Below are 57,671 nucleotides of genomic sequence, written 5' to 3'. Positions count from 1 at the left end.
ATCATACGCTGCGTATCCTGCGCGCTAAACTGCCCTAAACGCTCGGACGTATGCGCCGCCATGACCATTCCTGCCGCCACAGCTTCGCCATGTAGCCAGTTACCGTAGCCCATTTCAGCTTCGATAGCATGACCAAATGTATGTCCCAGATTCAGTAAAGCACGTAACCCGGTTTCGCGCTCGTCGGCAGCGACAACTTCGGCTTTTAACTCACAACAACGGCGAATACAGTACGCCATCGCTGATTCATCCAGCGCCATCAGCGCATCGATGTTGTCTTCAAGCCAGCAGAAGAACTCGCCGTCGAGGATAATGCCGTACTTAATGACCTCAGCCAGGCCGGAGGAGAGCTCGCGCTTCGGCAATGTTTTGAGACAATTAAGGTCGACGACCACGGAAACCGGCTGCCAGAAGGCGCCAATCATATTTTTACCGAGGGGATGGTTTACGGCCGTTTTGCCGCCAACCGAAGAGTCCACCTGCGAAAGCAGCGTGGTGGGAACTTGAATAAAACGTACGCCGCGCTGATAGCTCGCCGCGGCAAAACCGGTTAAATCGCCAACCACGCCGCCGCCGAGCGCCACGAGTGTGGTGTCGCGGCCATGTGGTTTTTGCAACAGCGCGGTAAATACCGTATCCATCACCGCCAGGCTTTTATACTGCTCGCCATCCGGCAGGATCACGCTGTCGACATTGACACCCGCTTGCTCCAGTACGGAGCGAACGGTATCAAGATAAAGCGGCGCCAGCGTTTCATTGGTGACCAGCATAACCTGGTCGCCTGATTTCAGTGGCAGAAAAGAAGCTGGATCGTTAAACAAACCAGCCGCGATGGTAATCGGGTAACTACGTTCCCCGAGAGTTACAGTCAGCTTCTCCATAACGCGACGTCCACCTCAGTTGCTTTACTCTGACGCACTTTATTAAGCCAGAATCAGTTGCTTTCCAGCATATGAATAATCTGGTTTGCAACGACTTTCGCGCTTTGATCGTCGGTGCGGATAGTCACATCGGCAATCTCTTCATACAGCGGATTACGCTCATCTGCCAACGCTTCAAGAACTTCACGTGGCGGCGCATCTACTTGTAATAAAGGACGCTTTTTATCGCGCTGCGTACGAGCAAGTTGTTTTTCGATCGTTGTTTCCAGGTAGACCACCACGCCGCGGGCGGAGAGACGGTTACGCGTTTCACGGGATTTTACTGAGCCGCCGCCAGTGGCGAGTACGATTCCCTGTTTTTCCGTCAACTCATTGATGATTTTTTCTTCACGATCGCGGAAGCCTTCTTCGCCTTCGACATCGAAGACCCAGCCGACGTCTGCGCCAGTGCGTTTCTCAATCTCTTGATCAGAATCGTAAAATTCCATGTTGAGCTGTTGGGCTAACTGGCGCCCAATAGTGCTTTTGCCGGCACCCATAGGCCCAACCAGAAAGATATTGCGTTTCTCTGCCATTTTTTCGGTACTACTAAGACTATTCGTTAATGATAAACCCGCTTCGCAGACACCCAGCGCAGCAGGACATGAACTGAAACCTCATATGCAATAGAGCGAGAGTCAGACTAAAAATTATCTCAATACTCCGGCTGGTTTGGCAACAGAATAAAATCACCGGACATAAAGGGAGGATTGATGTCGTACCCGACTCTCAAATCGGTACCCCTTGTATGCTAAATCCGTCCCCGCGTCAAACACCTGAAACGTGTTTAGCATGAAAAACCCGCTTAATGTACTGCCAGAATACGCGGCGTGATGAAGACAACCAGTTCACGTCGTTCATTATCTTTACCATCATGGCGAAACAGCTGCCCGAGTAAGGGGATTTCGCCAAGCAACGGCACGCTGTCGCGCGCCGACTTATTCTTCTGTGAAAAAATACCGCCCAGCGCCAGGGTCTCGCCGCTTTTCACCTCGACTAAGGTTTCAATCTCTTGTTTATCAATTGCCAGCGCTTCGCCGTTTTCCTGCTGCAAAACCTGGCCTGGCGTATTTTCGCTAATGCGCAGCTTCAGGCGCACGCGATCCTGCTGTAGCACCGTCGGCGTCACCTCCATACCCAGGACCGCCTCTTTAAACTCAACCGAGGTGGCGCCGCTTTCTCCGCTGGAGACCTGATAGGGGATCTCGCTGCCCTGTTTGATACTAGCGGGTTGCATATGCGACGCCAGCAGGCGCGGACTGGCGATGATGTCCACCTGCTGCTTTTGCTCCAGCGCGGAAAGCTCAAGCTCCAGTAGCCGCCCGTTAATCCGGCCGATATTAAACCCGCCGCGGGTGGTCGCGTCTGACACCGCCAGGTTACTGCTCAGGTTGGTAATTTTCCCCATCCCCGGCGTGCTGCTGGCCTCCGCCAGGCTCCACTTCACGCCAAGCTCACGCAGGCTGGTCGCGCTCATTGACACAATGTGCGCCGCCAGCTCCACCTGGCCGACCGGCAGATCCATCTCTTCAGCCCACGCCTTCAGCGCCGGCAGATGCCGATCGTCGTCGCGGATTAACAGACGATTAGTTCGCCGATCGACGGTCATCGTGCCGCGGGCGCTCAACAGCTTGCTCCCGGATTTCGCCAGTTCGTCTGCGTCGGCATAGCGAAGCGGGATACTGTGGTTACGTAATGGCAGATTCTGCCAGCGTTTAGCCTGCTCGGCTTCCTGCTGCGTCCGTTTCGCTTGCTGCCACGCCAGCGTGTGGATGTACAACACCGTGCCCTGACGGGCCATTGTCAGTCCAGCGCTATCGAGAACCGACTGGAGCGCCTGTTGCCAGGGGACGCTATTTAAGTGGAGCGACAGCGTGCCGCTGACCTCCGGCGCCACGATTAAATTAAGATGTTGCATTTCCGCCAGGCTTTGCAGTACCTGGGCCACCGGTACATCATCAACCACCAGCGATACCGGCGGTTCTTTTTTCGCCGCCGCGGCCAGCAGCGGCAGCAGCAGAAGTAGCAGGCTTATCCTTCGCATCATGTTGGCTTTCCTTACGTGACCAGACCCAGCGTGCGGGTTCACACCCGGTATTGGCCTCCAGAGTTAATGTTTCTGCCGTTAGCTGTCGAATTCGCCAGCCGCCAGGCAAAACGTCGTTAATTCGTACACGCCGCCACTGACCGGTATGATCCTGAACAAGACCCAGCCACTGGGCCGGGCGGCCAACCCCGCCGCCGTAACGCCACTGCGTCAGCTGCGCGGTCTGGCAGTGGTCCTCGACCGGTAAAAAAGGATCGCGCGCTCCTGCCAGCAGCGGGCAAACCAGCAGCAGCATGTATCCTTTATATTTCATCGTCGCGCTCCAGTTGCAACGACATCTGTAGTACCCCTTTTTCATCATTTAGTGAAAAAGCGCTAGCGTGTACCCCGCAATCGGCAAGCCAGGCGAACAGCGGCGGCACCGACTGCCAGTTAACCGCCGCCAGCATCTCACCGCCGCGCCCTCGCGGTTGCCAGGCCTGTAACAAGATACCGGCCACGGGTGGCTCCAGCGGTGAAAAACGCCGGGCCGTCCAATCATCAACCACGCGCTGCTGCAGCGTGGCCCGCAGCGGCATTACTCGCCGCCATTGCGTCTGTAGGGGCGGCGGCGTGGGCTGCGAAGCGCTGACAACAACAAGCGAAAACGCCAGATACACTGCCGCAGCCAAAACTGTGGCGCAAAGTAACGCTAACGGCCATCCGCGCAGCGCCTGCAGGCGTTCAATCGCTGTCCGCATCGGCAGTGTCTCCAGGTAGAAAAAAACTAAATGACCAGCGTCCCTGTGTATCGCGATGCGTTCCTCCTGCCATCGCCGGTTGAAACCCCTCCAGCTTGCCAAGCGCCTTTTCCAGCGCCACCACCGCCTTGAGGTTCAGCGCCAGGCCGCTGAGGGTGATGCCCTGTGGTTGGTAGTCCAGTCTGGTTAACCACAGCGGCTCCGGCAACAGCGACGCTAACGTGAGCAATCGTGTCTGCCAGGCCTGCATTTCGGCTCGCCGCTGCGCTTGCCGTGCCTGTCGCTCACCGCGCTGTATTTCTTCGCGCATCTCCCGCTCGCGTTGCAACAGCATGGAATAAAGCAGATTGTCGGCTTGGACGCGCATCGCCTGCTGCGCCGCGTCCATCTGACGCAACGCGCGCGTCGCTATTGTCAGGGCGGCGATGTTTAGCGCCATCGCCACCGCCAGCAGCCCGCCCAGACGCAAGCGTTGCCGCCGTCGCGTCTCGCGCCACGGTAGAAGATTAATCGGCTGCGCCATGGTTATTTACCTCCCAGCGCCAAACCAAGCGCGATAGCAAAGCGATCGCCGCAGGCGGGAAGCGGCGGCTGCAGGCGGTGGATTACGCTCCAGCAATCAAAGCTATTTTCCGCCAACGGCAGGCTGCTACAGAGCTGGAACTGTTCATCGTTGAGGCGCGAGGTTAAGTGCGAGAAAGAGGGGGCTTCAGCGCATGGACAATAGCCCCAGCGCTCCTGGGTCGCCCATAACCACTCCGCGTCCCCCTGCCAGACCAATCCCTGAGTCGCGTCAGTAAGCCAGGGAAAAAAAGAAGTGAGAGCAGCCGCATCCGGCACGATCGCCGCCAGGCGCAGCTTCAGCCGCCGAGCCAGTTGACGCAGCGCGTCGATATCCAAACGCTGAGCCGCCGTCGCCTGCCAGCCATCGTTAGCCGCGCGGGCGGTGTAATCGATACACAGCGAAGAGGCAGGCATTTCCAGCTGACGCGCCATCGTACCCGCTATCCACATCGCTCTTTCGTTTTCCCGCAGCGACACCTGTGGCGCCGGCAACTGCTTTTGCAGCGTACGGCTGGCAGGAAGCGCAATGCACACCTGATGCTGTAACGGCAGCTCGCGGCGCCAATCACGTAACCGCTTCACCGCCTCATTGATGTCAACGATGCTGCCCTGCGCCACCAGGCCGGGCGGCAGCGGAATTCGCCACCAGCGACGTAACGCCCAGCGTCCACGTTCGTACAATAGTGCCACTATGGCGACGCTATCCTGTTGAATGTGAATTCCTATACGCCAATTTCTGAAAGTCATGCTTAGATCTCCTTATCCGCGATTGCGATTCAAGGAGCAGCCTGGATATACCATGTGGCGAAATGGGGGCTTTTAGCGTCGATCGACACGCCGTCTGGAAGACATAGCGCCAGCAAGCCGCCCCGTGGGGGTATATCAATGCTCCTGGCTTGCCTTTATACTACCGCGCGTTTGTTTATAAACTGCCCAAATAAAACTAAATGGGAATTCTCCGGTGAAGTTCGTAAAGTATCTTTTTATCCTTGCAGTTTGTTGCGTTCTGCTGGGAGCAGGCTCGATTTATGGCCTCTACAAATTTATAGAGCCGCAACTCCCCGACGTCGCGACCTTAAAGGATGTGCGCTTGCAGATCCCGATGCAGGTTTATAGCGCGGACGGCGAGCTCATTGCGCAATATGGCGAAAAGCGCCGCATCCCCGTCACTCTGCAGCAGATGCCGCCGGAGCTGATAAAAGCGTTTATCGCGACTGAAGATAGCCGCTTCTATGAGCATCATGGCGTCGATCCGGTGGGGATTTTCCGCGCCGCCAGCGTGGCGATGTTCTCAGGCCATGCCTCGCAGGGCGCCAGTACCATTACTCAGCAGCTTGCGCGTAACTTCTTCCTCAGCCCGGAAAAAACGATAACGCGTAAGATCAAAGAGGTTTTCCTTGCGATCCGCATCGAACAGCTGCTGAATAAAGACGAAATTCTCGATCTTTACCTCAATAAAATTTACCTCGGCTACCGCGCCTATGGCGTCGGCGCCGCCGCGCAGGTTTACTTCGGTAAAACGGTCGATCAGCTGACGCTGAGCGAAATGGCGGTCATCGCCGGTCTACCAAAAGCGCCTTCCACCTTTAACCCGCTCTATTCGCTGGATCGCGCGACCTCGCGTCGCAACGTGGTGCTGTCGCGTATGCTGGGCGAAGGCTATATCACCCAGGCACAGTACGATCAGGCGCGCAGCGAGGCGATTGACGCCAGCTACCACACGCCGGAAATCGCCTTCTCCGCCCCGTATCTGAGCGAAATGGTGCGTCAGGAGATGGTCAACCGCTACGGCGAGCAGGCCTACGAAGACGGCTATCGCGTCTACACCACCATCACGCGTAAAAACCAGCAGGCCGCTCAGCAGTCGGTGCGTAAAAACGTGCTCGATTACGACATGCGCCACGGCTATCGCGGCCCGGCCAACGTGCTGTGGAAAGTTGGCGAGACCCCGTGGGATAACAAAAAAATCCTCGATACGCTGAAAAAACTGCCGGGCGTCGGCCCGCTGGCGCCGGCGGTAGTCACCTCCGCGAACCCGCAGGAAGCCGTCGCGTTGCTGGGCAACGGCACGTCGGTGGCGTTAACGATGGATGGCGTCCGCTGGGCGCGTCGCTACGTTTCCGATACGCAACAAGGCTCGACGCCGCGCAAAGTGACCGACGTCATTCAGACCGGGCAGCAAATTTGGGTGCGCAAAGAGGGCGACAAATGGTGGCTGTCGCAGGTGCCGGAAGTGAACTCCGCGCTGGTCTCTATCAACCCGCAAAATGGCGCGATTATCGCTCTGGTCGGCGGCTTTGACTTCAATCAGAGTAAATTCAACCGCGCTACCCAGGCGCTACGTCAGGTTGGCTCCAATATCAAGCCGTTCCTTTATACCGCGGCGATGGACAAAGGCTTAACCCTCGCCAGTATGCTTAACGATGTGCCGATCTCCCGCTGGGATGCCGGCGCGGGCTCCGACTGGCGGCCGAAAAACTCGCCGCCGCAGTACGCCGGCCCTATTCGTTTGCGTCAGGGATTAGGTCAGTCGAAGAACGTGGTGATGGTGCGCGCGATGCGCGCAATGGGCGTCGATTATGCGGCAGAGTATCTGCAGCGTTTCGGCTTCCCGGCGCAGAACATCGTCCATACCGAATCACTGGCGCTGGGTTCCGCTTCCTTTACCCCGCTACAGGTCGCCCGCGGCTACTCGGTAATGGCTAACGGCGGCTTCCTGATTAACCCGTACTTCATTAGCAAGATCGAGAACGACCAGGGCGGCGTGCTGTTTGAAGAGCGGCCTAAGGTCGCCTGTCCGCAGTGTAATTCGCCGGTGATCTACGGCGATACGCCGAAATCCAACGTGCTGGAAAACCAGGATGTCGAAGAGGTCGCCACCTCTCAGGAGCCGCAAAACGGCGACGTCCCGCCGCAGCCGCAGCTTGAGCAGGCTAATCAGTCGCTGGTCGCGCAAAGCGGCGCGCCGGAGTATGCCCCGCATGTTATCAACACGCCGCTGGCCTTCTTGATTAAGAGCGCGCTGAATACCAATATTTTCGGCGAACCGGGCTGGATGGGCACCGGCTGGCGTGCGGGCCGCGATCTGCAGCGTCATGATATCGGCGGCAAAACCGGTACCACCAACAGCTCGAAAGACGCGTGGTTCTCCGGCTACGGTCCGGGCGTAGTGACTTCGGTGTGGATTGGTTTCGATGACCACCGTCGCGATTTGGGCCGTACCACCGCTTCCGGCGCGATTAAAGATCAGATTTCGGGTTATGAAGGCGGCGCTAAAAGCGCCCAACCGGCTTGGGATGATTTTATGAAACGGGTGCTGGAAGGCGTGCCGGAAGAGCCGTTAACGCCGCCGCCGGGTATTGTGACGGTGAATATCGACCGCAGTACAGGTCAACTGGCTAACGGCGGCAATAGCCGCGCCGAGTACTTCATCGAGGGCACGCAGCCTACCCATCAGGCGGTGCGCGAAGTCGGCACCACCATTACCGATAGCGGTGGCGAAACCCACGAGTTGTTCTAGTGAAAACCACTTTCTAAAAGGTGGCCTGAGAGCAGCAAAAAAACCGCCGAAATGAACTGCACCCGAAAAGTTGGACACCCAACGAAGTAAGGTGCAGTTTTTTTATGGGCAAGGAATTCCAGCAGGCTCTCAGGTTGCTGATGGCCTTCTATCATTGCTATCTCAGACAAAAAAAGGCTTACTGTTCTAAAAAACTTCCGATGTCCCTTTCCATGGAAACAACTAAGACAAGGATTTTTTATGTCAAGAAAACTAGCTCCTGGTTACTGTATAGTCGAACAGCCGGGCTCTATATCTCTTCAAGCTGGGTTGTTATTCCGAAACCGCAATAGCAGTGCCGCGCGTTACTTTGAACAGCTAAATGCAGGTACGCCCTGGGTCAAACCCGGGCAAATACTCATTGTCGCCGACCCAAATAGCACGATGACAGAACAGACACTCCGTTTGCTCCATCAGGCAAAACAACAGGTAAATAACAATCTGGTAGGAGTCAGTACCGATGAGGCCAGTTTTCTTCAAAGAAACTATGGAATGATTGCCGGAATAACGACTGCAGGAGATAAAATTTTTGGCGCTATCGGGGATGCTGGAGAAAAATACTTCAAAGCTATAGAAACCACGCTAAAAAAAATAGAGGCCAGCTATCAAAATCAGTTTCGGACGCAAGGTACGCTTATAGGACAACAGTTTTTTGTTGAGAGAAATCAACTACTGGCTGAACTTAAAATATTAGTTAATAAACCTATTATTAAATATTTAGCAAAACACTCAATCAAATTCCGGCCATATGAGGATATGCGAAGAGCATTAAACCTATCCAGTCGTTCAATTGTCCATGAATGGTCAACGGTTGGAGTAGGTGCTATCCCTGGATATTCCACCTATACCGGTAATGCTGCCAGAGCGGCCCGCTTTTTAAAGTATGGCGGATATATTGGCATTGCATTTTCGTTTGCTGGGGCAACAAATAACATTATAAAATCTTGTACTACTGGAAGAGAAAGTGAATGTGGTAATACAGCATTTAAAGAATATTTTAAATTTGGTGCAAGCACGACGTTAGGTTTAGCCGGAGGTGCTTATGGCTCCACCGGCGCAGTAGCCCTTTGCGTGGGCGTAGGGCTAGCAACAGCTGGAACGGGGGCATTGCCATGCGCGATTATCGGGGGTCTTGCCGGAGGATATATAGGTGGTAAATTCGGCGAGTACTCGTCAAAAAAAATATTGGAATTAACAGGATACTAGTAATATGCAATACCTGAGCTATGCGTTATTGATTTGTTGTGTGATAGGCATCCTGTTAATGATCGTCTCGTATTTCATATTCATTTCTCACAGAAAAGAATATAGTGCCATCTTAGAAAGTTATTTAGCAAGCAAGCTTGAATTCCCAATGCTATACAACATCCAATCGATGACTGGTTTTTTTGGAGCTTATCCTGTATCACGTTTCTTTCTGGGATTAAAAGAAAATAAAAAAATCCTTTTCATCACAAAAGAAAGCAACGCATATTCATTCTTCTTACAAAAACCAACATTATCAATAGAATGGATGAAGAAATTCTGTTTTTTCTGGAAGACATCTGTAATGTTAGTTCTTATTCCTTGTATTACCGCTTTAATTATTCACGTACTAAGTTTGGCATAACTTTCGTTTTCTTCACCATCAGTAAAGCGCCAGCAATGTTTCCAGCAGGTTTAAGTCAAAGCCACTTTCAGCGAAAATGGCTTTGACGATGGCGACAACAATGTTAGCCGCTTACAAACGCCCCTGCGCCTGTAGCCATTCACGCACCAGAAACAGCGCGCTGACGTTACGCGCTTCATTGAAGTCTTCTTCTTCCAGTAGAGACATCAGCTGCGACAGCGGCCAGCGCACCTGCGGCAGCGGTTCCGGCTCATCGCCCGGCAGCGATTCCGGATAGAGATCTTCCGCCACCATGATGTTCATTTTGCTGGAGAAATAAGATGGCGCCATGCTGAGCTTCTTCAGGAAGGTCAATTGACGGGCGCCGAAGCCCACCTCTTCTTTCAGCTCGCGGTTGGCGGCTTCCATGGCGGTTTCGCCGGGGTCGATAAGCCCTTTGGAGAAACCCAGCTCGTAGGATTCGGTGCCGACCGCATATTCGCGGATTAAAATAATGTGGTCGTCAACAATCGGCACAATCATTACGGCTTCACGCGCGGTGGGCCGCATGCGTTCATAAACGCGACGCACGCCGTTGCTGAACTCCAGGTCCACGCTTTCAACATTAAAAAGACGCGAACGCGCTACCGTTTCAACGTTGAGAATGGTGGGTTTTTGTAATGATTTGCTCATTGTCATCGGTCTATGCTGTGATTACAGAAGTCATTGTGCGATACGCAGCACGGTTTCGGCAATCCAAATTGCCACTAATTTACATAGTTGCAACGTTTTGCTTGCAATGCAAAGATTCATAAAGATAAAAAAGTCAATAGGTTGAATTTGTTTTGAGAATTTACCGATTCCTGAGTTTTCCCGTTTTTGATAAGCTTACATGCTGCTGCATTGCACAATAAAATTTCCTGCATTAGACAACATGTGCCGATAAACAATTAAAATTACTATGACGATGGGATGGGCATGGGCACCTTTCTGACCTTTTTCACAGCTCTGCTACTCTGTGTCTTGCTTATCGGGTGGTGGTATCGATCTCATGCCAGACGTCGTCGCCTCCCCTTACTGCAAGCCTTTAGCGACGCGACGACCCGCAAGCTTTCTGATGATGAACGCCAGGCGGTCGAAAAGTATCTCGATGGCCTCAGCCAGTCGCAACAGGTACCGGCGACCGGCGCCAGCGTCGCGCCTGTCGCCCTGAAACTGAATGAGCAGAGCGACACCGTTTATACCGTCACCCGCGCCGTCACCCGCTACGGTATTTCGTCTGATGAGCCCAACAAATGGCGCTACTTCCTCGACTCGGTGGAGGTTCATCTGCCGCCGTTCTGGGAACAGCATATCAACGACGAGAACAGCGTCTCGCTGATCCCAACCGATAGCCTGCCGCTGGTGATTGTTCTCAACGACCACACCTTGCGCGACTATCCGCAGGAAGCCCGCGGCTACGCGCTTGAACGCGCGTCGGCTACCCAGGCGTCGATTCGCGGTGAAGAGAGTGAACAGGTCGAACTGCTGAATATCCGCCAGGAAACCCAGGAAGAGCATGCCCTAAGCCGTCCTGACAGCCTGCGCGAAGGGATCATGATTGTCGCAGCCTTCCTGCTGTTCTATTGCTGTCTGATCTCCCCGGATGTCTTCGCGCCGTGGCTGCTCGGCGGCGGCGTGCTGCTGTTGGCCGCGGGCGTATGGGGCATTTACGCGCCGCCGCTGGCCGGTTCGCTACGCGAAATCCACTGCCTGCGCGGGATGCCGAAACGCTGGGGACTGTTTGGCGAGAACGACCAGGAACACGTTAATAATATTTCGCTGGGGATTATCGACCTTATCTATCCGCGTCACTGGCAACCGTGGATCGCCCAGGATCTGGGGCAGCAAACCGATATTGATATTTATCTTAACCGCCACGTTGTTCGCCAGGGGCGATTCCTGTCGCTGCACGATGAAGTGAAACACTTCCCGCTGCAGTACTGGCTGCGCAGCGCGATTATCGCCGCCGGCGCGCTGCTGGTCGTCATCATGCTGTGGATTAGCGTACCGCTGAATATGCCCTTTAAATTCACGCTCTCCTGGCTTAAGGGGGCGCAGACCATCGAAGCCACCACCGTCGGCCAGCTTGAAAAGGCGAAAGTGCGTATCGGCGACACGCTGCAATTAAAAGGTACCGGGATGTGCAACATCCGCACGCCGGGCGCCTGGAGCGCGAAAGACGCGTCACCGTTTACGCCGTTCGACTGTTCGCAGATCATCTGGAACGACGCGCCTCCCCTGCCGCTGCCGGAGTCCGATATCGTAGGGAAGGCCACGGCGCTGGTCCAGGCGGTACAGCGCCAGTTGCATCCTGACCCGGACGACGATTCGCACGTTAGCCCGGCATTACGTTCGGCAATTCAGAAATCAGGAATGGTGCTGCTGGATGACTTCGGCGATATCGTGCTGAAAACCAACGATCTCTGCTCGGCGAAAGATGACTGCGTGCGTCTGAAGAACGCGCTGGTCAACCTTGGCAATACCCGCAACTGGGAAGCGCTAACCAAACGCGCCACCGCCGGTAAGCTCGATGGCGTGAACGTGTTGCTGCGCCCGGTGAGCGCCGAATCGCTGGAGAATCTGGTGACCACTTCCACCGCGCCGTTTGTGATGCGTGAAACCTCCCGTGCGGCGCAGGCGCTAAATAGCCCGGCCCCTGGCGGATTCCTGATCGCCAGCGATGAAGGCAGCGAACTGGTCAATCAGCCGTGGCCGGCTATCAGCCTGTACGATTATCCTGCCCACGAGCAGTGGGGCGAGCTGCAGCGCCTGGCGGGCATGTTGATGCACACGCCATTCCATGCGGAGGGGATTGTCACTAATCTTTATACCGATGCCAATGGCACCCAGCATATCAACCTGCACCGCATTCCCGATCGCAGCGGGCTGTGGCGCTATCTTGGCACCACTCTGCTGCTGGCGATGCTTGGTTGTATGTCGTGGCACGGCGTGCAGGCGATCCGCCGCTATCAGCGCCAGCGCCTGCGCATGGAAGAAATTCAAAAATATTATGAAAGCTGCCTGAATCCGGTTCTTATCCCTTCCCCGGATCATCAAGATTAATTCCTGCGCGACAGGGTGTGATACCCTGTCGCGCATTTCCCCCTCGCTGGAGACTCACCATGCAAATCAATATCGCGTGGCAGGAGGTTGATACCGTTCTGCTGGATATGGATGGCACGCTGCTCGACCTCGCCTTCGACAACTACTTCTGGCAAAAATTGGTCCCGGAAACCTGGGGCGCCGCGCGCGGACTCAACCTGCAGGAAGCCAAAGCGGCAATGCACCAGGAGTATCACGCCGTGCAGCATACGCTAAACTGGTACTGTCTTGATTACTGGAGCGAGCGACTGGGTTTGGATATTTGTGCGATGACCAGCGAGCAGGGACCGCGGGCAAAACTGCGGGAAGATACCGTGCCATTCCTTGATGCGCTGCGGGCCAGCGGCAAGCGCCGCATCCTGCTGACCAACGCGCACCCGCATAATCTGGCGGTGAAGCTTAAGCACACCGGTCTGGACGCGCACCTTGATTTATTACTTTCCACCCACACATTTGGTTATCCGAAAGAGGATCAGCGCCTGTGGCGCGCGGTGGCGGAAGAAACCGGCCTTGATGCGCGCAAAACGCTGTTTGTCGATGACAGCGAGGCTATCCTGGACGCGGCGGCGCAGTTCGGCATTCGTTATTGCCTGGGCGTCACCAATCCGGATTCCGGCCTGGCGGAAAAACAGTATGCCCGCCATCCTGGCGTGAACGATTACCGGCGGCTGATCCCTTCCCTGACTCCGGAGGAAAGGCCATGAAAGATAAGCCCGATGAAAGCGTCAGGCTGGACAAATGGCTCTGGGCAGCCCGCTTTTATAAAACTCGCGCCATTGCGCGCGAAATGGTTGAAGGCGGCAAGGTGCACTACAACGGACAACGTAGTAAGCCGAGCAAAATCGTCGAGCTGAATGCCACCCTGACCCTGCGCCAGGGCAACGACGAGCGCACCGTTATCGTCAAAAGCGTTACCGAACAGCGCAGGCCAGCCAGCGAAGCCGTTATGCTGTACGAAGAGACGGCGGAGAGTATCGAGAAACGCGAAAAAGTGGCGCTGGCGCGTAAGCTGAATGCGCTCACGATGCCTCACCCAGACAGACGTCCGGACAAAAAAGAGCGCCGCGACCTGATGAGATTTAAACACGGCGACAGCGAATAGCGCTGCCGCCAGCAAGAGAGATGATTATGACTCAACACGATCAATTACATCGTTATCTGTTTGAAAACTATGCCGTGCGCGGTGAACTGGTCACCGTATCGGACACGTTGGAACAGATCCTGGCCAACCATAGCTACCCGCAGCCGGTGAAAACCGTGCTGTCGGAGCTGCTGGTCGCCACCAGCCTGCTGACCGCCACGCTGAAATTCGCCGGCGATATTACCGTTCAGCTGCAGGGCGACGGCCCGCTCTCGCTGGCGGTGATCAACGGCAATAACCAGCAGCAGCTGCGCGGCGTCGCTCGCGTTCAGGGTGAAATCCCGGAAGGCGCGGACCTGAAAACGCTGGTCGGCAACGGCTATCTGGTCATTACCATCTCTCCACAGGAAGGCGAGCGCTATCAGGGCGTTGTTGGCCTGGAAGGCGATACCCTGGCGGCATGCCTGGAAGATTACTTCCAGCGTTCCGAACAGCTGCCGACCCGTCTGTTCATTCGTACCGGCGAGCACGACGGTAAAGCGGTGGCCGGCGGCATGCTGCTGCAGGTGATGCCGGCTCAGGACGCGCAGCTTAACGACTTCGAGCATCTGGCGACCCTGACCGAGACCATCAAGGCGGAAGAACTGTTCACCCTGCCGGCGACCGATGTATTATGGCGCCTGTACCATGAGGAAGAGGTGACGGTATACGACCCGCAAGACGTCGAGTTCAAATGTACCTGTTCTCGCCAGCGCTGCGCCGATGCGCTGAAGACGCTGCCGGATGAAGAAGTCGACAGCATCCTCGCCGACGAAGGCGAAATTGATATGCATTGCGACTACTGCGGTAATCATTACCTGTTCAACGCGATGGATATCGCCGAGATCCGTAATAACGCCTCGCCGGCGGATCCGCAGGTACACTAATCGCCCCTCTCGCCGGGCGTTGCCGGGTTTTTCTAACCCGCCGCGCCTGGCGTCAACTATTTCGACCGCGTGTTGAATCGATTTTCACTGAAAGAGTTACGTAACTTTCTTTCAAGAAAGCGATTACATTCACATTTCAGCAGTTTTTTTAATTACTTTTTAACCATTCGGAAACATCTATCGCCACCTGCGGCCGTTTTCCTGAGATAATCACGCGCACTTCGTGACAGGAGTCACTGTGTTTTTCGTAAGAAAGGCGTTTGTCGAGATACGTAAATCTATGAGCCTGGTCGCGGTCTATTCCCTGAAAGAAACCCTACAATTTAAAGCAGTACATATTGGCTAAGGAGCAGTGACATGCGCGTTAATAGTTTAACCCCGCAGGATCTCAAGGCTTACGGTATCAATGACGTCCAGGAAATTGTCCACAACCCGAGCTTCGATACGCTGTATCAGGAAGAGCTCGACCCGAAACTGGAAGGTTATGAGCGTGGCGTATTAACCAATCTTGGCGCCATCGCCGTCGATACCGGCATTTTCACCGGCCGTTCGCCGAAAGATAAATATATCGTCCGTGACGATACCACTCGCGATACCGTGTGGTGGTCTGATAAAGGCAATGGCAAGAACGACAACAAGCCGCTCTCCCAGGAAACCTGGCAGCACCTGAAAGGTCTGGTGACTCACCAGCTGTCGGGCAAACGCCTGTTTATCGTCGACGCCTTCTGCGGCGCCAACGCCGACACCCGCCTCAGCGTGCGCTTCATTACTGAAGTCGCCTGGCAGGCACACTTTGTTAAGAACATGTTCATTCGCCCGAGCGAAGAAGAGCTGGCGGCCTTCGAGCCGGACTTTATCGTCATGAACGGCGCGAAGTGCACCAACCCGCAGTGGAAAGAGCAGGGTCTGAACTCCGAAAACTTCGTGGCTTTCAACCTGACCGAGCGCATCCAGCTTATCGGCGGCACCTGGTACGGCGGCGAAATGAAGAAAGGGATGTTCTCGATCATGAACTACCTGCTGCCGCTGCAGGGCATCGCTTCGATGCACTGCTCCGCTAACGTCGGCGAAAAAGGCGATGTCGCCGTGTTCTTCGGCCTGTCCGGCACCGGTAAAACCACCCTCTCCACCGACCCGAAACGCCGCCTGATTGGCGATGACGAGCACGGTTGGGATGATGACGGCGTGTTTAACTTCGAAGGCGGCTGCTACGCGAAGACCATTAAGCTGTCGGAAGCCAACGAGCCGGATATCTATCACGCGATCCGCCGCGATGCGCTGCTGGAAAACGTCGTGGTACTGGCTGACGGCACCATCGATTTTGATGACGGTTCGAAGACCGAGAACACCCGCGTCTCCTACCCGATCGACCATATCGAAAATATCGTTAAGCCGGTTTCGAAAGCCGGTCACGCTACCAAGGTCATCTTCCTGACCGCCGATGCCTTTGGCGTATTGCCGCCGGTTTCACGCCTGACCGCTGACCAGACTCAGTACCACTTCCTGTCTGGCTTTACCGCCAAGCTGGCCGGTACCGAGCGCGGCGTCACCGAGCCGACCCCAACCTTCTCCGCCTGCTTCGGCGCCGCGTTCCTGTCGCTGCACCCGACGCAGTACGCCGAAGTGCTGGTAAAACGCATGCAGGCTTCCGGCGCCCAGGCCTACCTGGTCAACACCGGTTGGAACGGTACCGGCAAGCGTATCTCAATTAAAGATACCCGCGCGATTATCGACGCCATCCTCGACGGTTCGCTGGATAACGCCGAAACCTTCACTCTGCCGATGTTCAACCTGCAGATCCCAACCGAGCTGCCGGGCGTCGATACCCATATCCTCGACCCGCGTAATACCTACGGTTCTCCGGAGCAGTGGCAGGAGAAAGCCGATCAGCTGGCGAAACTGTTTATTGAGAACTTCGAGAAGTATACCGATACCCCGGCCGGCGCTGCGCTGGTTGCGGCCGGTCCGAAGCGTTAATCAGGTCACAGAGACAACAAAGCCGGGCGATGCCCGGCTAGAGATTGATGACAAACCTCATGCAACCATTGGACTTACAGATTGCAAGAGACAAATAACAAGGAAAATCAATTTATTGATTTTCGGCTGATAACCACAAAGAAGGAAAAACCACGCTTTTTCCTTCTTTGTCAGCAGTCTGAAGCCGGGCGATGCCCGGCTTTTTTATATTTATACGCTAATCAACTCTCTTTCGCGGGCTTCGCCGGCGACAACGCGCGATGCACCGGAATCGGTAGCCAGGCGCGGATCAGCAGGCCGCCGCGTTCGCTGGTGCCAATCTCCAGGCGACCGTTATGATTGTCGATAATACGCTGCACTATCGCCAGCCCCAGCCCGGTGCCGCTGGTGCTACGGGCGCTATCACCGCGCACAAACGGCTGGAACAGATGTTCGCGCTGTTCCGGTTTAATTCCCGGGCCGTCATCTTCCACCTGGAACCAGGCACGGCTGGCTTCGCTGCCGCTGCTGACTTTAATCCAGCCCTTACCGTAACGAGCGGCGTTCACCACCATATTGGCTAGCGCGCGTTTAATCGATAGCGGATGCAGGCGCAGCGGAATTTCTCCGGCCTGCAGATCGGTGGCGATTTCCCGCTCGTAGCCGCTTTCGGCGGCGATCACTTCGCCTAACACGGCATTGAGATCCGCAAGCTCCATCGGCATCTCCTGGCCGGTGCGCAGGTAATCAATAAACTGCTCGATGATGGCGTTGCACTCTTCGATATCTTTATTGATCGACTCGGCAAGATAGCCGTCCTGTTCGCCCATCATCTCCGTCGCCAGCCGGATCCGCGTCAACGGCGTGCGCAAATCGTGGCTGACCCCGGCCATCAGCAGCGTACGGTCATCCGCCAGCTGTTTGACCCCGGCGGCCATATGGTTGAAGGCGCGGGTCACCGAACGCACTTCCGACGCGCCGTATTCGCGCAGCGGCGGCGGAATAATCCCGCGCCCGACCTGCAGCGCGGCATGTTCAAGGTCGACCAGCGGCCGGTTCTGAATGCGGATAAATAGCCACGCGCCGCCAATGGCCAGCAGCATTATCGCCAGCGTATAGCGGAATAGCGGCGAGAAATCGCCCTGATGGATTTCAGTCAGCGGTACCCGCACCCAGATATTCGGCGACAGCCAGGTCTTCAGCCACACCACCGGCGAGCTTTTGTTGACCTCAACCCGCACTTCGGTCGGCCCGCCAAGCTGGTGCGCCATCTGCTGGCTTAAGAATTCATAATGCTGCGCCCAGCGCAGGCCTGCGTCTTCCGCCGCCTCATTGGAATAGAGCGAAATCCCCAGCTCGCGGTAAATTTCGCGGCGAAACGCCGGCGGTACCACCAGTTGAGTGCCGTCTTCCAGCTGCAGTTTATCGGTCATCAGCATACGGACTTCGTATGCCAACACCTTGTTAAACTGCTGCAGGCTCGGCAGGATCGCGAAATTCAGCACCACCAGATAGGTCGTCACCAGGCTGACGAACAGCAGGGTGACGATCAGTAACAGGGTGCGGGCAAATGAGCTTCGCGGCGAAAAACGCACGCGCTTCATGCCTTAGAACCGTCCGGTACGAAGACGTAGCCCAGTCCCCAAACGGTCTGGATGTAGCGCGGGTGCGCCGGATCTTCTTCCACCATGCGGCGCAGGCGGGAGATTTGTACGTCGATGGAGCGCTCCATCGCCGAGTATTCGCGGCCGCGGGCAAGGTTCATCAGCTTATCGCGGGACAGCGGCTCGCGCGGATGGCTAACCAGCGCTTTTAATACCGCGAACTCACCGCTGGTGAGCGGCATCGGCTCATCTTCACGGAACATCTCGCGGGTGCCGAGGTTCAGTTTGAACTTGCCAAAAGCAATCACCGCTTCTTCTTGCGATGGCGCGCCCGGCAGCTCGTTCGCCTGGCGGCGCAGCACGGCGCGGATACGGGCCAGCAGTTCGCGCGGGTTAAACGGTTTAGGAATGTAATCATCGGCGCCGATTTCCAGGCCCACGATACGGTCCACTTCTTCCCCTTTCGCCGTCACCATAATGATCGGCATCGGGTTGCTCTGGCTACGCAGACGGCGGCAGATAGATAAACCATCTTCGCCCGGCAGCATCAGATCCAGCACCATCAGGTGGAAGGATTCACGGGTCAGCAGGCGATCCATCTGTTCGGCGTTCGCCACGCTACGAACCTGGAAGCCCTGCTCGGTCAGATAACGTTCCAGCAGCGCGCGCAGGCGCATATCGTCATCCACAACCAGAATCTTATAATTCTCTTGCATTGTTTGTACTCCCAAAGGTTCACTGCAATCGTTAGTGCGTATTCTTAAAAACCCACGCTAATACGACCAGCCAAATCTGGTATATATTCTAGTCGAAATTGTTACAAAGCATATTAAACAGCAATTTATACCCGTCATTCTTCAAGTTGCACGTGCGTTGGCTGCGTGCGCTCACCCCAGTCACATAGTTATCTATGCTCCTGGGGATTCACACACTTGCCGCCTTCCTGCAACTCGAATTATTTAGGGTAAACCCGTCATTCTGAGCAAAATTTACCACCGGCGCGACAAAAAAGAAAAAGGCGGAGGGTCTCCTCCGCCTTTATAGCTAATTTTGCCGCTTACGCGCGTCGTTGGCTCATGCCGTACCACAGCACCACCAGGAAGCATAGCAGCGGCAACCCATAGGCCAACGCGGTACTGTAGCGGTCGGCCAGCGCCCCCATGAAGTAAGGCATAATCGCCCCGCCGACGATGGCCATAATCATAAACGAGCTGGCGCGTTTGGTATGGCTACCCATATTTTTAACGCCCAGCGCGAAAATGGTCGGGAACATAATCGACATAAAAAAGAAGACCGCAATCAGCGCCACCACCGACACGCCATCAATGCTCATCATCACCAGACCGCAGAGCACGATATTGACCAGCGAGTAAACCATCAGCAGCGTCGCCGCCTGCACCCGCCCCATCAGCCAGGTACTGAAGAAACGACCGACCATAAAGCTAATCATCGCAATCGACAGCAGATAGGAAGCGTGCTGGTTTGTCACGCCATGCCAGTGCTCGGTCGCATAGTTGATAAAGAACGCCCCCACGCCGACCTGCGCGGCAACGTAAAAGAACTGGGCGATGACCCCGCCGGTAAAGTGGCGATGCTGCCACAGCCCTTGCGCCGCTTCTTGCTGACTGCCCTCATCTTCGCGAATATCCGGCATCGGCGTGCGGCGGAACAGCAGCGCGATGGCCAGCACCAGCACGGCGATAGCGACATAGGTGATTTTTACCGAGCTCTGATCGCCGGTATCGCCCTGAGTAGCTGAAAAGAACAGCGTGCCGCCGATCAGCGGGCCAATAAACTGCCCCAGTCCGTTAAACGACTGCGCCAGATTCAACCGCCGCTCGGCGCCTTTACTGTCGCCAAGTACCGTCGCATAAGGGTTCGCCGCGGTCTCAAGGCAGCCTAATCCACAGGCAATCACAAACAGCGCGAAGAGGAATAGCGCAAAGCTATTCACGCTCGCCGCCGGCACAAACAGCAGCGCGCCAAGCGCATACAGGCACAAACCGACCAGGATCCCCGCTTTATAACCGCGTTTATCCATAAAATAGCCGGCGGGCAGCGCCACCAGGAAGTAGGCGCCAAAATAGGCCGCCTGCAGTAAACCGGACTGCGCTTTGGTGACGTGCAGGGTCTCCTGAAAGTGTTTATTGAGAACATCGAGCAGGCCGTAAGAGAGCCCCCACATAAAGAACAGGCTGGTGACCAGCATAAATGCCCAGCGCAGATTAGGGGTCGCCCCGGCGCGGGCCGCCAGCGGCTCCGCCGTTTTATTCACTAGCATGGTGAGATCCTCAGTAGAGTACAGAGTTGTTTTATTGATCCTGCAAAGAGAATATGCGCTCCATCGACACCCATTTTTCGCCTACCGGCGTCCAGGGGGTGGGAACCTGGTATTGCCACATCAGCGCTTCCCAGCGCTGAATGACCGGGTGGTTCAGGCTGTGCTGAGCAAAGCGTTCGCCATCGAAATCCCCGGCGACCTCCATCACCATAAACAGCCGCGTGCCAAGCCGGTAAATCTCCATATCCAGCACGCCATGGGCGCGCAGGTGCCCGGCGACTTCCGGCCAGATACGTTCATGCAGACGCTGGTATTCGGCGATTTTCTCCGCCGAATCGACTAAATCCAGCGCCTGACACAGCCGCCGCCGCGCGACGATGGCGTTCATGACAGCGCCCTGTCGAGATGCAAATATCCGCCGTCCACCGATAGCCACTGCCCGGTAGTGTGCGACGCGCGCGAGGAGATAAGAAACACCACGGTGTTGGCGATCTCTTCCGGCGTGGTCATGCGTTTGCCCAGCGGAATGCGTTGGTTAATCGCCGCCATCTGCCGCTGCGGGTCAGGGAAGGTATTTATCCAGCGCTGGTACTGCGGCGTCAGCACTTCCGCCGGCACCACCGCGTTGACGCGCACGCCGCTCTCGCGCAGCGATACCGCCCATTCACGGGTTAATGCCAGCACCGCCCCTTTCGCCGCGGTATAGCCGCTGGTGCCGCCCTGGCCGCTGAGCGCGGTTTTCGAGGCGATATTGACGATAGCGCCCCGCGCCGCCTCTAACGCTTCGCGGCACAGGTGGGCCATCTGATAGTAGTGGATCAGGTTTTTCTCAAGCGATCCGAGAAACGCCTCACGCCCGGCCTCGAGCCCTACGCCATCGTTCACTCCGGCGTTATTCACCAGCGCATCAATGCGGCCAAAGCGCGCCAGCACCTGACCTACCGCCCCGGCGCATTCGGCCTCCTGGCACAGGTCGGCGATAATGAGCTCACTTTGCGGCGCGATTTGCTTCAACCTATCCATAAACCCCTGCTCTGGCAGGGCGTTAGTGACGATGACCGGCACCGCCCCCTCTTCCGCCAGCAGTTGCGTTACCGCCGCGCCGATCCCCGAGCCGCCGCCGGTGACGATAACCACTTTGTCATTAAGAAATAGATCCACGCTTCGCCTCCGTTAAACCATAAACCCGACAGGCAGTGCCGCCCCAAATAGCTGACCGCTGCGTTTCCGTCAGCGGAGCCAGCGCCGTTTCGCACAGCTGGTAAACCTGGCGGTACTCCGCCGCCAGCAGGCATACCGGCCAGTCGGAACCAAACATCAGCCGCTGCGGGCCAAACAGCTCCAGCGCGGCGTCGAAGAAAGGCAGCAGTTGCTGCTCGGTCCAGCATCCGCGCCCGGCTTCGGTCACCAGGCCGGAAAGTTTGCCCACCACATGCGGTAATGCGGCCAGCGGCCACGCCTGTTCGGCCCAGTGGGCCGCGCCGCGCGCGATATCCGGCTTGCCGAAATGATCGAGTACCAGCCAGTGGTCATCGTGGCGGGCGGCAAAGCGTGCCGCCGCCGCGAGATGACGATGGGTAACCAACAGATCCCAGCTATAGCCCTGGCGCTGCAACTGCTGCATTCCTCGCGAGACCGCCTCGCGCTCAAGCCACGCTGCCGGGTCGGCTTCATCCTGCACCTGATGGCGCAACCCGCACAACTGGCCGCGCCACTGCGTCAGCTTGTCTCCGAGATCCGCGGCGGTAATATCCAGCCAGCCCACCACGCCGCATACGCCTGCTGCTTGAGAAACCTGCGCCACCAGCCAGGCGGTTTCGTTTTCATCATGACGCGCCTGCACTACCACCGCGCCATCGAGCTGGTGCTGCGCCAGCAGCGGCTGGAGCTGCGGGGGGTAAAAATCCCGGCGCAGTTGCGGCATGTCGTCATCAATCCACGGGTAATCCTGTGGCTGATAGCGCCAGTAGTGGTGGTGGGCGTCAATGCGCAACATGCGCTTCTCCACGGTAGCGGTACTGCTCGATAGAAGCCTGATGCATTTCAATCGAGTAGCCCGGCGCCTGCGGCGGCATATAAGCTGCGCCGCGGATTTCGCAAGGGTGCAGGAAGTGCTCGTGCAGATGGTCAACAAACTCAATCACCCGCCCTTCATGGGTACCGGCGATGCACAGGTAGTCAATCATCGACAGGTGCTGGACGTATTCGCACAGTCCGACGCCGCCGGCGTGCGGGCAAACCGGTAGGTTGTACTTCGCCGCCATCAGCATCACCGCCAGCACTTCGTTGACGCCGCCTAACCGGCAGGCATCGATCTGCACCACGTCAATCGCGCCGCGCATAATGAACTGTTTGAACATAATCCGGTTCTGGCACATCTCGCCGGTGGCGACCTTCACCGCGCCGATGTTCTCGCGGATCTTGCGGTGACCTTCGATATCATCCGGGCTGGTCGGCTCTTCGATAAACCACGGGTTGGCGAAGGCCAGCGCTTTGACCCACGGAATGGCAGCATCCACTTCCCATACCTGGTTGGCGTCAATCATCAGTTTCCGCTCGGGGCCAATCACTTCACGGGCAATGCGCACGCGGCGGATATCGTCTTCAATATCGCGCCCGACCTTCAGCTTGATATGCGAGAAACCGGCGTCCACCGCCTGCTGACAAAGACGACGCAGTTTGTCATCACCGTAACCCAACCAGCCCGCTGAGGTGGTGTAACACGGATAACCATGCGTCTGCAGTTGTTCAAGCCGCTGGGCTTTGCCCTCTTCACGGCTTTCCAGCAGGCGCAACGCCTCCTCCGGGGTAATGCAGTCGGTGATGTAGCGAAAATCGATGCAGCGCACCAGCTCGGCCGGGCTCATATCGGCGACCAGTCGCCAGACCGGTTTGCCTTCGGCCTTCGCCCACAAATCCCACACCGCATTGACCACCGCGCCGGTCGCCAGGTGAATCGCGCCTTTGTCCGGGCCAATCCAGCGCAGCTGGCTATCGCTGGTAAAGCGCCGCCAGAAGGCGCCCATATCGTCGGCGATCGCCTCAAGTTGCTCGCCGACGATTAAATGCTCCAGCGCCTTAATCGCCGCGCAGCAAATTTCGTTGCCGCGGCCAATGGTGAAGGTCAGCCCGTGACCGGTGAGCTTAGGATTGTCGGTTTCGAGGATCACGTAGGCGGCGGAGTAATCCGGATCGGGATTCATCGCGTCGGAGCCGTCCAACTGCTGCGAAGTGGGGAAGCGAATATCCTCTACCCGCAGGGCGGTAATTTGCGTCATTGTTTGTCCTCCACGGTCAGCTGCTGCTGTTCGCCCAACCCTTCAATGCCCAAACGAATAGTCTGGCCGGCGCGTAAATAAACCGGCTGCGGTTTCTGGCCCATACCCACCCCTGGCGGCGTGCCGGTGGAGATGACATCGCCCGGCTGCAGGCTCATAAAGCGGCTCAGGTAGCTGATGATATAGGGCACTTTGAAAATCATGGTGCGGGTGTTGCCGTCCTGATAGCGTTTGCCGTCGACCTCCAGCCACAGGTTGAGGGCGTTGGGGTCGGGGATTTCATCGGCGGTCACCAGCCAGGGGCCCGTCGGCCCGAACGTGTCGCAGCCTTTGCCCTTATCCCAGGTGCCGCCGCGCTCAATTTGATACTCGCGCTCGGAGACGTCATTAATCACGCAGTAGCCAGCAACGTGCTGCATGGCGTCGCGCTCGTCGATATAGCGCCCGCCTTTGCCAATCACTACCCCTAATTCGACTTCCCAGTCGGTCTTTTGCGAATCGCGCGGGATAATCACGTTGTCGTTAGGCCCGACCACCGCGCTGGTCCACTTGCTGAATACCACCGGTTCCTGCGGAATGTCGGTGCCGGTCTCTGCGGCGTGATCGGCATAGTTCAGGCCAATGCAGATAAACTTACCGATACCGCCGACGCAGGCGCCAATACGCGGATTGCCTTCAACCAGCGGCAGGCTGTAGAGATCCAGCTGGCGCAGACGCGCCAGACTCTCCGGCAGCAGCGCGTCGCCGCGCAGATCGTTAATATATTGCGACAGGTCGCGCAGGCGGCCGTCGTTATCGAGTACGCCCGGACGCTCGCTGCCGGGATTGCCAAAACGAAGTAATTTCATGCGTTTTCCTGATAGTGAAATAAAGCGCCGTACGGTTAGTTGCTCCAGCCGCCGTCAATAATCTGTACCGTACCGGTGGTGTAGGCGCTGGCGTCGGAAGCCAGATACAGCGCCAGCTGGGCGATCTCTTCCGGCTTGCCGATGCGGCCAATAGGCTGGCGGGCGACAAACGCCTCATAAACCGCCTCTTCGCTCAACCCTTGTTCACGCGCCTGCTCGGCAATACGTCCGCGCAGCGAAGGTGAATCGACGGTGCCAGGACAAATCGCATTACAACGAATGCCCTGGGTGACGAAATCCGCCGCCACCGAGCGGGTCAGGCCAATGACCGCCGCTTTACTGGCGCTGTAGGCGAAGCGGTTTGGTACCCCTTTCACGCTGGAAGCCACCGATGACATGTTGATAATCGAGCCGCCGCCGCGGGCGATCATCGCCGGCAAAAAGGCGCGAATCGTGTGGAACATGGCGGTGACATTCAGATCGAGAGCGAACTGCCACTCCCGCTCGCTACATTCAAGAATGCTGCCGCTATGCACCACCCCGGCACAGTTGAACAAGACATCCAGCGGGCCCAGCGTTTCCGCGGCGGCGGCAATCGCGTCGGCGCGTGTGACATCCAGCTGCAGCGGCTGCACGCCGGGGATATCGCTCAGTCCGGCAATGTTGATATCGCTGGCAATCACTTCCGCGCCAGCGGCGGCAAATAGCCGCGCGCAGCTATTGCCAATCCCCTGCCCTGCGGCGGTAATCAGAACGCGTTTTCCGGTTAGTTCCATTTCTCTCCCCTGGTCTAAAGGACTAATGGTCAGGCCATTGGTGGTAGTCAAAGGCCTGACCTTTCGCATGACAAGTCAGGCATAACCCGCTATCGTGAAGCTTAGATGTTGCAAAAACGGCCACAAACGGCACATTGGTTAACCAATTAATTACACTCGACTAACAAACACTCAAGTGTGCTGGCCAATATTTGTGCGCTTTATCACTGTCTATCGCATGAGCAAAGGTGAAACATGCCGATTACCAGACTGGAAAACCCAAGGATTTACAGACAGATAGCAGACCAACTCAAGCGATTAATTGAGAACAACGAATTTCCGCCCGGCAGTCGTCTCCCGTCTGAGCGAGATTTAGCCCAGCAGTTGAACGTCAGCCGCGCATCGGTACGCGAAGCGCTGATTGCGCTGGAGGTGATTGGCCTGGTGGACGTGCGCGTCGGCAACGGGGTAATCGTCAAATCGCAGACGCCGCTCGCCGCCACCAAAGAACCGGTGATGGCGCAGGCCGGTCGCGACCAGTGGACGGAGATCGACGACGAACTCAACATAGACCTTGATTTTAACGCCGAACTCCCGCCCTTTTCTCTGCTGCAGGCGCGCCTGTTAATCGAGCCGGAAACCGCCGCGCTGGCGGCGCGCCACGCCAGCGCCGAAGAGCTGGCCGCTATCCGCGAGGCCTTTGAACAGAACTGTCGCGATAACCGTGCCGGTTCAACCACCCATCCCGGCGACCGCCTGTTCCATATCCGTATCGCTCAGGCCAGCGGCAACCCGGCGTACGCGTTTATCATCGGCCACCTGCTCGGCCACCGCTACGGCAGTATGTTCCGCATGCTGCAGCGCCATTACACCCCGGACGATATGCCACATCGCTCGGAACAGGAGCATCGCGCGATCCTTGAAGCCATTGAGGCCCACGACGTACGTGCGGCAAAAAAAGCAATGAAAAATCATATTGATCAGGTGATTACCATTTTTACCCGCAGCCAGTAGCCGCGATTTCTGCGCCTGGCGCTTTACCTTGCCGAAACGGCTGGTTAAGGTACGGCGGGACGAGATTATTTTGGATGAACCACAGATGAAAACGCCGCTGATCACCCGTGAAGGGTATGAAAAACTGAAGCAAGAGATGGATTACTTGTGGCGTACAGAGCGCCCGGAAGTCACCAAGAAAGTGACCTGGGCGGCGAGTCTTGGCGACCGCAGCGAAAACGCCGATTATCAGTACAATAAAAAGCGCCTGCGCGAAATCGACCGCCGGGTGCGTTATCTCACCAAGTGTCTGGAAAATCTCAAAATCGTCGATTATTCCCCGCAGCAGGAAGGCAAAGTGTTCTTCGGCGCGTGGGTGGAAATCGAGAACGACGATGGTGATACCAAGCGCTTTCGCATTGTCGGCTACGATGAAATCTTCGGCCGCAAAGACTATATCTCTATCGATTCGCCAATGGCGCGCGCTTTACTGAAGAAAGAGGTGGGCGACCTGGCTATCGTTAACACCCCGGCGGGCGAAGCCAGCTGGTACGTCAATGAAATTGAATACGTGAAATAGCGCCGGAACATTCCGAGAGAACCCGGTCGCGGCTGGCATTTTAGCCTGGCAGCCCGTATAACTATCCCCTGATTTTGACCCTAATGATGAATAAAACCGATGATGAATGATTCGCTCTGCCGCATTATTGCGGGTGAACTTCAGGCCAGAGCCGAACAGGTAGAAGCTGCCGTTCGCCTGCTTGATGAAGGGAACACCGTGCCGTTTATTGCACGTTATCGTAAGGAAGTCACCGGCGGTCTGGATGACACGCAGTTGCGTAATCTGGAAACTCGCCTCGGGTATTTGCGCGAACTTGAAGACCGCCGCCAGGCGATCCTCAAATCGATCGGCGAACAGGGCAAGCTCAGCGAAGCGCTGGAAAAAGCCATCAACGCCACCCTCAGCAAAACCGAGCTCGAAGATCTCTACCTGCCGTACAAACCCAAACGCCGCACCCGCGGGCAAATCGCCATTGAAGCCGGTCTCGAACCGCTGGCCGATCTGCTGTGGAATGAGCCCTCCCACGATCCGGAAACCGAAGCGGCAAACTATATCGATGCCGATAAAGGCGTGGCGGATAGCAAAGCCGCTCTCGACGGCGCGCGCTATATCCTGATGGAACGCTTCGCGGAAGACGCCGCCCTGCTGGCGAAAGTACGTGATTATCTGTGGAAAAACGCCCATCTGGTGGCCAGCGTCGTCAGCGGCAAGGAAGAAGAAGGCGCTAAATTCCGCGATTACTTCGACCACCATGAACCGATCGCTTCCGTGCCGTCGCACCGCGCGCTGGCGATGTTCCGCGGGCGCAATGAGGGCGTGCTGCAGCTGTCGCTCAACGCCGACCCGCAGTTTGACGAGCCGCCGAAAGAGAGCCACTGCGAGCAGATCATTATCGATCATCTCGGCCTGCGCCTGAACAACGCCCCGGCGGACAGCTGGCGCAAAGGCGTCGTCAGCTGGACCTGGCGTATCAAGGTGCTGATGCACCTCGAAACCGAATTAATGGGCACCGTGCGCGAACGCGCGGAAGACGAAGCGATTAACGTATTCGCCCGTAACCTCCATGACCTGCTGATGGCCGCGCCTGCCGGCCTGCGCGCCACCATGGGCCTCGATCCGGGCCTGCGTACCGGCGTCAAAGTGGCGGTAGTCGACGGCACCGGCAAACTGGTGGCCACCGACACCATCTACCCGCACACCGGCCAGGCGGCTAAAGCCGCCGTCGTGGTGGCGGCGCTGTGCGAGAAACATAACGTTGAGCTGGTGGCTATCGGCAACGGTACCGCTTCCCGCGAGACCGAGCGTTTCTTCCTCGACGTGCAAAAACAGTTCCCGAAAGTGACCGCCCAGAAGGTAATCGTCAGCGAAGCCGGCGCGTCGGTCTACTCGGCTTCCGAACTGGCGGCGCAGGAGTTCCCGGACCTCGACGTTTCCCTACGCGGCGCGGTCTCTATCGCCCGCCGTCTGCAGGATCCGCTGGCCGAGCTGGTGAAAATCGATCCGAAATCAATCGGCGTCGGTCAGTATCAGCATGACGTTAGCCAGACGCAGCTGGCGCGTAAGCTGGATGCGGTGGTGGAAGACTGCGTTAACGCCGTCGGCGTTGACCTTAACACCGCCTCGGTGGCGCTGTTGACACGCGTCGCCGGCCTGACCCGCATGATGGCGCAGAATATCGTCGCCTGGCGCGACGAGAACGGCCAGTTCCTCAACCGCCAGCAGTTGCTGAAGGTTAGCCGTCTGGGGCCAAAAGCCTTTGAACAGTGTGCCGGCTTCCTGCGCATTAACCACGGCGACAACCCGCTGGACGCCTCAACCGTTCACCCGGAAGCCTACCCGGTGGTCGAGCGTATTCTGGCCGCTACCCAGCAGGCGCTGAAAGATCTAATGGGCAACAGCAGCGAGCTGCGCAACCTGAAAGCCTCTGATTTTACCGATGATAAGTTCGGCGTGCCGACGGTATCCGATATCATCAAAGAGCTGGAAAAACCGGGCCGCGATCCGCGTCCTGAGTTTAAAACCGCCCAGTTCGCCGACGGCGTTGAGACGATGAACGACCTGCTGCCGGGGATGATTCTGGAAGGCGCGGTCACCAACGTCACCAACTTTGGCGCCTTCGTCGATATCGGCGTGCACCAGGATGGCCTGGTCCATATCTCTTCGCTGTCGAATAAGTTCGTTGAAGACCCGCATACCGTGGTCAAAGCGGGCGATATCGTCAAAGTGAAGGTGATGGAAGTCGACCTGCCGCGTAAACGCATCGCGTTAACGATGCGACTCGATGAACAGCCGGGCGACAGCAACGCGCGCCGCGGCGGCGGCAACGATCGCCCGCAGGGTAACCGCCCGGCGGCAAAAGCGGCGAAGCCGCGCGGTCGCGATGCTCAGCCAGCCGGCAACAGCGCGATGATGGATGCGCTGGCCGCCGCGATGGGCAAAAAACGCTAATCTTTCCCTGCCCCTCAATACGAGGGGCAATTTTTCGCTTTTTAATGCCTGAACCTCGATTAATATATTCCAGTAACCTTTCAATAAGTTCGAAATTTATAAAGTTTCATTCTGTTAACCAATGAAACCTTTATTAAACATTAAGTGAATAAATTAATTTTTCCCTTATTTTTAGCTACAGCAACGTTCTTGCGTCATATCAAAAAATAAGCAAATTCCCCGTAAAACCGCATTTATTATCCATGTCATGTATTGATGATACAAACCATTCTCATTATCATCGTTATCAGTTAAGTTTTATTCTTCTTCGTTGGCTATAGTCCCCAGCGCCGCTTTAATAGCCGCGCCTGGAAATTCTCTTTTCGGTTAGCGATAACAAGTAGGCCCTATGCAATTCACTCCTGATAGTGCGTGGAAAATCACCGGTTTTTCCCGCGATATTAGCCCGGCTTATCGGCAGAAACTGCTCTCCCTGGGAATGTTGCCCGGCTCTTCGTTTCATGTCGTGCGCGTGGCGCCGTTGGGCGATCCTATTCATATTGAGACCCGGCGGGTGAGCCTGGTATTACGTAAAAAAGACCTCGCGTTAATTGAACTGGAAGCGGTTGCGCAATAACACCTGACCCGGCACTAAGAGTCTGAAAAATGAAAAAATTAACCGTTGGTTTAATTGGTAATCCTAATTCCGGCAAAACAACGTTATTCAATCAGCTAACCGGCGCGCGCCAGCGGGTGGGGAACTGGGCGGGGGTCACCGTTGAGCGCAAAGAAGGCGCCTTCGCCACTACCGACCACCAGGTCACCCTGGTCGACCTACCGGGAACCTATTCGCTGACTACCATCTCCTCGCAAACGTCGCTCGATGAACAGATTGCCTGTCACTATATTCTCAGCGGCGATGCCGATCTGCTGATTAACGTCATCGACGCCTCGAACCTGGAACGTAACCTCTATCTGACCCTGCAGCTGCTGGAGCTGGGTATTCCCTGCGTCGTCGCGCTAAACATGCTCGATATTGCCGAAAAACAGCAAATCCGCATCGACGTTGACGCGCTGGCGGCCCGTCTCGGCTGCCCGGTGATCCCGCTGGTCTCCACCCGCGGCCGCGGTATCGAAGCGCTGAAAATGGCGCTTGACCGCCATGAACACAATCAGCCGCTGGAACTGGTGCACTATCCGCAATCTCTGCAGCGCGAAGCCGATATGCTGGCGCAGGCGATGCCTGCTGATATGCCGCTGCGTCAGCGCCGCTGGCTTGGGTTGCAGATGCTGGAAGGCGATATTTATAGCCGCGCCTTCGCCGGCAACGCCGCCGACAAACTCGATCTGGCGCTGGCCAACCTGAGCGGCGAGATGGACGATCCGGCGCTGTATATCGCCGATGCCCGCTATCAAAGCATTGCCGCGGTATGCGATGCCGTCAGTAACACCCTGACCGCCGAGCCGAGCCGCTTCACCACGGCGATGGATAAAATTATCCTTAACCGCTTCCTCGGCTTACCGATCTTCCTGTTCGTGATGTACCTGATGTTCCTGCTGGCTATCAACATCGGCGGCGCCCTGCAGCCGATTTTCGACGCCGGTTCGGTGGCTATCTTCATTCACGGCATCCAGTGGCTGGGCTACACCCTGCACTTCCCGGACTGGCTGACCGTGTTCCTCGCGCAAGGGCTGGGCGGCGGTATCAATACCGTGCTGCCGCTGGTGCCGCAAATCGGCATGATGTACCTGTTCCTCTCTTTCCTTGAGGACTCCGGGTATATGGCACGCGCGGCCTTCGTAATGGACCGCCTGATGCAGGCGTTAGGTTTGCCGGGGAAATCCTTCGTGCCGCTGATCGTTGGTTTCGGCTGTAACGTGCCTTCCGTTATGGGCGCCCGTACGCTGGATGCGCCGCGTGAACGCCTGATGACCATCATGATGGCGCCATTTATGTCCTGCGGCGCCCGACTGGCGATTTTCGCGGTCTTCGCCGCTGCCTTCTTCGGGCAGAACGGCGCGCTGGCGGTCTTCTCACTGTACGTACTGGGCATCGTGATGGCGATTCTTACCGGCCTGATGCTCAAATACACCATTATGCGCGGCGAAGCCTCGCCGTTCGTGATGGAGCTGCCGGTGTATCACGTACCGCACATCAAGAGCCTGGTTATCCAGACCTGGCAGCGCCTGAAAGGCTTCGTCCTGCGCGCCGGTAAGGTCATTGTGATTGTCAGTATTTTCCTCAGCGCGCTGAACAGCTTCTCGCTTAGCGGCAAAGTGGTCGATAACATCAACGACTCGGCGCTGGCTTCGGTTAGCCGAGTGATCACCCCTGTGTTTAAGCCGATTGGCGTGCACGAAGATAACTGGCAGGCAACCGTCGGCCTGTTTACCGGCGCGATGGCGAAAGAAGTGGTAGTCGGTACGTTGAACACCCTCTACACCGCGGAAGATATCCAGAATGAAGAGTTTAACCCACAGGAGTTTAGCCTTGGCGACGAGCTGTTGGCCGCCGTCGATGAAACCTGGCAGGGGCTGAAAGACACCTTTAGCCTGAGCGTGCTGGCGAACCCGATTGAAGCAAGCAAAGGCGATGGCGAAATGGAAACCGGCGCCATGGGCGTGATGGGCAGCAAATTCGGCAGCGCCGCCGCCGCGTACAGCTACCTGATTTTCGTCCTGCTCTATATTCCATGCATTTCCGTGATGGGGGCGATTGCCCGTGAATCCAGCCGCGGTTGGATGATGTTCTCGGTGCTGTGGGGGCTTAATATCGCCTACTCGCTATCGACGCTTTACTACCAGACCGTGAGCTTTAGCCAGCACCCGCGCTACAGCCTGGTGTGTATTCTGGCGGTGATTCTGTTTAACGTCGTGGTCTTTGGCCTGCTGCGTCGGGCGCGGAGCCGGGTGGATGTTTCCCTGCTGGCGACGCGTAAAACCCCGACGTCATGCTGCCAGAGTCCGGCCGGCGACTGCCATTAAGGAGCAATCATCATGGCATCGTTAATCGAAGTACGCGATATGCTGGCCCTGCAGGGGCGCATGGAGGCCGCACAGCTGAGCGCCCGCCTGCATACGCCGCGGCCACTGATCGACGCCATGTTAAGCCGCCTGGAAGCGATGGGGAAAGCGGTCAAGATGACCGAAGATGCCGATGGCTGCCTTTCCGGCAGCTGTAAAAGCTGCCCGGAGGGTAAAACCTGCCTGCGGGAGTGGTGGTCTTTGCGCTGAAGGGACATGTCTGATGGCGGCGCGTTGCGCCTTGTCTGGGCTATCTGCGGTGCGATTTGCTAGCCCTGCCAGGCACAGCGCTGGCAGGGAAAATCGGGCTTACTTATACACGTCGGCGTTCGCGTGAACCGTCTTCTCGTTCTTCTCGCCGGCAATCACCACGAAGTACTTACCGCCCAACTCATCCGCCTTCTTCGACAGATCGCGCTTCGCGTCCATCGGCGACGTGGTACGGGAAGTCGTGATGCTGCCGACCTTGGTCAGATTCATCTTCGCGACTTCATCTTTCTGGATCTCTTTCGCCGCGAACGCGCCAAAAGAGAGGGAGCCTATCACCAGAGATGCAACAATACCTGTAACAAGTTTCATAGCCTTTACTCTCCATAAGGTTGTTATTGTTAGTTTGCGGCGGCAAAAACGAAATAATCAACCACCGCAACAACCTAAGTATTGCCCGATCCTGATGATTTACCACGCGGCGCTAAAAATAATTATTCAGCCGCTTTTTCAACGCGATCAGAGTCTCACAAAATGGCTGGGGATGTGAAATAAACGGCGCATGGGCCGCCTTTTCGAAGACGATAGACTCACTTTGCGGCCACAGCTCATCCAATAACGGAACGATTTTACGCGGCACCAGCCCATCCAGGCGACCATAGAGGCGCAAAAACGGCATGGTTAGCGCGGCGAGCGGTTGACGCAAATCGGCGGTTTTGAGGATTTCCAGCCCGCCGTTGAGAACCTCGGCAGGCGGCATCGGCAGCGACAGAACGGTGCTTTTCAGCGCCCGGGCGTCCTGGCGCGCGCTTTCGGTGCCCATGGTTTGTAGGGCGAGAAAACGCTCGACGGTTCGCTGGAAATCTTCACTAAGCTGCTGCTGGAAGCCGCTCAGCACTTCCGGTTTAATCCCCGGCCACTGGTCGCGCGCGCCAAAACACGGCGAAGAAGCGACGGTCACCAGCGCCTGCACGCGTTGCGGGTGCTGCAGCGCCACCAGGCTCGCTACCAGCCCGCCCAGGCTCCAGCCAAGCCAGATAGCCTGCTCCGGCGCTTTTTCAACGACCTGCTGCGCCATCTCTTCAAGCGTTAAGGCGCCAAAACCACCGCTGCGGCCATAGCCCGGCAGATCCACCAGGTGCAGGGTAAAATGCGTAGCCAGTTCCGGCGTGATGCAATCCCACACGTTGGCATTCAGCCCCCATCCGTGCAGCAGCACAAGATGACAATTTCCTTCGCCCGTGGTTTGCCACCAGATGTCATTCATCAGTTACTGTTCTCTTTCCATCACTATGAGGGGAATTATGCTAACAGCACACGGCTTATGCTGGCTATGCCAAATGCCGCTGGCTATCGCTCACTGGGGGATTTGCTCGCGCTGCACCGCCTCGTTGCTCATCTCACAATCACTCTGCCCGCAGTGCGGCCTACCGGCATCGGCCTCTAACGTCCCCTGCGGACGCTGCCTGCAAAAACCGCCGCCCTGGCAGCGGCTGGTGACGGTGAATAGCTATGCCCCGCCGCTAAGCGGACTGGTACATCAGTTCAAGTTTGCCCCTCATCCGGAGTTGGGACCCGCGCTGGCGCGGCTGCTTCTTTTACGCCTGCGCCTTTACCGCGCGCTGCCGCCGGTGGACCGGATTATCAGCGTGCCTCTCTGGCAGCGCCGCCAGTGGCGTCGGGGATTTAACCAAAGCGAGGCGCTATGTCGCCCGCTGGCGCGGTGGATGGGCTGCGCCTGGCGCGGCGATGCGCTGACGCGAACCCGGCGTACCGCAACGCAGCACCAGTTAAGCGCCAGATTACGTAAGCAGAACCTGAAAAATGCTTTCCAGGTTGAATTATCCGTTCGGGGCCACCATATCGCCATTGTGGATGATGTCGTCACAACCGGAAGCACCGTCGCCGAGATTTCCCGCCTGCTTTTGCGAAACGGCGCCGCGACGGTTCAGGTATGGTGTGTGTGCCGTACCTTGTAGACCCCCGCTGATGGGCGTATTATAACCCAGTAAAATAGTCAACTATTAGGCCAACGCTATGATCCGTATTTCCGATGCTGCACAAGCGCACTTTGCCAAACTGCTGGCAAATCAGGAAGAAGGGACGCAAATTCGCGTATTTGTGATTAATCCCGGCACCCCAAACGCTGAGTGCGGCGTATCCTACTGCCCACCGGATGCGGTGGAAGACACCGACACGGCGCTGAAATTTGAACAGCTGACCGCGTATGTTGATGAACTCAGCGCCCCTTATCTGGAAGATGCTGAAATTGACTTCGTCACTGACCAACTCGGTTCCCAGCTGACGCTGAAAGCGCCGAACGCCAAAATGCGTAAGGTTTCTGACGATGCCCCGCTGATGGAGCGCGTCGAGTATCTGCTGCAGTCGCAGATCAACCCACAGCTGGCAGGCCACGGCGGCCGCGTTTCGCTGATGGAAATCACCGAAGACGGGCTGGCTATCCTGCAGTTCGGCGGCGGTTGCAACGGCTGCTCAATGGTCGACGTGACCCTGAAAGAAGGGATCGAAAAGCAACTGCTGAACGAATTCCCGGAGCTGAAAGGCGTGCGCGACCTGACCGAACACCAGCGCGGCGAGCACTCCTACTACTAAGCTTTCGCCTTCTCGCCCGGCAACAACCATTTGCCGGGTGAATTTCCCCTCCAGCATGTTACCGCGCAACATTTCTGACTAGTCGACACGTCAAAAACCCGGCAGAGAGTATGACTTAAGTCTCATATTTAAAATTTACCCCGTTCAGGGCATTCTCAAAGCTCACATGTTACCCGTATCATCCACGACAAGCACCACCGACAAAAAAATAGCCAGCTATCCTTTCTCTGGGTCAGGTATAAGCCAGCTTTACGGTGCCAGACATCCTTGTTCCTCTGCGGAACGGATACTGTAGATGTTCAGACTTTAACGTTACCCATAACAAGTTAAGGCCAGGTAAATCATGCCATTAGTCATCGTAGCTATCGGGGTTGCCCTGTTATTGTTGCTGATGATCCGTTTCAAAATGAACGGCTTCATCGCTCTGGTTCTGGTGGCGCTCGCCGTCGGATTAATGCAGGGTATGCCTCTGGATAAAGTCATCGTATCCATCAAAAACGGCGTCGGGGGCACGCTCGGCAGCCTCGCGCTGATCATGGGCTTCGGCGCCATGCTCGGTAAAATGCTGGCGGACTGCGGCGGCGCGCAGCGTATCGCCACCACCCTGATTGATAAATTCGGTAAAAAACATATTCAATGGGCCGTTGTACTGACCGGTTTCACCGTCGGTTTCGCCCTGTTCTATGAAGTCGGTTTCGTGCTGATGCTGCCGCTGGTCTTTACCATCGCCGCCTCCGCGCGTATCCCGCTGCTGTACGTCGGCGTACCGATGGCCGCGGCGCTCTCCGTCACCCACGGTTTCCTGCCGCCGCACCCTGGCCCGACCGCTATCGCGACAATTTTCCACGCCGATATGGGCAAAACGCTGCTCTACGGTACGATTCTGGCTATCCCGACGGTTATTCTCGCCGGTCCGGTTTTCGCCCGTTTCCTGAAAGGTATTGATAAGCCGATCCCGGAAGGCCTGCACAACCCGAAAACCTTCACCGAAGAAGAGATGCCGGGCTTTGGCGTCAGCGTCTGGACCTCTCTGGTACCGGTGATCCTGATGGCGATGCGCGCCGTCGCCGAGATGGTTCTGCCGAAGGGCCACGCCTTCCTGCCCGTTGCCGAGTTCTTCGGCGACCCGGTGATGGCGACCCTGATTGCGGTACTGATCGCGCTGTTCACTTTCGGCCTGAACCGCGGCCGCTCCATGGAGCAGATCAACGATACGCTGACCTCCTCTATCAAAATCATTGCCATGATGCTGTTGATCATCGGCGGCGGCGGCGCCTTTAAGCAGGTGCTGGTGGATAGCGGCATGGATAAGTACATCGCCTCTATCATGCACGAATCCAATATGTCACCGCTGTTTATGGCGTGGTCTATTGCTGCGGTACTGCGTATTGCGCTGGGTTCGGCTACCGTTGCCGCTATCACCGCGGGTGGTATCGCCGCGCCGCTGATTGCCACCACCGGCGTCAGCCCGGAGCTGATGGTTATCGCCGTGGGTTCCGGTAGCGTCATCTTCTCGCACGTGAACGACCCAGGTTTCTGGCTGTTCAAAGAGTATTTCAACCTGACCATTGGCGAGACCATCAAGTCCTGGTCGGTACTGGAAACCATCATTTCCGTGTGCGGCCTGGTTGGTTGTCTGCTGCTGGGGATGGTGGTGTAACCCTCCCTCCCTGAAATAAAAAAGGCCGGGTGCGCATCATACGCCCCGGCCTTTTTATTATTCGTTTCCCGGATAGCGGCTAACGCCTTATCCGGGCTACCCGCGGTGCCGTTTTTGTCGGGTGGCGCTGCGCTTACCCGACCTACGGTCCGCGCGGCCTGCATTTAATTTATTCACCATGCTGGCTGAAACTGCCGGTGTTGGCGGCCTCAAAATCGCTGAGACGTTCCCGGAAGGCCGGGGGTACAGGGGGTGGTGGCGACTGACCGCCCCCTGTGCGCTCCCCGCGCCATGAGAGACATAACGCAGAAGAAATATCGGGAGCGCAATGTGCCCGGAATTAACACAAAGCACATGTTTTCCCCGACCAAAACCGTTGCAAACCGATAACAGTATCTACCAGTAGCCCCGGTAAGCGCAGCGCCACCGGGGAATTCTCTCTGGATTAGCGGGCTTTGCGGCGCTTATCCAGGTCTTTAATCAGCTTATTCACCTGCGCATCGGCAAACATCTGCTCGAGCGTCACGGTAAGCTTACGCCGCCAGTTGGGATACTCGGTACTGGTGCCCGGGATGTTGACCGGTGAAGCCATCTCCAACCAATCTTCCGGCTGCAGCCCAAGCAGGGCGCTGTTGCTGTCGGCGATATAGCGCTGCATCCCGCGATTGAGCGTTGAGGTCATCGCCATCAGCGAGGCTTTATGTCCGGCGCGCTTCGGCAAACAGCCGTGCCGATGCAGCGCATCCAGCAACCCCTGCTTCGCTTGTTCGCGATCGGCATATAAGCCGCGCAGCACCACTTCATCCGGATACAGGCCCAGCGTCTTCCCAAGCGTCAAATCGCCGCTCTCCCAATAACCGCGCAGCGTCGGTAGATCGTGGGTCGTCGCGACCGCCATCGACTGTTGCGGATAAGCCTTCGGCGCGCGGAACGTTTTATCAGGGCCATTCTCGAAGTAGAGCACTTTGTACGAGTAGACCCCGCTTTTGCGCAGCTTGCCGACGATTTCGACCGGTACGGTGCCCAGGTCTTCGCCGATCACCATGCAGCGGTGCCGCTGGCTCTCCAGCGCCAGGATCGCCAGCAGGTCATCCACGGGATACTGCACATAGGCGCCGTGGTCGGCGGTTTCGCCATACGGTATCCACCACAAACGCAGCACCGACATCACGTGGTCAATACGTAACGCGCCGCAGTTTTGCATATTCGCCCGTAGCAGTTCGATAAACGGCTCGTAGGCACGGGCAACCATGACGTGCGGATCCATCGGCGGCAGGCCCCAGTTCTGTCCCAGCGGGCCGAGGATGTCCGGCGGCGCGCCGACGGAAGCCTTCAGGCAATACAGCTCGCGATCGCACCACGTCTCCGATCCGCCTTCGGCGACGCCGACCGCCAGATCGCGATACAGGCCAATCGGCATCCCGTCCTGCTGGCTGGTGTGCCAGCAGGCGGCGAACTGCGTATAAGCCAGCCACTGCAGCCATAGATAGAAGCTCACCTCATCGGCATGCTCCGCACAGAAGGTCTTCACCTGCGGGCTACTCGTACTTTGATACGCTTCCGGCCATGCCGGCCAGCCCCAGCGCATCGGATCCTGCTGGCTTTGCCAGGCATGCAGCGCATCAAACGCCGCCTGCCAGTAGAGACTTTCGCCCTCGCGCAGCACGAACTGACGGAACTCCGCCATTTGCTCATCTTCACGCGTAGAAAACTCGGCCCACGCCAGACGCAGCGCGGTCAGCTTCAGCGCGGTGACAGCGGTATAGTCGACATCAGCGGTCTGCCGCGCGGCCTTCAAGGCCTGCTGGGTTTCCGCAAGCTGCCACCATGCCTGCGCGGCAGGGCTACGCTGGAAATCTTCCACCGCGTTGACGTCGATATAGATGACGTTGAGCCAGCGGCGCGATGACGGGCTGTACGGGCTGGCGCTCTCCGGGTTCGCCGGATAGAGCGCGTGAATCGGGTTGAGGCCGATAAACGCGCCGCCGCGACGGGCGATTTCCGGCAGCATGGCGCGTAGATCGCCGAAGTCGCCGATGCCCCAGTTGTTCTCAGAACGCAGGGTGTAAAGCTGGACGCAGGCGCCCCATAGCTTTTTGCCCTCTTTTAGCGCCTGCGGTTCGTAGCAACGCGCCGGGGCGACGATCGCCCGGCAGTGCCAGCGTTCGCCGTCCCGCGTGAGAGTCAGGGTGTGATAGCCCGTCGGCAATCGCCCAGGCAGGGTGAGCGCTTCGCCGCCGCACGTCTCGCCCTGATACTGCTTACCTTCTTCGGTCGTCAGCAGCCAATGAAACGCGCCGCTTCCCGCGACCGACAGCTGCATTTTTTTACCGTGGGTAAAAACCTTGACGCTGGGCAGCGGTTCTACCGCCGCTTTCGCGGCAGTAGACGTACGATGCATAGCATCCAGCAAACGTTGTTTGGTGGCCGCCGCGATCGACTGCGGCTGCCCGTGCGCGTTGATATAGCTGGGGCTGATCCCCGCCGCCAGCGCGGCGTTATCAAGGCGTTTATTCTCCATAGGCCTGTCCTTAGCGTTTTGCCTGCCAGATACGTTGCTGATAATCACGGATAGAACGGTCGGAGCTGAACATGCCACAGCGCGCGGTGTTGAGGATCGCCGCACGGGTCCAGGCTTCCTGGTCGCGATACAGTTCATCCACCTGCTTCTGCGCCGCGACGTAAGCGCTAAAGTCAGCCAGCACCAGGTACGGATCGCCGCCTTGCAGCAGGCTATGCAGCATCTGATCAAAGGCGTGTTTGTCGCCGCCGCTATATTTTCCGCTCTCCAGCTCTTTCAGCACCGCGTCCAGCAGTTTATCTTTTTTGCGCCATTTCAGCGGATCGTAGCCTTTCGCTTTCAGCGCCTTAACTTCTTCCACGGTATGGCCGAAGATAAAGATATTGTCCTCGCCAACCTGCTCGGCGATTTCAACGTTGGCGCCGTCAAGGGTGCCGACGGTCAGCGCGCCATTCAGCGCCAGCTTCATGTTGCCGGTACCGGAGGCCTCTTTACCCGCCGTAGAAATCTGCTCGGAGACGTCCGCCGCCGGGATCAGCATTTCCGCCGCCGATACGCAGTAATCCGGCAGGAAGACCACTTTTAGCTTATCGCCCACCAGCGGATCGTTGTTGATCGCCTCGGCCACCTTGTTGATCGCCAGAATAATATTCTTCGCCAGGTAGTAGCCCGGCGCGGCTTTGGCGCCAAACAGGAAGACGCGCGGTACGCGGTCGGCCTGCGGGTTTTCGCGGATCTCTTTATACTGCGCCAGAATATTCAGCAGGTTGAGGTGCTGGCGTTTGTACTCGTGCAGACGCTTAATCTGGATATCGAAAATCGCCTGCGGGTTGATGTCGATACCGGTACGTCGCTTCACGAATTCAGCGAGACGCACTTTATTCGCCTGCTTAATGTCGCGATAAACCTGACGGAATTTGGCATCGTCGGCGTACTTCTCCAGCTTGATCAGCTGGTCGAGATCGTTGGCCCACTCTTTCTTCAGCGTCTTATCGAGCAGGGCAGCGAGCGCCGGATTACACTGTTTAATCCAGCGACGCGGCGTAATGCCGTTGGTCACGTTATGGAATTTGTTCGGCCACAGCTGGTGATATTCCGGGAACAGATCCTTCACCACCAGATCGGAGTGCAGCGCCGCGACGCCGTTCACCGCAAAGCCGCTCACCACGCACATGTTGGCCATGCGAACCTGTTTGTCATGCACCACCGCCAGCTTCGCCCACACCTGCTTATCGCCCGGCCAGGTTTTCTCCACCAGCAGTTTAAATCTGTCGTTAATCTCTTTGATTATCTGCATATGACGCGGCAGCAGCGCCTTCACCAGCTTCTCATCCCAGCACTCCAGCGCTTCCGGCATCAGGGTATGGTTGGTGTAAGCGAAGGTTTTGCTGGTGATGGCCCACGCATCGTCCCAGCTCATCTGGTGCTCATCAAGCAGCACGCGCAGCAGTTCCGGGATGGCGATGGTCGGGTGGGTGTCGTTCAACTGGATCACTTCATAATCAGCCAGTTGATGCAGCTTGCGGCCAGCCAGATGGTGGCGACGCAGAATGTCCGCCACCGAGCAGGCGCACTGGAAGTACTGCTGCATCAGGCGCAGTTTTTTCCCCGCCAGGTGGTTGTCATTCGGATACAGCACCTTGGTCAATTTTTCGGCGTCGATACCCTGTTGTTCCGCGCGCAGGAAATCGCCGTCGTTGAATTTCGTCAGGTTGAACGGATGGGCATGCTTCGCCTGCCACAGGCGCAGCGGTTGCGCGACGTTATTGCGATAGCCAAGCACCGGCAGGTCCCAGGCTTCGCCGGTAATCACGAAAGCCGGTTGCCATTCGCCGCTTTTGCTGACTTTACCGCCGATACCCACCTGCACATCCAGCGCTTCGTTGTGGCGGAACCACGGATAGCTGCCGCGTCCCCAGTCATCCGGCGCTTCCATCTGCTGGCCGTCAGCGAAGGATTGACGGAACAGACCGTATTGGTAGTTCAGGCCGTAACCGGTCGCCGACTGGCCAACGGTGGCCATAGAATCCAGGAAGCAGGCCGCCAGACGGCCCAGGCCGCCGTTGCCCAGCGCCGGATCGGTCTCTTCTTCCAGCAGGTCGGTCAGCTGAATGTCATACGCCTTCAGCGTCTCGCTCACTCCTTCATACCAGCCCAGGTTGAGCAGGTTATTACCGGTCAGGCGACCGATCAGGAACTCCATCGAAATGTAGTTAACGTGGCGCTGTCCTTTAACGGCTTCCGCCGCCGGTTGCGCCGCCAAAAGCTCCGCCAGCGCGCCGCTGACCGCGCGCCACCACTGGCGTTGAGTCATCTCTGCGGCTGACGATAAACCGAAACGCTGCCACTGACGCGTCAGTGCAGCCTGAAACTGAGCCTGGTTAAAAGAAGTCTGTGACATAAGAAATCCTGGTCCTTTACTAAAACGTTAGCCTTAGTGTGCCGACCTCCTGATGCCGCTGCCTCCTCCCGAGGGGGATTAGACAGGGAGGAGTAGCGGGGATGAGCGAAAATTGTGATCGCGGCCACTTTAACGTTAGCTCGTCGTCGGGAATTCGCCGCCTTATTGCGCGTGTAGAACAATAATTTCGCCAGCGCGACGAACGGCAAATTTGTTACAGCGCAATTCATATCGCCAGGCAAAATTTGCTCGTACCATTATCGTGAAATAAAAAACAAACAACTGACAGAATAAAAAGATGCCATGACAAAAATACGTGAAATAGATTAACCCTAAGAATCCACTGACGATAATTTAATAAAAACAATCAACTACGAAAAACACTGTGTAAAGTAATTTCGTCCCGGACGAAACCGTCGTAAACCGAGGCATGGCGCGTACTGGTACCGGTTTAAAGCTAATTAAAAACCGAAGCGAGAAATTGTGACCCAGAGCAAATTCAAGAGCATCAATTTTGGACATAACTTGCAATAACTTTCATTATCGCCGACCTTAGGAGTCATTAATTACGAAGCGCAAAAAAAATCCCCATCCCTTTCTTGCACAGCGAAAAAGTGAACTATGTTGATTCCGTCAAAATTAAGTCGTCCATCCCGTCTTGAACACACTGTGGTTCGCGAACGGTTGCTGGCGAAACTTTCCGGCGCGAACAATTATCGTCTCGCGTTGGTGACCAGCCCGGCAGGTTACGGCAAAACCACGCTCGTTTCGCAGTGGGCTTCGGGTAAGCATGACCTTGGCTGGTTTTCGCTCGATGAAGGCGATAATCAACAAGAGCGCTTCGCCAGCTATCTGATTGCGGCGATTCAACAGGCGACAGGCGGCCACTGCGCCGCCAGCGAAGCCATGGTGCAAAAGCGCCAGTACGCCAGCCTGCCGTCGCTGTTTGCGCAGCTGTTTATTGAGCTTGCCGACTGGCAGCGTCCGCTGTACCTGGTCATTGATGATTATCACCTGATTACCAATCCGGTGATCCACGACGCCATGCGCTTCTTCTTGCGCCATCAGCCAGAGACCATGACGCTGGTAGTGCTGTCGCGCAACCTGCCGCAGTTGGGGATCGCCAATCTGCGGGTGCGCGAGCAGTTACTGGAAATCGGCAGCCAACAGCTGGCTTTTACTCATCAGGAGGCGAAACAGTTCTTTGACTGCCGTCTCGCCTCCCCCATTGAAGCCGATGACAGCAGTCGCCTGTGCGATGACGTCGCCGGCTGGGCCACCGCCCTGCAGCTCATCGCCCTCTCCGCCCGGCAGAAAAACACCTCAGCCCAGCACTCCGCCCGTCGTCTCGCCGGGATTAACGCCAGCCACCTTTCCGACTATCTGGTCGATGAAGTGCTGGATAACGTCGATGCCCGTACCCGCAGCTTCTTGTTAAAAAGCTCGCTGCTGCGCTCGATGAATGACGCGCTTATCGTCCGCGTCACCGGCGAAGAGAACGGCCAGATGCAGCTGGAAGAGATCGAACGTCAGGGGTTGTTCCTGCACCGAATGGATGACTCCGGCGAGTGGTTCCGCTATCACCCGCTATTCGGCAACTTCCTGCGCCAGCGCTGTCAGTGGGAAATGGCCACCGAGCTACCGGAAATTCACCGCGCCGCCGCCGAAGCGTGGATGGCGCAGGGATTCCCCACCGAAGCCATCCATCATGCGCTTGCCGCTGGCGATGCCGCCATGCTGCGCGATATTTTGCTCAACCACGCCTGGGGCATGTTCAACCACAGCGAGCTGGGTCTGCTGGAACAATCGCTGGCGGCGCTGCCGTGGTCAAACCTGCTGGAAAACCCGCGGCTGATCCTGCTGCAGGCCTGGCTGATGCAGAGCCAGCATCGCTATAGCGAAGTGAATACCCTGCTGGCACGCGCCGAGCAGGAGATGGATGTCGAAATGGATACCGCGATGCACGGCGATTTCAACGCCCTGCGCGCGCAGGTCGCTATCAACGCCGGCGATCAGGACGAAGCCGAACGTCTGGCAATGGTGGCGCTGGATGAACTGCCGCTGGCGAGCTATTACAGCCGTATCGTCGCCACTTCCGTCCACGGCGAAGTGCTGCACTGCAAAGGCCACCTGAGTAAATCGCTGGCGGTGATGCAGCAAACAGAACAGATGGCTCGCCGTCATGACGTCTGGCACTACGCCCTGTGGAGCATGATCCAGCAGAGCGAGATTCTGTTTGCTCAGGGCTTCCTGCAGGCGGCATGGGAGATTCAGGATAAAGCTTTCCAGCTTATCCGCGATCAGCATCTTGAACAGCTGCCGATGCATGAGTTCCTGTTGCGCATCCGCGCGCAGCTGCTGTGGGCATGGGCGCGTCTTGATGAAGCAGAAGAGAGCGCCCGCAGCGGCATCGCGGTGCTGGCAAACTACCAGCCGCAACAGCAGCTGCAGTGCCTGGCGCTGATGGTGCAGTGCTCGCTGGCGCGCGGCGATCTCGATAACGCCCGCAGCTTATTAAACCGACTGGAGAATCTGCTGGGCAACGGCCACTATCACAGCGACTGGGTTTCCAACGCCGACAAAGTACGGGTGATCTACTGGCAGATGACCGGCGATAAAACCGCAGCGGCCAACTGGCTGCGCCAGACGCCGAAACCTGAATTCGCTAATAACCACTTCCTGCAAAGCCAGTGGCGCAACATTGCCCGCGCGCAGATCCTGCTCGGTGATTTTGATTCCGCCGAAATGGTGCTGGAAGAGTTAAATGAAAACGCCCGCTCGCTGCGGCTGATGAGCGATATCAACCGTAACCTGCTGCTGTTGAACCAGCTGTACTGGCAGGCGGATCGCAAGGGTGAGGCGCAAAAAGTGTTAATGGAAGCCTTAACCCTCGCTAACCGCACCGGCTTTATTAACCACTTCGTGATTGAAGGGGAAGCCATGGCCCAGCAGCTGCGCCAGCTGATTCAACTGAATACGCTGCCGGAGCTTGAGCAGCACCGCGCGCAGCGCATCCTGCGCGATATTAACCAGCATCATCGGCATAAATTCGCCCACTTTGACGAGAGCTTCGTCGAACGGCTGTTAAACCACCCGGAAGTGCCGGAGCTTATCCGCACCAGCCCGCTGACCCAGCGCGAGTGGCAGGTGTTAGGGTTAATCTATTCCGGTTACAGCAACGAGCAGATCGCCGGCGAACTCGATGTCGCGGCCACCACGATTAAAACGCATATTCGCAATCTGTATCAGAAACTGGGCGTCGCGCACCGCCAGGATGCCGTTCAGCATGCCCAGCGGTTGCTCAAAATGATGGGATACGGCGTATAACGCCGTTTAGCAAAGCTCCAGCTGCAGGTTGTTGTCTTTAATCACCTTCAGCACGCCTGCGGGCGGCATGATATCGGTATAAACCGCATCGACCATACTAATGCTGCCCATGTTCACCATCGCATTACGCCCAAACTTCGAGTGATCCACCACCAGCATCACGTGGCGCGAGTTTTCGATAATCGCCCGCTTGGTGCGCACTTCATGGTAATCAAACTCCAGCAGCGAACCGTCGCTATCAATGCCGCTAATACCGAGAATGCCGAAGTCGAGGCGGAACTGGGAGATAAAATCGAGCGTCGCTTCGCCGATGATCCCGCCGTCGCGGCTGCGTAGCTCGCCGCCGGCAAGGATAATGCGAAAATCATCTTTCACCATCAGCGTATTTGCGACGTTGAGATTGTTGGTCACAATCCGCAGGTCATTATGGTCGAGCAACGCGTGGGCCACCGCTTCCGGCGTTGTGCCGATATCGATAAACAGGGTTGCGCCGTCGGGGATTTCGCTCGCCACTTTCCGCGCGATACGCTCTTTTTCCGCCGTCTGGGTCGCTTTCCTGTCGTGCCACGAGGTGTTGACCGAGCTGGAAGGCATCGCCGCGCCGCCGTGGTGGCGCAGGATCATTTTTTGTTCCGCTAAATCATTCAGGTCGCGACGAATAGTCTGCGGGCTGACGGCAAACTGCTCCACCAGTTCTTCGGTACTGACGTATCCCTGTTTTTTTACCAGCTCGATAATCGCGTCATGACGTTGTGTTTGTTTCATGAAATATCCCTGGGAATCTCTACGTTCGTTTTCGCACATTTAGCGTATCGACAAACGCCATCGCCAGCCCGACTGCCAGGCCCGCCACGTGCGCGCCATTGGCGATCGACATGCCGAAAACATCAAACCATCCTGCCACTAACCACACTAAAGAGAAGAGGATCAGACCACGCTGCAGATAAATACCGCTCTGCGGGTCGCGCTCGCCGCGCAGCCAGACATAGCCCATTAATGCATAGACTACCCCCGACAAACCGCCGAACCACGGGCCGCTAACCTGATGCTGGACGAATCCGCTCAGCAGAGCGCTGATAATGGTAATCACCACCAGCTTACCGCTACCGATGCGCTTCTCCACCGCACCGCCGAGGTACCACCACCATAGCAGGTTAAACAGAATATGCATCAGCGAGAAGTGCATGAAAGCGTGGGTAAGATAGCGCCAGGCTTCGAATTTCAGCGAAGGATCGTAAGGCCAGGCAAGCCAGATCATCATCGTCTGATCGCCCAGAACGTTTTGCAGTATGAAGACCAGGATACAGGCCAGCAAAATCGCCCACGTAAACGGCCCGGCGTTGTTACGCAGGGTAGCTAAAAACGGGAAGCGTTGATAATGCAATCCGCTATTGGTATGCCCCGATTGCCAGCTGGCGGCGAGATAGCGCGGGTCGGCCGGGTTTTCGAGAAAACGGGCCAGCTCGGCCTGCACCCGCGCGGCCTGGCTTTCATCTGCCAGCCAGACATCGCTCTGCGTGTGCTGTTGGATAGTCAGGATGACCCCCTGCGTCGCCATATAGTCGACAAACGCCTGGGCCACGCGCGGGTTGGCAAAAGAGGTAATCATTAACATACAGCGGATCGCTTATTCCACACAAAGGGGGCTAGTATATACCGTACCGCGCTTATAGCGAGCCGTGCGCGACTTCCGCCGGGAAATGACGATGCCAGGCGTCAAAACCGCCATCGACGCTGTAGACGTTCTCGAAGCCCTGCTGCAGCAGATACTGCGCGGCGCCTTTACTGCTGTTGCCGTGGTAGCACATCACCATCACCGGCGTCTCAAAATCGTTATCGCGCATAAAAGCGCCCAGGGTATCGTTGGTCAGATGAAACGCGCCCGGCGTGTGCCCCATGGCATAGCTTTGCGGGTCACGGATATCGACCAGCACCGCCTTCTGCTGATGCAGTTTCTGATGCGCTTCTTCTACATTGATACATTCAAATTGTTCCATGATTCTCTTCTCTATTGCACTTCATGACGGGCGGTGACCGACCCTGATTTTACCCGCTAGTGTACCGTCAGGCGGTAAATAAACGCCAATATGTTACATGCATCACTCTGAAATGTTTTTTTGATGTTACCAAAAGCGCGTTTGTTTGCTATAGTGAGCGATATCGAACATTTATGAGCTTAAACGAAAGCGAACGAGGTGCGAGCGTGGAAATCAAAGATCTGATTGTGATAGGCGGAGGCATCAACGGTGCCGGTATCGCGGCAGACGCCGCCGGGCGCGGTTTATCCGTGCTGATGCTGGAAGCGAGAGACCTTGCCTGCGCCACCTCAAGCGCCAGCTCGAAACTGATTCACGGCGGCCTGCGCTATCTGGAACACTACGAATTCCGCCTGGTCAGCGAAGCGCTGGCGGAGCGCGAGGTGTTATTAAAAATGGCGCCGCATTTGGCCTTCCCGATGCGCTTCCGCTTACCGCATCGCCCGCATCTGCGCCCGGCGTGGATGATTCGTATCGGTCTGTTTTTATACGATCACCTCGGCAAACGCACCAGCCTGCCGGGCTCGACCGGTTTGCGCTTTGGCGCGGAATCGGTACTTAAGCCGGAAATCGTGCGCGGTTTCGAATATTCCGACTGCTGGGTCGACGATGCGCGTCTGGTTCTTGCCAACGCCCAGATGGTGGTACGTAAAGGCGGCGAAGTTCGCACCCGCACCCGCGCTATCTCGGCAAAACGCGAAAACGGCCTGTGGGTGGTGGAAGCGGAAGATATCGATAGCGGCGAAAAATTCACCTGGCACGCGCGCGGTCTGGTTAACGCTACCGGCCCGTGGGTGAAACATTTCTTCGACGAAGGCATGCATCTGCGCTCGCCGTATGGCATCCGCCTGATCAAAGGCAGCCATATCGTGGTGCCGCGCGTACACACCCAGAAGCAGGCCTATATCCTGCAAAACGAAGATAAACGTATCGTGTTTGTCATCCCGTGGATGGATGAGTTCTCGATTATCGGCACCACCGACGTCGAGTACAACGGCGATCCGAAAGAGGTGGCGATCGATGATAAAGAGATCAACTACCTGCTGAACGTCTACAACGCGCACTTTAAAAAGACGCTGTCGCGCGACGATATCGTCTGGACTTACTCCGGCGTGCGTCCGCTGTGCGACGATGAATCCGACTCACCGCAGGCGATTACCCGCGACTATACGCTCGATATTCACGATGAGAACGGTCAGGCGCCGCTGCTGTCGGTATTCGGCGGCAAGCTCACCACCTACCGTAAACTGGCGGAACATGCGCTGGAAAAACTGACGCCGTATTATCAGGGGATTGGCCCGGCGTGGACCAAAACCGCCGTTCTGCCCGGCGGCGATATCGGCGGCGACCGCGACGACTATGCGGCGAAACTGCGCCGTCGCTTCGCGTTTATCAGCGAATCAATGGCCCGCCACTACGCCCGCACCTACGGCAGCAACAGCGAGTGGATCCTTGGCGAAGCGACTTCGCTTGCCGATCTGGGAGAAGATTTTGGCCACGAATTTTATGAAGCCGAGCTGAAGTACCTGGTCGAACACGAGTGGGTTCGCAGCCTGGATGACGCTATCTGGCGCCGTACCAAACAGGGGATGTGGCTGAATGCCGAGCAGCAGGCGCGTATCAGCGAGTGGCTGGCGCAACATACGGGAAAGTCTGAACTGTCGTTAGCGTCCTGACATACCCCGGGCAGCGGCTGACGCCTGGCCCGGGCTACATCACCGCACACACAAAAACGGGGCCTACTGGCCCCGTTTTGCTGATGCTTAACCGATTACAAACGAACCGGGTCGATATGCCAGATATGTTTGGCGTACTCCTGGATCGTGCGGTCGGATGAGAAATAGCCCATGTTGGCGATGTTCATCATCGCTTTATTGGCCCACTCCTCCGGATGGCGGTACAGCTCGTCCACCTTATCCTGACAATCAACGTAGCTGCGGTAGTCCGCCAGTACCTGATAGTGGTCGCCAAAGTTGATCAGCGAATCCAGCAGGTCGCGATAGCGGCCAGGCTCCGAAGGGCTGAACAGGCCGGTGCCAATCTGCGTCAACGCCTGATGCAGTTCTTCATCCTGCTCATAGTAATCGCGAGGTTTATAGCCGTTACTGCGCAGGGCTTCTACCTGTTCCGCGGTATTACCGAAGATAAAGATATTGTCCTCGCCAACGTGCTCCAGCATCTCGACGTTAGCGCCATCCAGCGTACCAATGGTCAATGCGCCGTTGAGCGCAAACTTCATATTACTGGTACCGGAGGCTTCCGTTCCCGCCAGCGAGATCTGCTCGGAGAGATCCGCCGCCGGGATAATCAGCTGCGCCAGGCTCACGCTGTAGTTGGGGATAAACACCACTTTTAGCTTATCGCCAATCTGCGGATCGTTGTTCACCACCGCCGCCACATCGTTGATCAGATGAATAATATGCTTCGCCATATAGTAGGCCGACGCGGCCTTACCGGCGAAGATATTCACTCGCGGCACCCACTCCGCCTGCGGATCGGCTTTGATCCGGTTGTAGCGGGTGATGACGTGCAGGATATTCATCAGCTGGCGTTTATATTCGTGGATGCGTTTGATCTGCACATCAAACAGCGCCTTAGGATTGACCACTACGTTCAACTGCTGGGCGATATAGTTCGCCAGCCGCTGCTTATTCTCAAGCTTGGCGCGGCGCACCGCCTGGTTCACCGTCGGATAATCAATATGCTGTAGCAGATCGCTCAACTGGCTTAAGTCGGTGCGCCAGGTGTGGCCGATATTCTCATCCAGCACCTGTGACAGCGGCGGGTTCGCCAACGCCAGCCAGCGCCGCGGCGTGACGCCGTTGGTGACGTTGGTAAAGCGCATCGGGAAAATCTTCGCAAACTCGGCAAACAGCGACTCGACCATTAAGCGCGAATGCAGCTCGGATACGCCGTTGACTTTATGGCTGACGACAACCGCCAGCCACGCCATGCGCACCCGGCGCCCATTCGATTCATCAATGATGGAGGTACGGCTGAGCAGCGCGGTATCGTTGGGATACTGCTCCTGCAGCGTCTTGAGGAAGTAATCGTTAATCTCGAAGATAATCTGCAGATGGCGCGGCAGGATTTTCCCCAGCATATCGACCGGCCAGGTCTCCAGCGCTTCGCTCATCAACGTATGGTTGGTATAGGAGAAAACCTGACAGGTCACCTCAAAAGCTTCATCCCAGCTAAATTTGTGCTCATCGATCAGCAGACGCATCAGCTCAGGGATCGACAGCACCGGGTGGGTGTCATTGAGGTGAATGGCGATTTTTGCCGCCAGATTGTCGTAGGTGCGGTGCAGCTGGTAGTGGCGGCTGAGGATATCCTGTACCGTCGCCGAGACCAGGAAATACTCCTGACGCAGGCGCAGCTCGCGCCCGGAATAGGTGGAGTCGTCCGGGTACAGTACCCGTGAAACGTTCTCGGAGTGGTTCTTATCTTCCACCGCCGCGAAGTAGTCGCCCTGGTTGAATTTACCGAGGTTGATTTCGCTACTGGCCTGCGCGCTCCACAATCGCAGGGTGTTGGTGGCATCGGTATCGAAACCGGGGATAATCTGATCGTAGGCTTCGGCGATAATCTCTTCGGTCTCTATCCAGCGGGTATTTTTTCCTTCCTGCTGCACGCGGCCGCCGAAACGCACTTTATAGCGTGTATTGTGCCGTTCGAACTCCCACGGGTTGCCGTACTCCAGCCAGTAATCCGGCGACTCTTTCTGTCGCCCGTCGACGATGTTCTGCTTGAACATCCCATAATCGTAGCGGATACCGTAGCCGCGGCCCGGCAGACCCAGCGTCGCCAGCGAATCGAGGAAGCAGGCGGCCAGGCGCCCTAAACCGCCGTTGCCTAAGCCGGGGTCGTTTTCTTCATCAATAAGCTCTTCCAGATCGAGCCCCATATCGGCCAGCGCATTATTCACATCTTCATAAATCCCTAACGACAACAGCGCGTTAGAGAGGGTGCGGCCAATCAAAAACTCCATCGACAGATAGTAAACCTGCCGCACTTCCTGCGACAGCTGGGCGCGGTTTGAACGCAGCCAGCGCTCGACCATGCGGTCGCGAACGGCGAACAGGGTGGCGTTCAGCCATTCGTGTTTGTTGGCGATCGCCGGATCTTTGCCGATGATAAACATCAGCTTATACGCGATAGAATGCTTTAACGCCTCAACGCTCAGCGTGGGTGATGCATAACTAAAGGGTGCATTCATAGCCATAGCTCCTGTGGTTACATCAAGCGTTGATAGAGTTCACGATAGGATTTCGCCGCCACCTGCCAGCTAAAGTCCATATTCATCGCCTGACGCTGAACGTAGCGCCACAGCGACGGCCGCGACCACAACACAAAGGTGCGCCGGATGGCCCGCAGCAACGACACCGCGTTACTGTCCTCAAAGACAAAGCCGCTGGCGACGCCGTCGGCGAGGTTTTCCAGCGAACAGTCGGCCACGGTATCGGCGAGACCGCCGGTGCGGCGCACCAGCGGCAGAGTGCCGTATTTCAGGCCATACAGCTGAGTCAGACCGCACGGTTCAAAGCGGCTGGGAACCAGAATCACATCGGCGCCGCCCATGATGCGGTGCGAAAACGCCTCGTGATAGCCAATCTGCACGCCGACCTGGCCCGGATGTTCGGCGGCGGCGGCGAGGAAGCCCTCCTGCAGTACCGGATCGCCGGCGCCCAACAGCGCCAGTTGCCCGCCCTGCTCCAGCAGGCCCGGCAGCGCCTCCAGCACCAGATCCAGCCCTTTTTGGCTGGTCAGGCGGCTCACCACGGCGAACAGCGGCGCTTTGTCATCCACCTTCAGCCCCATGGCGATTTGCAGCTGCCGTTTATTCTCGGCTTTCTCCTCCAGGCAATCGCGGTCATAGCGCGCCGCCAGTAGCAGATCGCTTTGCGGATTCCAGATACCATCATCGACGCCGTTAAGGATGCCGGACAATCGGCCCTCGTGTTGGCGCTGACGTAGCAGCCCTTCCATGCCGTAGGCATATTGCGGTTCGGTGATTTCCCGCGCGTAGGTTGGGCTCACCGCCGTGATATGGTCGGCATAATACAGCCCGGCTTTGAGGAACGAGATCTGACCGTTAAATTCGAGGCCGTGCATGTTATAGAACGACCACGGCAGCTCTATCTCATTCATATGCCAGGAGTAAAACATCCCCTGGTAGGCGAGATTGTGCACCGTAAACACCGATTTCGCCGGACGCCCACGCGCCGCCAGGTAGGCCGGCGTCAGGCCCGCATGCCAGTCATGGGCGTGCACCACCTCCGGGCGCCAGAATGGATCCAGCCCGCAGGCCATTTCGCTACCTACCCAGCCGAGCAGCGCAAAGCGCAGCACGTTGTCGGTATAGGCGTTCATGTTGGAGTCGTGATACGGGCTCCCTGGGCGATCGTAGAGATGCGGCGCGTCGATCAGATAGATACCGACGCCGTTAAAATGGCCGAACAGCAGGGTGATGCGCCCGGCAAAGGTATCCCGACGGGTGACGACCTGCGCGTCGGTAATTCCGCGGCGGATATCCGGATACCCCGGCAGCAGCACGCGGGTATCCACGCCGTCTGCGATCTGCGCCGCCGGCAGCGCGCCAATAACGTCAGCCAGACCGCCGGTTTTTAACAACGGGAACATCTCTGAACATACGTGTAAAACCTGCATTATCGCTCCTGTTTGTGCCCCAGTTTCCGCAGCATGTCGCGCGTAACCAGCACGATCCCTTCTTCTGAACGATAGAAGCGGCTGGCATCTTCTTCCGCATTCTCCCCAATCACCATCCCTTCCGGGATGACGCAGGCGCGATCTATCACGCAGCGGCGCAGGCGGCACGAGCGCCCGACCCAGACATCCGGCAATAAGACTGCCGAATCAATGTTACAAAACGAATTCACCCGCACCCGCGGGAACAGTACCGACTGCACCACTACTGACCCGGAGATAATGCAGCCGCCGGAAACCAGCGAGTTCAACGTCATACCGTGGCTGCCGGAGCGGTCCTGGACGAACTTCGCCGGCGGCAGCGATTCCATATGGGTACGGATAGGCCAATGCTGGTCGTACATATCGAGCTCCGGCGTCACCGAGGCCAGATCGAGGTTGGCCTTCCAGTAGGCTTCCAGCGTCCCGACATCGCGCCAGTATGGCTCGGCTTGCGGGTCGGACTGCACGCAGGAGAGCGGGAAAGGATGTGCATAAGCCATGCCAGCTTCGGTAATTTTCGGGATGATATCTTTGCCGAAGTCGTGGCTGGAGTTTTCGTCGAGATCGTCGGCGGCCAGCAGTTCATAAAGGTAATCCGCATCAAAGACATAGATGCCCATACTGGCAAGCGAGCGGGTAGCGTCGTTCGGCATCGCCGGCGGGTTGGCCGGTTTCTCGACGAACTCGATGATCTTCTCGCTTTCGTCGACCGCCATCACGCCAAAGGCGGATGCTTCTTCGATGGGCACCGGCATACAGGCGACGGTGCAGCGCGCGCCTTTTTCGACATGGTCGATCAGCATGCGCGAGTAGTCTTGTTTGTAGATGTGGTCGCCGGCGAGGATCACCACATATTCGGCTTTATAGCGACGAATAATGTCGAGGTTCTGCGTCACCGCATCGGCCGTACCGCGATACCAGTTTTCACCGTGTACCCGCTGCTGCGCCGGCAGCAGATCGACAAACTCATTCATCTCTTCGCTGAAGAAAGACCAGCCGCGCTGGATATGCTGCACCAGGGTGTGCGACTGATACTGGGTAATCACGCCGATGCGGCGAATACCTGAGTTAAGACAGTTAGATAACGCGAAGTCGATAATACGGAACTTACCGCCAAAGTGGACGGCAGGCTTCGCGCGCTTAATGGTTAAATCCTTAAGCCGGGTACCACGCCCGCCAGCAAGGATCAGCGCCACCGATTTGAGAGGAAGTTGACGCGCCAGCATCAACGGATCGTTCTTTTCAAGCCCAACCATGATTAACTCCTTTTGATTCCCCTGCTTCACGGCCCATTCATCATGAACGCGCCGAAAACCCCCAGGGACTATGACCTTTGAAATACGCAAACTCCGTGCGCGGGCCCATGCCAGACAGCCATGATGACCGGATTATCCTCTCCGGCGAATGGAGGAACGGCGCGCCACTCCCCCGCGGGTAAAACCATATCCGCCACCTCAGCGGTGGCATTCAGCGCGATCAGCCAGCGATCGGATAACAGGATTTGCAGCCGCGCGGCGCCATGCTGCCACTCGTCGGCGTTTAACGGTTCTCCGCGCTGATTGAGCCAGCTCACATTGCCGTCATGCTCCTGCCACCACTGATTACGGGTTAACGCCGGAATGCGCCGACGCAGGTGGATAAGCGCGGCGACAAACGCGGTTAATCCGTGATTTGCCCGCCGCCAGTCCAGCCAGGTCAAAGCATTGTCCTGACAGTACGCATTATTGTTGCCGTGCTGGCTATGGCCATGCTCATCACCCGCTAGCAGCATCGGCGTGCCTTGCGACAGCAGCAGCGTGGTCAAAAGCGCATGTACGCTATCGCGCCGCCGCTCAATCACGGCAAGATTGGCTTCTAATCCCTCTATACCATGATTGTTGCTGTAGTTATTGTTAGTCCCATCGCGATTCTCTTCGCCGTTCGCCTGATTGTGTTTCTGATTGAAACAAACACAATCACGTAGGGTGAATCCATCATGCGCCGTGATCAGATTGATCGTCGCCGCAGGCCGTTTGCCATCGCGGGCAAAGAGATCGCTGGAGGCGGCGAAGCGCTGGGCAAAGTCACCCAACGACACGTTTTGTTGCAGCCAGAAACGGCGCGCGGTATCGCGAAAATGGTCGTTCCATTCGGCAAACAGCGGCGGGAAGTTCCCCACCTGATAACCGCCCTGGCCAATATCCCAGGGTTCGGCAATCAGCTTGATCGCCGACAATACCGGGTCGCGGCGAATGGCCTCAAACAGCGGCGCGCCCTGACGAAATTCCGGCGTGCGCCCCATCACCGACGCCAGATCGAAGCGAAAGCCGTCAACGTGGCACTCATCAACCCAAAAGCGCAGGCACTGCAGGGCATACTCCACCACGCCGGGATGACTGAGGTTGAGCGTGTTACCGCAGCCGGTCCAGTTGTGATAATCGCCATCGTCCCTGATCCAATAATAGCTGCGGTTATCGATACCGCGCAGGGAGATGGTCGGCCCTTCAAGATCGATTTCCGCGCTATGGTTCAGCACGATATCGAGGATCACCTCGATGCCCGCCGCGTGCAGCGCTTTCACCGCATCGCGGAACTCATCGAGCGCCCGCTGCGGCTGACTGGCGTAGCACGGCTCCAGCGCAAACAGCGCCAGCGGGTTATAGCCCCAGTAGTTGCTCAGCCCCATCCGCTGCAGGCGGGGTTCGCTGGCGAACTGCGCCACCGGCATTAGCTCCAGCGCGGTAATACCCAGGCGGCGGAAATAGTCGATCATCAGCGGGTGGCCCAGCGCCTGATAGGTGCCGCGGATGGCCTCCGGCAGCTCCGGATGCAGCCAGGTCAACCCTTTGACGTGGGCTTCATAAATAACCGTTTCGCCCCACGGCGTGCGCGGCGGTTTATCGCCGAGCCAGTCGTAATGCAGATCGACCACCTGCGACTTTGGCGCAATGGCTGCGCTATCGCGGGCATCCGGTTCATGCATACCGCCATGCAGACGCTCGTCGTCCAGCAGTTCGCCCGCCACCTGATGCGCGCAGGGGTCGAGCAGCAGCTTGGCCGGATTGAAGCGATGCCCCTGCGCCGGATCCCACGGCCCGTGCACCCGATAACCGTAGCGTAGCCCCGGACGCGCATCGGCCAGCCAGCCGTGCCAGATGTCGCCGCTGCGCGCCGGTAGGTCGTAGCGCCGCTCGTTACCCTGCTGGTCGAACACGCAGAGCTCCACCCGCTCGGCGTGGGCGGAAAACAGGGTGAAGTTCACCCCTTTGCCGTCATAGCTGGCGCCCAAAGGCGTCGGTTTTCCCGCGGCAAGCGTCGTCATCAGGCCTCCCGTACCAGCCAGATGGTCGCCAGCGGCGGCAGGGTAATCGACAACGAATGCTGACGACCGTGACTGGCGACAGACTCGCTCTCAACCACTCCGCCATTTCCGGCGTTACTACCGTGGTAATGCATCGAGTCGGTATTCAGCTCCTCGCGCCAGCGTCCCGGCTGGTTGATGCCGAAACGGTAGTTGTGCCGCGGCACCGGCGTGAAGTTGCTGGCGACGATAATCTCATTGCCGGCTTTATCGCGGCGCACAAAGATAAATACCGAACGCTCATGATCGTCGACCACCAGCCACTCGAAGCCGTAGGGATCGAAATCGAGCTCGTGCAGCGCTTTATGGTGGCGGTAGGTATGGTTCAGGTCGCGCACCAGCCGCTGGACGCCGTGGTGCCAGTTGTCGCCGCCCTCCAGCAGATGCCAGTCGAGACTGGCGTCGTGGTTCCACTCGCGGCCCTGGGCGAATTCATTGCCCATAAACAGCAGCTTTTTGCCCGGGAAGGCGAACAGCCAGCCGTAATAGGCGCGCAGGTTGGCAAAGCGCTGCCATGCGTCGCCCGGCATGCGGTCGAGAATCGATTTTTTGCCGTGCACCACTTCATCGTGGGAGAGCGGCAGCACGAAGTTCTCGGTGTAGTTGTAGAGCATGCCGAAGGTCATTTTGTCGTGATGGTAGCGACGATGGACTGGATCGAGCTTCATATAATCCAGCGTGTCGTGCATCCAGCCGAGATTCCATTTGAACCAGAAGCCGAGGCCGCCGTCGGCGGGCGGACGCGTCACGCCGGCAAAATCGGTGGACTCTTCCGCCATGGTGACCGCGCCTGGCGTCTGCTCGCCGAGAATACGGTTGGTGTTACGCAGAAACTCGATCGCTTCGAGATTTTCCCGCCCGCCGTATTCGTTGGGGATCCACTCGCCCGCTTTACGGCTATAGTCGCGGTAGATCATCGACGCCACCGCGTCGACGCGCAGCGCGTCAATGCCGAAGCGCTCGATCCAGTACAGCGCGTTACCTACCAGGTAATTGCTGACTTCGCGGCGGCCGTAGTTATAGATAAGCGTATTCCAGTCCTGGTGGTAACCTTCGCGCGGATCGCTGTGTTCATACAGCGAGGTGCCGTCAAATGAGGCCAGCGCAAAGTCATCCGCCGGGAAATGACCCGGAACCCAATCGAGGATCACGTTAAGGCCCGCGGCGTGGGCGGCATCGATGAAATAGCGGAAATCTTCACGGGTACCGAAGCGGCGTGTCGGCGCATAGAGGCCGGTCGGCTGGTAGCCCCAGCTGCCGTCGAACGGGTGTTCGTTTACCGGGAGCAGTTCAAGATGGGTGAAGCCCATCCATTTTGCGTAAGGCACCAGTTGGTCCGCCAGTTCGCGGTAGCTTAGCCAGAAGTTATTGTCGGTATGGCGGCGCCAGGACCCGAGGTGCACTTCATAGATAGAGATCGGCGCATCAAACTGGTTCGCGGCTTTGCGCGCCGCCGGCTGCTCGACTTTGGGCGGCAAATCGCAGATAAGCGACGCGCTTTCCGGGCGCATCTGCGACTCGAAGGCGTAAGGATCGGCTTTGACCCGTAGATTGCCATGA

General features: G+C 57.2%; 48 protein-coding genes (2 of these 48 running past the window's edge). 19 read left to right on the top strand and 29 right to left on the bottom strand.

The window, feature by feature from the left end; all coding sequences use genetic code 11:
* The 7 genes from aroB to pilM form a co-directional block, all read right to left on the bottom strand.
* A protein-coding gene (gene aroB, locus PGS10_RS10660) for a 3-dehydroquinate synthase (RefSeq protein WP_015369386.1) crosses the window boundary here: on the bottom strand, positions 1-881 show its 5' portion. Its footprint begins 214 nt before the window's first position; the window shows 881 of its 1,095 coding nt (coding positions 1-881); its start codon is at positions 879-881; the stop codon falls past the left edge of the window.
* A gap of 53 nt (positions 882-934) precedes the next feature.
* On the bottom strand, positions 935-1,456 hold the full coding sequence (gene aroK / locus PGS10_RS10655) for a shikimate kinase AroK (protein ID WP_002920267.1): 522 nt from the start codon (positions 1,454-1,456) through the stop codon (positions 935-937).
* 269 nt (positions 1,457-1,725) lie between these two features.
* Positions 1,726-2,967, bottom strand: a complete 1,242-nt coding sequence (hofQ, locus tag PGS10_RS10650; RefSeq protein ID WP_047078891.1) for a DNA uptake porin HofQ — start codon at positions 2,965-2,967, stop codon at positions 1,726-1,728.
* Positions 2,879-3,280 (bottom strand): HofP DNA utilization family protein, encoded by a 402-nt coding sequence (locus tag PGS10_RS10645; protein WP_047048002.1) that lies wholly within the window; start codon positions 3,278-3,280, stop codon positions 2,879-2,881. The genes hofQ and PGS10_RS10645 overlap by 89 nt, the downstream gene beginning before the upstream one ends.
* Positions 3,270-3,707: a hypothetical protein gene (locus tag PGS10_RS10640; RefSeq protein WP_047047999.1), complete on the bottom strand. Its 438-nt coding sequence runs from the start codon at positions 3,705-3,707 to the stop codon at positions 3,270-3,272. The genes PGS10_RS10645 and PGS10_RS10640 overlap by 11 nt, the downstream gene beginning before the upstream one ends.
* Positions 3,691-4,176 carry a PilN domain-containing protein gene (locus PGS10_RS10635; RefSeq protein ID WP_316422856.1) on the bottom strand — a complete coding sequence of 162 codons (486 nt, stop codon included), beginning with the start codon at positions 4,174-4,176 and terminating at the stop codon, positions 3,691-3,693. Before PGS10_RS10635 ends, PGS10_RS10640 begins: the two co-directional genes overlap by 17 nt.
* A gap of 56 nt (positions 4,177-4,232) precedes the next feature.
* The gene (gene pilM, locus PGS10_RS10630) at positions 4,233-5,018 is read right to left on the bottom strand and encodes a pilus assembly protein PilM (protein WP_047047991.1); all 786 of its coding nucleotides are present in this window, start codon (positions 5,016-5,018) and stop codon (positions 4,233-4,235) included.
* 214 nt (positions 5,019-5,232) lie between these two features.
* Between pilM and mrcA the strand changes: the two genes are divergently transcribed.
* The 3 genes from mrcA to PGS10_RS10615 all read left to right on the top strand — a co-directional run bounded on the left by mrcA (position 5,233) and on the right by PGS10_RS10615 (position 9,439).
* Positions 5,233-7,791 (top strand): peptidoglycan glycosyltransferase/peptidoglycan DD-transpeptidase MrcA, encoded by a 2,559-nt coding sequence (mrcA, locus tag PGS10_RS10625; protein ID WP_045394849.1) that lies wholly within the window; start codon positions 5,233-5,235, stop codon positions 7,789-7,791.
* Positions 7,792-8,031: 240 nt separating this feature from the next.
* Positions 8,032-9,036, top strand: a complete 1,005-nt coding sequence (locus PGS10_RS10620; protein ID WP_047078889.1) for a hypothetical protein — start codon at positions 8,032-8,034, stop codon at positions 9,034-9,036.
* Between the two features lie 4 nt (positions 9,037-9,040).
* Positions 9,041-9,439, top strand: a complete 399-nt coding sequence (locus PGS10_RS10615) for a hypothetical protein (RefSeq protein WP_047078888.1) — start codon at positions 9,041-9,043, stop codon at positions 9,437-9,439.
* Positions 9,440-9,550: 111 nt separating this feature from the next.
* On the opposite strand, the gene nudE is transcribed toward PGS10_RS10615, so the two are convergent.
* The gene (gene nudE, locus PGS10_RS10610; protein ID WP_015703662.1) at positions 9,551-10,111 is read right to left on the bottom strand and encodes an ADP compounds hydrolase NudE; all 561 of its coding nucleotides are present in this window, start codon (positions 10,109-10,111) and stop codon (positions 9,551-9,553) included.
* Between the two features lie 285 nt (positions 10,112-10,396).
* Here nudE and PGS10_RS10605 point away from each other — a divergent pair, with 285 nt between their 5' ends.
* The 5 genes from PGS10_RS10605 to pckA all read left to right on the top strand — a co-directional run bounded on the left by PGS10_RS10605 (position 10,397) and on the right by pckA (position 16,546).
* Entirely contained in the window at positions 10,397-12,523 is a 2,127-nt protein-coding gene (locus PGS10_RS10605; RefSeq protein ID WP_316422853.1) for an intracellular growth attenuator family protein, read from the top strand.
* Positions 12,524-12,582: 59 nt separating this feature from the next.
* Complete coding sequence (gene yrfG / locus PGS10_RS10600; RefSeq protein WP_047047984.1) at positions 12,583-13,266, top strand: GMP/IMP nucleotidase; 684 nt, start codon at positions 12,583-12,585, stop codon at positions 13,264-13,266.
* Positions 13,263-13,664, top strand: a complete 402-nt coding sequence (hslR, locus tag PGS10_RS10595; RefSeq protein ID WP_047078886.1) for a ribosome-associated heat shock protein Hsp15 — start codon at positions 13,263-13,265, stop codon at positions 13,662-13,664. The genes yrfG and hslR overlap by 4 nt, the downstream gene beginning before the upstream one ends.
* Before the next feature lie 26 nt (positions 13,665-13,690).
* Entirely contained in the window at positions 13,691-14,569 is an 879-nt protein-coding gene (gene hslO, locus PGS10_RS10590) for an Hsp33 family molecular chaperone HslO (RefSeq protein ID WP_015703666.1), read from the top strand.
* A gap of 357 nt (positions 14,570-14,926) precedes the next feature.
* Positions 14,927-16,546 carry a phosphoenolpyruvate carboxykinase (ATP) gene (gene pckA, locus PGS10_RS10585; protein ID WP_045375850.1) on the top strand — a complete coding sequence of 540 codons (1,620 nt, stop codon included), beginning with the start codon at positions 14,927-14,929 and terminating at the stop codon, positions 16,544-16,546.
* Between the two features lie 221 nt (positions 16,547-16,767).
* Here the strand turns inward: pckA and envZ are convergent, their stop codons facing one another.
* From envZ to PGS10_RS10540, 9 genes are all read right to left on the bottom strand, one after another.
* A complete protein-coding gene (gene envZ / locus PGS10_RS10580; RefSeq protein WP_015369373.1) occupies positions 16,768-18,129 on the bottom strand; it encodes a two-component system sensor histidine kinase EnvZ in 1,362 nt (453 codons plus the stop codon).
* Positions 18,126-18,845 carry an osmolarity response regulator transcription factor OmpR gene (gene ompR, locus PGS10_RS10575; RefSeq protein WP_001157751.1) on the bottom strand — a complete coding sequence of 240 codons (720 nt, stop codon included), beginning with the start codon at positions 18,843-18,845 and terminating at the stop codon, positions 18,126-18,128. The genes envZ and ompR overlap by 4 nt, the downstream gene beginning before the upstream one ends.
* A 341-nt stretch (positions 18,846-19,186) precedes the next feature.
* Positions 19,187-20,410, bottom strand: a complete 1,224-nt coding sequence (fucP, locus tag PGS10_RS10570; RefSeq protein WP_047057636.1) for an L-fucose:H+ symporter permease — start codon at positions 20,408-20,410, stop codon at positions 19,187-19,189.
* 31 nt (positions 20,411-20,441) lie between these two features.
* Positions 20,442-20,798 (bottom strand): L-rhamnose mutarotase, encoded by a 357-nt coding sequence (locus PGS10_RS10565; RefSeq protein ID WP_047078885.1) that lies wholly within the window; start codon positions 20,796-20,798, stop codon positions 20,442-20,444.
* Positions 20,795-21,571, bottom strand: a complete 777-nt coding sequence (locus PGS10_RS10560) for an SDR family oxidoreductase (RefSeq protein WP_047078884.1) — start codon at positions 21,569-21,571, stop codon at positions 20,795-20,797. The genes PGS10_RS10565 and PGS10_RS10560 overlap by 4 nt, the downstream gene beginning before the upstream one ends.
* A complete protein-coding gene (locus tag PGS10_RS10555; protein ID WP_316422852.1) occupies positions 21,555-22,406 on the bottom strand; it encodes an amidohydrolase family protein in 852 nt (283 codons plus the stop codon). Before PGS10_RS10555 ends, PGS10_RS10560 begins: the two co-directional genes overlap by 17 nt.
* Complete coding sequence (locus PGS10_RS10550; RefSeq protein WP_045394842.1) at positions 22,393-23,688, bottom strand: L-fuconate dehydratase; 1,296 nt, start codon at positions 23,686-23,688, stop codon at positions 22,393-22,395. The genes PGS10_RS10555 and PGS10_RS10550 overlap by 14 nt, the downstream gene beginning before the upstream one ends.
* The gene (locus PGS10_RS10545) at positions 23,685-24,536 is read right to left on the bottom strand and encodes a fumarylacetoacetate hydrolase family protein (RefSeq protein WP_316422851.1); all 852 of its coding nucleotides are present in this window, start codon (positions 24,534-24,536) and stop codon (positions 23,685-23,687) included. Before PGS10_RS10545 ends, PGS10_RS10550 begins: the two co-directional genes overlap by 4 nt.
* A 35-nt stretch (positions 24,537-24,571) precedes the next feature.
* Positions 24,572-25,312 (bottom strand): SDR family oxidoreductase, encoded by a 741-nt coding sequence (locus PGS10_RS10540; RefSeq protein ID WP_015703673.1) that lies wholly within the window; start codon positions 25,310-25,312, stop codon positions 24,572-24,574.
* Between the two features lie 234 nt (positions 25,313-25,546).
* Here PGS10_RS10540 and PGS10_RS10535 point away from each other — a divergent pair, with 234 nt between their 5' ends.
* The 6 genes from PGS10_RS10535 to feoC all read left to right on the top strand — a co-directional run bounded on the left by PGS10_RS10535 (position 25,547) and on the right by feoC (position 32,507).
* The gene (locus tag PGS10_RS10535) at positions 25,547-26,305 is read left to right on the top strand and encodes a FadR/GntR family transcriptional regulator (protein WP_047047964.1); all 759 of its coding nucleotides are present in this window, start codon (positions 25,547-25,549) and stop codon (positions 26,303-26,305) included.
* A gap of 85 nt (positions 26,306-26,390) precedes the next feature.
* Positions 26,391-26,864, top strand: a complete 474-nt coding sequence (gene greB / locus PGS10_RS10530) for a transcription elongation factor GreB (RefSeq protein WP_015703675.1) — start codon at positions 26,391-26,393, stop codon at positions 26,862-26,864.
* 99 nt (positions 26,865-26,963) lie between these two features.
* Positions 26,964-29,294 (top strand): Tex family protein, encoded by a 2,331-nt coding sequence (locus tag PGS10_RS10525; protein ID WP_047064507.1) that lies wholly within the window; start codon positions 26,964-26,966, stop codon positions 29,292-29,294.
* Positions 29,295-29,682: 388 nt separating this feature from the next.
* Positions 29,683-29,910 carry a ferrous iron transporter A gene (gene feoA / locus PGS10_RS10520; RefSeq protein WP_015703677.1) on the top strand — a complete coding sequence of 76 codons (228 nt, stop codon included), beginning with the start codon at positions 29,683-29,685 and terminating at the stop codon, positions 29,908-29,910.
* Positions 29,911-29,939: 29 nt separating this feature from the next.
* Positions 29,940-32,258: a Fe(2+) transporter permease subunit FeoB gene (gene feoB / locus PGS10_RS10515; RefSeq protein WP_316422849.1), complete on the top strand. Its 2,319-nt coding sequence runs from the start codon at positions 29,940-29,942 to the stop codon at positions 32,256-32,258.
* A 12-nt stretch (positions 32,259-32,270) separates the two neighbouring features.
* Positions 32,271-32,507 carry a [Fe-S]-dependent transcriptional repressor FeoC gene (gene feoC, locus PGS10_RS10510; protein WP_049060791.1) on the top strand — a complete coding sequence of 79 codons (237 nt, stop codon included), beginning with the start codon at positions 32,271-32,273 and terminating at the stop codon, positions 32,505-32,507.
* Positions 32,508-32,606: 99 nt separating this feature from the next.
* On the opposite strand, the gene PGS10_RS10505 is transcribed toward feoC, so the two are convergent.
* Both PGS10_RS10505 and bioH read right to left on the bottom strand, forming a co-directional pair.
* Positions 32,607-32,876 carry a YdgH/BhsA/McbA-like domain containing protein gene (locus tag PGS10_RS10505; RefSeq protein WP_015369359.1) on the bottom strand — a complete coding sequence of 90 codons (270 nt, stop codon included), beginning with the start codon at positions 32,874-32,876 and terminating at the stop codon, positions 32,607-32,609.
* Between the two features lie 112 nt (positions 32,877-32,988).
* A complete protein-coding gene (gene bioH, locus PGS10_RS10500; protein ID WP_316422847.1) occupies positions 32,989-33,771 on the bottom strand; it encodes a pimeloyl-ACP methyl ester esterase BioH in 783 nt (260 codons plus the stop codon).
* Positions 33,772-33,808: 37 nt separating this feature from the next.
* Here bioH and gntX point away from each other — a divergent pair, with 37 nt between their 5' ends.
* From gntX to gntT, 3 genes are all read left to right on the top strand, one after another.
* The gene (gene gntX / locus PGS10_RS10495) at positions 33,809-34,483 is read left to right on the top strand and encodes a DNA utilization protein GntX (protein WP_047047951.1); all 675 of its coding nucleotides are present in this window, start codon (positions 33,809-33,811) and stop codon (positions 34,481-34,483) included.
* 58 nt (positions 34,484-34,541) lie between these two features.
* On the top strand, positions 34,542-35,117 hold the full coding sequence (gene nfuA, locus PGS10_RS10490) for a Fe-S biogenesis protein NfuA (protein WP_015369356.1): 576 nt from the start codon (positions 34,542-34,544) through the stop codon (positions 35,115-35,117).
* A 343-nt stretch (positions 35,118-35,460) separates the two neighbouring features.
* Positions 35,461-36,777, top strand: a complete 1,317-nt coding sequence (gene gntT, locus PGS10_RS10485) for a gluconate transporter (protein WP_015369355.1) — start codon at positions 35,461-35,463, stop codon at positions 36,775-36,777.
* 445 nt (positions 36,778-37,222) lie between these two features.
* On the opposite strand, the gene malQ is transcribed toward gntT, so the two are convergent.
* Positions 37,223-39,298, bottom strand: coding sequence for a 4-alpha-glucanotransferase (malQ, locus tag PGS10_RS10480; protein WP_316422846.1), 2,076 nt, complete (start codon positions 39,296-39,298; stop codon positions 37,223-37,225).
* Positions 39,299-39,308: 10 nt separating this feature from the next.
* On the bottom strand, positions 39,309-41,699 hold the full coding sequence (gene malP, locus PGS10_RS10475) for a maltodextrin phosphorylase (RefSeq protein WP_316422844.1): 2,391 nt from the start codon (positions 41,697-41,699) through the stop codon (positions 39,309-39,311).
* A 621-nt stretch (positions 41,700-42,320) separates the two neighbouring features.
* Here malP and malT point away from each other — a divergent pair.
* Complete coding sequence (gene malT, locus PGS10_RS10470) at positions 42,321-45,026, top strand: HTH-type transcriptional regulator MalT (protein ID WP_045394833.1); 2,706 nt, start codon at positions 42,321-42,323, stop codon at positions 45,024-45,026.
* A gap of 6 nt (positions 45,027-45,032) precedes the next feature.
* Here malT and PGS10_RS10465 read toward each other — a convergent pair whose 3' ends face one another.
* Genes PGS10_RS10465 through glpE form a run of 3 tightly spaced genes read right to left on the bottom strand, consistent with a single transcriptional unit; the run spans position 45,033 to position 47,023 of the window.
* Positions 45,033-45,791: a DeoR/GlpR family transcriptional regulator gene (locus PGS10_RS10465; RefSeq protein WP_015369351.1), complete on the bottom strand. Its 759-nt coding sequence runs from the start codon at positions 45,789-45,791 to the stop codon at positions 45,033-45,035.
* A gap of 19 nt (positions 45,792-45,810) precedes the next feature.
* Complete coding sequence (gene glpG, locus PGS10_RS10460) at positions 45,811-46,641, bottom strand: rhomboid family intramembrane serine protease GlpG (protein ID WP_015703685.1); 831 nt, start codon at positions 46,639-46,641, stop codon at positions 45,811-45,813.
* A gap of 52 nt (positions 46,642-46,693) precedes the next feature.
* Positions 46,694-47,023 (bottom strand): thiosulfate sulfurtransferase GlpE, encoded by a 330-nt coding sequence (gene glpE, locus PGS10_RS10455; protein WP_015369349.1) that lies wholly within the window; start codon positions 47,021-47,023, stop codon positions 46,694-46,696.
* Positions 47,024-47,229: 206 nt separating this feature from the next.
* Here glpE and glpD point away from each other — a divergent pair, with 206 nt between their 5' ends.
* Entirely contained in the window at positions 47,230-48,738 is a 1,509-nt protein-coding gene (gene glpD / locus PGS10_RS10450) for a glycerol-3-phosphate dehydrogenase (RefSeq protein ID WP_020077778.1), read from the top strand.
* Between the two features lie 95 nt (positions 48,739-48,833).
* On the opposite strand, the gene glgP is transcribed toward glpD, so the two are convergent.
* The 5 genes from glgP to glgB form a co-directional block, all read right to left on the bottom strand.
* A complete protein-coding gene (glgP, locus tag PGS10_RS10445) occupies positions 48,834-51,281 on the bottom strand; it encodes a glycogen phosphorylase (RefSeq protein ID WP_047047942.1) in 2,448 nt (815 codons plus the stop codon).
* A gap of 17 nt (positions 51,282-51,298) precedes the next feature.
* Positions 51,299-52,732, bottom strand: a complete 1,434-nt coding sequence (gene glgA / locus PGS10_RS10440; protein WP_063415103.1) for a glycogen synthase GlgA — start codon at positions 52,730-52,732, stop codon at positions 51,299-51,301.
* Positions 52,732-54,027: a glucose-1-phosphate adenylyltransferase gene (glgC, locus tag PGS10_RS10435; protein WP_015703688.1), complete on the bottom strand. Its 1,296-nt coding sequence runs from the start codon at positions 54,025-54,027 to the stop codon at positions 52,732-52,734. Before glgC ends, glgA begins: the two co-directional genes overlap by 1 nt.
* Before the next feature lie 68 nt (positions 54,028-54,095).
* Positions 54,096-56,072: a glycogen debranching protein GlgX gene (glgX, locus tag PGS10_RS10430; protein WP_316422842.1), complete on the bottom strand. Its 1,977-nt coding sequence runs from the start codon at positions 56,070-56,072 to the stop codon at positions 54,096-54,098.
* Positions 56,072-57,671, bottom strand: partial view of a 1,4-alpha-glucan branching enzyme gene (glgB, locus tag PGS10_RS10425; RefSeq protein WP_032706494.1) — the 3' portion only. The gene runs 584 nt beyond the window's last position; 1,600 of the gene's 2,184 nt are visible here — the last part of the coding sequence; its start codon lies beyond the right edge, outside the window; its stop codon occupies positions 56,072-56,074. Before glgB ends, glgX begins: the two co-directional genes overlap by 1 nt.

Source organism: Klebsiella sp. 141153 (assembly GCF_032601995.1).
Lineage (GTDB): Bacteria > Pseudomonadota > Gammaproteobacteria > Enterobacterales > Enterobacteriaceae > Klebsiella > Klebsiella aerogenes.
The sequence above is the reverse complement of the archived record's forward strand: the minus strand, read 5'-3'. Positions and strand labels throughout refer to the sequence as shown.

Coding starts and splice junctions, on each gene's coding strand:
- aroK (WP_002920267.1), bottom strand. CDS start 1,456: ATGGCAGAGAAACGCAATATCTTTCTGGTTGGGCCTATGGGTGCCGGC.
- hofQ (WP_047078891.1), bottom strand. CDS start 2,967: ATGATGCGAAGGATAAGCCTGCTACTTCTGCTGCTGCCGCTGCTGGCC.
- PGS10_RS10645 (WP_047048002.1), bottom strand. CDS start 3,280: ATGAAATATAAAGGATACATGCTGCTGCTGGTTTGCCCGCTGCTGGCA.
- PGS10_RS10640 (WP_047047999.1), bottom strand. CDS start 3,707: ATGCGGACAGCGATTGAACGCCTGCAGGCGCTGCGCGGATGGCCGTTA.
- pilM (WP_047047991.1), bottom strand. CDS start 5,018: ATGACTTTCAGAAATTGGCGTATAGGAATTCACATTCAACAGGATAGC.
- PGS10_RS10620 (WP_047078889.1), top strand. CDS start 8,032: ATGTCAAGAAAACTAGCTCCTGGTTACTGTATAGTCGAACAGCCGGGC.
- PGS10_RS10615 (WP_047078888.1), top strand. CDS start 9,041: ATGCAATACCTGAGCTATGCGTTATTGATTTGTTGTGTGATAGGCATC.
- nudE (WP_015703662.1), bottom strand. CDS start 10,111: ATGAGCAAATCATTACAAAAACCCACCATTCTCAACGTTGAAACGGTA.
- PGS10_RS10605 (WP_316422853.1), top strand. CDS start 10,397: ATGGGCACCTTTCTGACCTTTTTCACAGCTCTGCTACTCTGTGTCTTG.
- yrfG (WP_047047984.1), top strand. CDS start 12,583: ATGCAAATCAATATCGCGTGGCAGGAGGTTGATACCGTTCTGCTGGAT.
- hslR (WP_047078886.1), top strand. CDS start 13,263: ATGAAAGATAAGCCCGATGAAAGCGTCAGGCTGGACAAATGGCTCTGG.
- hslO (WP_015703666.1), top strand. CDS start 13,691: ATGACTCAACACGATCAATTACATCGTTATCTGTTTGAAAACTATGCC.
- pckA (WP_045375850.1), top strand. CDS start 14,927: ATGCGCGTTAATAGTTTAACCCCGCAGGATCTCAAGGCTTACGGTATC.
- envZ (WP_015369373.1), bottom strand. CDS start 18,129: ATGAAGCGCGTGCGTTTTTCGCCGCGAAGCTCATTTGCCCGCACCCTG.
- ompR (WP_001157751.1), bottom strand. CDS start 18,845: ATGCAAGAGAATTATAAGATTCTGGTTGTGGATGACGATATGCGCCTG.
- fucP (WP_047057636.1), bottom strand. CDS start 20,410: ATGCTAGTGAATAAAACGGCGGAGCCGCTGGCGGCCCGCGCCGGGGCG.
- PGS10_RS10565 (WP_047078885.1), bottom strand. CDS start 20,798: ATGAACGCCATCGTCGCGCGGCGGCGGCTGTGTCAGGCGCTGGATTTA.
- PGS10_RS10555 (WP_316422852.1), bottom strand. CDS start 22,406: ATGTTGCGCATTGACGCCCACCACCACTACTGGCGCTATCAGCCACAG.
- PGS10_RS10550 (WP_045394842.1), bottom strand. CDS start 23,688: ATGACGCAAATTACCGCCCTGCGGGTAGAGGATATTCGCTTCCCCACT.
- PGS10_RS10545 (WP_316422851.1), bottom strand. CDS start 24,536: ATGAAATTACTTCGTTTTGGCAATCCCGGCAGCGAGCGTCCGGGCGTA.
- PGS10_RS10540 (WP_015703673.1), bottom strand. CDS start 25,312: ATGGAACTAACCGGAAAACGCGTTCTGATTACCGCCGCAGGGCAGGGG.
- PGS10_RS10535 (WP_047047964.1), top strand. CDS start 25,547: ATGCCGATTACCAGACTGGAAAACCCAAGGATTTACAGACAGATAGCA.
- greB (WP_015703675.1), top strand. CDS start 26,391: ATGAAAACGCCGCTGATCACCCGTGAAGGGTATGAAAAACTGAAGCAA.
- PGS10_RS10525 (WP_047064507.1), top strand. CDS start 26,964: ATGATGAATGATTCGCTCTGCCGCATTATTGCGGGTGAACTTCAGGCC.
- feoA (WP_015703677.1), top strand. CDS start 29,683: ATGCAATTCACTCCTGATAGTGCGTGGAAAATCACCGGTTTTTCCCGC.
- feoB (WP_316422849.1), top strand. CDS start 29,940: ATGAAAAAATTAACCGTTGGTTTAATTGGTAATCCTAATTCCGGCAAA.
- feoC (WP_049060791.1), top strand. CDS start 32,271: ATGGCATCGTTAATCGAAGTACGCGATATGCTGGCCCTGCAGGGGCGC.
- PGS10_RS10505 (WP_015369359.1), bottom strand. CDS start 32,876: ATGAAACTTGTTACAGGTATTGTTGCATCTCTGGTGATAGGCTCCCTC.
- bioH (WP_316422847.1), bottom strand. CDS start 33,771: ATGAATGACATCTGGTGGCAAACCACGGGCGAAGGAAATTGTCATCTT.
- gntX (WP_047047951.1), top strand. CDS start 33,809: ATGCTAACAGCACACGGCTTATGCTGGCTATGCCAAATGCCGCTGGCT.
- nfuA (WP_015369356.1), top strand. CDS start 34,542: ATGATCCGTATTTCCGATGCTGCACAAGCGCACTTTGCCAAACTGCTG.
- gntT (WP_015369355.1), top strand. CDS start 35,461: ATGCCATTAGTCATCGTAGCTATCGGGGTTGCCCTGTTATTGTTGCTG.
- malQ (WP_316422846.1), bottom strand. CDS start 39,298: ATGGAGAATAAACGCCTTGATAACGCCGCGCTGGCGGCGGGGATCAGC.
- malP (WP_316422844.1), bottom strand. CDS start 41,699: ATGTCACAGACTTCTTTTAACCAGGCTCAGTTTCAGGCTGCACTGACG.
- malT (WP_045394833.1), top strand. CDS start 42,321: ATGTTGATTCCGTCAAAATTAAGTCGTCCATCCCGTCTTGAACACACT.
- PGS10_RS10465 (WP_015369351.1), bottom strand. CDS start 45,791: ATGAAACAAACACAACGTCATGACGCGATTATCGAGCTGGTAAAAAAA.
- glpG (WP_015703685.1), bottom strand. CDS start 46,641: ATGTTAATGATTACCTCTTTTGCCAACCCGCGCGTGGCCCAGGCGTTT.
- glpE (WP_015369349.1), bottom strand. CDS start 47,023: ATGGAACAATTTGAATGTATCAATGTAGAAGAAGCGCATCAGAAACTG.
- glgP (WP_047047942.1), bottom strand. CDS start 51,281: ATGAATGCACCCTTTAGTTATGCATCACCCACGCTGAGCGTTGAGGCG.
- glgA (WP_063415103.1), bottom strand. CDS start 52,732: ATGCAGGTTTTACACGTATGTTCAGAGATGTTCCCGTTGTTAAAAACC.
- glgC (WP_015703688.1), bottom strand. CDS start 54,027: ATGGTTGGGCTTGAAAAGAACGATCCGTTGATGCTGGCGCGTCAACTT.
- glgX (WP_316422842.1), bottom strand. CDS start 56,072: ATGACGACGCTTGCCGCGGGAAAACCGACGCCTTTGGGCGCCAGCTAT.